41 protein-coding genes, 1 tRNA gene and 1 riboswitch are annotated in these 41,258 nt (G+C 68.2%); of the genes, 17 read left to right on the top strand and 25 right to left on the bottom strand.

The genetic code is table 11. The features are described from left to right. Positions 1 to 1,352: NAD(P)(+) transhydrogenase (Re/Si-specific) subunit beta (locus ACR652_RS21145; RefSeq protein WP_434508450.1), on the top strand; the 1,352-nt coding region annotated here is incomplete at its 5' end. A 107-nt stretch (positions 1,353 to 1,459) separates the two neighbouring features. Here the strand turns inward: ACR652_RS21145 and fabI are convergent. Then, positions 1,460 to 2,320 carry an enoyl-ACP reductase FabI gene (gene fabI, locus ACR652_RS21140; RefSeq protein WP_434508449.1) on the bottom strand — a complete coding sequence of 287 codons (861 nt, stop codon included), beginning with the start codon at positions 2,318 to 2,320 and terminating at the stop codon, positions 1,460 to 1,462. 198 nt (positions 2,321 to 2,518) lie between these two features. Between fabI and ACR652_RS21135 the strand changes: the two genes are divergently transcribed. The 3 genes from ACR652_RS21135 (at position 2,519) to ppa (ending at position 4,558) form a co-directional block, all read left to right on the top strand. Next, positions 2,519 to 3,010 (top strand): sigma factor-like helix-turn-helix DNA-binding protein, encoded by a 492-nt coding sequence (locus ACR652_RS21135; RefSeq protein ID WP_434508448.1) that lies wholly within the window; start codon positions 2,519 to 2,521, stop codon positions 3,008 to 3,010. Between the two features lie 7 nt (positions 3,011 to 3,017). After that, positions 3,018 to 3,905: an anti-sigma factor family protein gene (locus ACR652_RS21130; RefSeq protein ID WP_434508447.1), complete on the top strand. Its 888-nt coding sequence runs from the start codon at positions 3,018 to 3,020 to the stop codon at positions 3,903 to 3,905. A gap of 116 nt (positions 3,906 to 4,021) precedes the next feature. Next, on the top strand, positions 4,022 to 4,558 hold the full coding sequence (gene ppa / locus ACR652_RS21125) for an inorganic diphosphatase (protein WP_434508446.1): 537 nt from the start codon (positions 4,022 to 4,024) through the stop codon (positions 4,556 to 4,558). A 177-nt stretch (positions 4,559 to 4,735) separates the two neighbouring features. Here ppa and ACR652_RS21120 read toward each other — a convergent pair whose 3' ends face one another. The 5 genes from ACR652_RS21120 to ACR652_RS21100 all read right to left on the bottom strand — a co-directional run bounded on the left by ACR652_RS21120 (position 4,736) and on the right by ACR652_RS21100 (position 8,972). Next, on the bottom strand, positions 4,736 to 5,095 hold the full coding sequence (locus ACR652_RS21120) for a DUF1636 family protein (RefSeq protein WP_434508445.1): 360 nt from the start codon (positions 5,093 to 5,095) through the stop codon (positions 4,736 to 4,738). 70 nt (positions 5,096 to 5,165) lie between these two features. Beyond that, the gene (locus ACR652_RS21115) at positions 5,166 to 5,978 is read right to left on the bottom strand and encodes a Crp/Fnr family transcriptional regulator (RefSeq protein ID WP_434508444.1); all 813 of its coding nucleotides are present in this window, start codon (positions 5,976 to 5,978) and stop codon (positions 5,166 to 5,168) included. Positions 5,979 to 6,173: 195 nt separating this feature from the next. Then, entirely contained in the window at positions 6,174 to 6,803 is a 630-nt protein-coding gene (gene metW / locus ACR652_RS21110) for a methionine biosynthesis protein MetW (RefSeq protein ID WP_434508443.1), read from the bottom strand. After that, a complete protein-coding gene (gene metX, locus ACR652_RS21105) occupies positions 6,800 to 8,005 on the bottom strand; it encodes a homoserine O-acetyltransferase MetX (RefSeq protein ID WP_434508442.1) in 1,206 nt (401 codons plus the stop codon). The genes metW and metX overlap by 4 nt, the downstream gene beginning before the upstream one ends. A 124-nt stretch (positions 8,006 to 8,129) precedes the next feature. Further along, the gene (locus tag ACR652_RS21100) at positions 8,130 to 8,972 is read right to left on the bottom strand and encodes an alpha/beta hydrolase (RefSeq protein ID WP_434508441.1); all 843 of its coding nucleotides are present in this window, start codon (positions 8,970 to 8,972) and stop codon (positions 8,130 to 8,132) included. 130 nt (positions 8,973 to 9,102) lie between these two features. Here ACR652_RS21100 and ACR652_RS21095 point away from each other — a divergent pair, with 130 nt between their 5' ends. The 5 genes from ACR652_RS21095 (at position 9,103) to ACR652_RS21075 (ending at position 14,722) form a co-directional block, all read left to right on the top strand. Continuing rightward, a complete protein-coding gene (locus tag ACR652_RS21095) occupies positions 9,103 to 10,308 on the top strand; it encodes a glycosyltransferase family 4 protein (protein WP_434508440.1) in 1,206 nt (401 codons plus the stop codon). A gap of 84 nt (positions 10,309 to 10,392) precedes the next feature. Continuing rightward, positions 10,393 to 10,851: a DUF2147 domain-containing protein gene (locus tag ACR652_RS21090; protein ID WP_434508439.1), complete on the top strand. Its 459-nt coding sequence runs from the start codon at positions 10,393 to 10,395 to the stop codon at positions 10,849 to 10,851. Positions 10,852 to 11,004: 153 nt separating this feature from the next. Then, positions 11,005 to 12,867 carry a cation:proton antiporter domain-containing protein gene (locus ACR652_RS21085; RefSeq protein ID WP_434508438.1) on the top strand — a complete coding sequence of 621 codons (1,863 nt, stop codon included), beginning with the start codon at positions 11,005 to 11,007 and terminating at the stop codon, positions 12,865 to 12,867. 87 nt (positions 12,868 to 12,954) lie between these two features. Next, positions 12,955 to 13,590, top strand: coding sequence for a S24 family peptidase (locus tag ACR652_RS21080; RefSeq protein ID WP_434508437.1), 636 nt, complete (start codon positions 12,955 to 12,957; stop codon positions 13,588 to 13,590). Between the two features lie 67 nt (positions 13,591 to 13,657). Continuing rightward, complete coding sequence (locus ACR652_RS21075) at positions 13,658 to 14,722, top strand: cytochrome-c peroxidase (RefSeq protein ID WP_434508436.1); 1,065 nt, start codon at positions 13,658 to 13,660, stop codon at positions 14,720 to 14,722. Positions 14,723 to 14,822: 100 nt separating this feature from the next. Here the strand turns inward: ACR652_RS21075 and gcvPB are convergent, their stop codons facing one another. The 4 genes from gcvPB to gcvT are packed head-to-tail and all read right to left on the bottom strand — an operon-like array spanning position 14,823 to position 19,235. Then, positions 14,823 to 16,367 carry an aminomethyl-transferring glycine dehydrogenase subunit GcvPB gene (gene gcvPB, locus ACR652_RS21070; RefSeq protein WP_434508435.1) on the bottom strand — a complete coding sequence of 515 codons (1,545 nt, stop codon included), beginning with the start codon at positions 16,365 to 16,367 and terminating at the stop codon, positions 14,823 to 14,825. After that, on the bottom strand, positions 16,367 to 17,707 hold the full coding sequence (gcvPA, locus tag ACR652_RS21065) for an aminomethyl-transferring glycine dehydrogenase subunit GcvPA (protein WP_434508434.1): 1,341 nt from the start codon (positions 17,705 to 17,707) through the stop codon (positions 16,367 to 16,369). Before gcvPA ends, gcvPB begins: the two co-directional genes overlap by 1 nt. 20 nt (positions 17,708 to 17,727) lie before the next feature. Then, positions 17,728 to 18,102, bottom strand: a complete 375-nt coding sequence (gene gcvH, locus ACR652_RS21060) for a glycine cleavage system protein GcvH (RefSeq protein ID WP_434508433.1) — start codon at positions 18,100 to 18,102, stop codon at positions 17,728 to 17,730. After that, complete coding sequence (gcvT, locus tag ACR652_RS21055; RefSeq protein WP_434508432.1) at positions 18,099 to 19,235, bottom strand: glycine cleavage system aminomethyltransferase GcvT; 1,137 nt, start codon at positions 19,233 to 19,235, stop codon at positions 18,099 to 18,101. Before gcvT ends, gcvH begins: the two co-directional genes overlap by 4 nt. Positions 19,236 to 19,409: 174 nt before the next feature. Then, positions 19,410 to 19,499, bottom strand: a riboswitch (glycine riboswitch). 157 nt (positions 19,500 to 19,656) lie between these two features. Between gcvT and ACR652_RS21050 the strand changes: the two genes are divergently transcribed. Further along, on the top strand, positions 19,657 to 21,690 hold the full coding sequence (locus ACR652_RS21050; protein WP_434508431.1) for a hypothetical protein: 2,034 nt from the start codon (positions 19,657 to 19,659) through the stop codon (positions 21,688 to 21,690). A 9-nt stretch (positions 21,691 to 21,699) separates the two neighbouring features. On the opposite strand, the gene msrA is transcribed toward ACR652_RS21050, so the two are convergent. The 7 genes from msrA to ACR652_RS21015 all read right to left on the bottom strand — a co-directional run bounded on the left by msrA (position 21,700) and on the right by ACR652_RS21015 (position 29,233). Continuing rightward, positions 21,700 to 22,362, bottom strand: coding sequence for a peptide-methionine (S)-S-oxide reductase MsrA (gene msrA / locus ACR652_RS21045; RefSeq protein ID WP_434508430.1), 663 nt, complete (start codon positions 22,360 to 22,362; stop codon positions 21,700 to 21,702). 5 nt (positions 22,363 to 22,367) lie between these two features. Beyond that, positions 22,368 to 22,889: a peptide-methionine (R)-S-oxide reductase MsrB gene (gene msrB / locus ACR652_RS21040; protein ID WP_434508429.1), complete on the bottom strand. Its 522-nt coding sequence runs from the start codon at positions 22,887 to 22,889 to the stop codon at positions 22,368 to 22,370. Positions 22,890 to 22,970: 81 nt separating this feature from the next. After that, positions 22,971 to 24,767, bottom strand: coding sequence for a DNA mismatch repair endonuclease MutL (gene mutL / locus ACR652_RS21035; protein ID WP_434508428.1), 1,797 nt, complete (start codon positions 24,765 to 24,767; stop codon positions 22,971 to 22,973). Positions 24,768 to 24,814: 47 nt separating this feature from the next. Next, complete coding sequence (locus ACR652_RS21030) at positions 24,815 to 25,279, bottom strand: NfeD family protein (RefSeq protein WP_434508427.1); 465 nt, start codon at positions 25,277 to 25,279, stop codon at positions 24,815 to 24,817. Beyond that, positions 25,279 to 26,268, bottom strand: a complete 990-nt coding sequence (locus ACR652_RS21025) for an SPFH domain-containing protein (RefSeq protein ID WP_434508426.1) — start codon at positions 26,266 to 26,268, stop codon at positions 25,279 to 25,281. Before ACR652_RS21025 ends, ACR652_RS21030 begins: the two co-directional genes overlap by 1 nt. Before the next feature lie 53 nt (positions 26,269 to 26,321). Next, complete coding sequence (locus tag ACR652_RS21020; RefSeq protein WP_434508425.1) at positions 26,322 to 27,380, bottom strand: AMP-binding protein; 1,059 nt, start codon at positions 27,378 to 27,380, stop codon at positions 26,322 to 26,324. Beyond that, the gene (locus tag ACR652_RS21015) at positions 27,377 to 29,233 is read right to left on the bottom strand and encodes an extracellular solute-binding protein (protein WP_434508424.1); all 1,857 of its coding nucleotides are present in this window, start codon (positions 29,231 to 29,233) and stop codon (positions 27,377 to 27,379) included. The genes ACR652_RS21020 and ACR652_RS21015 overlap by 4 nt, the downstream gene beginning before the upstream one ends. 331 nt (positions 29,234 to 29,564) lie before the next feature. On the opposite strand from ACR652_RS21015, the gene ACR652_RS21010 reads away from it, so the two are divergent. After that, the gene (locus ACR652_RS21010) at positions 29,565 to 30,260 is read left to right on the top strand and encodes an invasion associated locus B family protein (RefSeq protein WP_434508423.1); all 696 of its coding nucleotides are present in this window, start codon (positions 29,565 to 29,567) and stop codon (positions 30,258 to 30,260) included. Positions 30,261 to 30,394: 134 nt separating this feature from the next. Here the strand turns inward: ACR652_RS21010 and hspQ are convergent, their stop codons facing one another. The 3 genes from hspQ to gap form a co-directional block, all read right to left on the bottom strand. Next, positions 30,395 to 30,727: a heat shock protein HspQ gene (gene hspQ, locus ACR652_RS21005; protein WP_434508422.1), complete on the bottom strand. Its 333-nt coding sequence runs from the start codon at positions 30,725 to 30,727 to the stop codon at positions 30,395 to 30,397. A 123-nt stretch (positions 30,728 to 30,850) separates the two neighbouring features. Next, complete coding sequence (locus ACR652_RS21000; RefSeq protein WP_434508421.1) at positions 30,851 to 32,044, bottom strand: phosphoglycerate kinase; 1,194 nt, start codon at positions 32,042 to 32,044, stop codon at positions 30,851 to 30,853. Positions 32,045 to 32,119: 75 nt separating this feature from the next. After that, entirely contained in the window at positions 32,120 to 33,127 is a 1,008-nt protein-coding gene (gap, locus tag ACR652_RS20995; protein ID WP_434508420.1) for a type I glyceraldehyde-3-phosphate dehydrogenase, read from the bottom strand. 308 nt (positions 33,128 to 33,435) lie between these two features. On the opposite strand from gap, the gene ACR652_RS20990 reads away from it, so the two are divergent. Together ACR652_RS20990 and ACR652_RS20985 are read left to right on the top strand one after the other, a co-directional pair. Beyond that, positions 33,436 to 33,750, top strand: a complete 315-nt coding sequence (locus ACR652_RS20990; protein ID WP_434508419.1) for a DUF4164 family protein — start codon at positions 33,436 to 33,438, stop codon at positions 33,748 to 33,750. Between the two features lie 3 nt (positions 33,751 to 33,753). Beyond that, entirely contained in the window at positions 33,754 to 34,137 is a 384-nt protein-coding gene (locus ACR652_RS20985; protein WP_434508418.1) for a cell division protein ZapA, read from the top strand. Positions 34,138 to 34,150: 13 nt separating this feature from the next. On the opposite strand, the gene ACR652_RS20980 is transcribed toward ACR652_RS20985, so the two are convergent. Beyond that, entirely contained in the window at positions 34,151 to 35,356 is a 1,206-nt protein-coding gene (locus ACR652_RS20980) for a lytic murein transglycosylase (protein ID WP_434508417.1), read from the bottom strand. Positions 35,357 to 35,483: 127 nt separating this feature from the next. On the opposite strand from ACR652_RS20980, the gene irrA reads away from it, so the two are divergent. After that, on the top strand, positions 35,484 to 35,957 hold the full coding sequence (gene irrA / locus ACR652_RS20975; RefSeq protein WP_434508416.1) for an iron response transcriptional regulator IrrA: 474 nt from the start codon (positions 35,484 to 35,486) through the stop codon (positions 35,955 to 35,957). Continuing rightward, entirely contained in the window at positions 35,954 to 36,298 is a 345-nt protein-coding gene (locus ACR652_RS20970) for a hypothetical protein (protein ID WP_434508415.1), read from the top strand. Before irrA ends, ACR652_RS20970 begins: the two co-directional genes overlap by 4 nt. 48 nt (positions 36,299 to 36,346) lie before the next feature. Here the strand turns inward: ACR652_RS20970 and galU are convergent, their stop codons facing one another. Further along, positions 36,347 to 37,231, bottom strand: a complete 885-nt coding sequence (gene galU, locus ACR652_RS20965) for a UTP--glucose-1-phosphate uridylyltransferase GalU (protein WP_434508414.1) — start codon at positions 37,229 to 37,231, stop codon at positions 36,347 to 36,349. Between the two features lie 133 nt (positions 37,232 to 37,364). Here galU and galE point away from each other — a divergent pair, with 133 nt between their 5' ends. After that, complete coding sequence (galE, locus tag ACR652_RS20960; protein WP_434508413.1) at positions 37,365 to 38,351, top strand: UDP-glucose 4-epimerase GalE; 987 nt, start codon at positions 37,365 to 37,367, stop codon at positions 38,349 to 38,351. 18 nt (positions 38,352 to 38,369) lie between these two features. Here the strand turns inward: galE and ACR652_RS20955 are convergent, their stop codons facing one another. After that, positions 38,370 to 38,666 carry a hypothetical protein gene (locus ACR652_RS20955; RefSeq protein WP_434508412.1) on the bottom strand — a complete coding sequence of 99 codons (297 nt, stop codon included), beginning with the start codon at positions 38,664 to 38,666 and terminating at the stop codon, positions 38,370 to 38,372. An 88-nt stretch (positions 38,667 to 38,754) separates the two neighbouring features. Beyond that, entirely contained in the window at positions 38,755 to 40,245 is a 1,491-nt protein-coding gene (gene pap, locus ACR652_RS20950) for a polyphosphate:AMP phosphotransferase (protein ID WP_434508411.1), read from the bottom strand. A 61-nt stretch (positions 40,246 to 40,306) separates the two neighbouring features. Between pap and ACR652_RS20945 the strand changes: the two genes are divergently transcribed. Further along, positions 40,307 to 40,383, top strand: a tRNA-Arg gene (locus tag ACR652_RS20945). 516 nt (positions 40,384 to 40,899) lie between these two features. Here ACR652_RS20945 and ACR652_RS20940 read toward each other — a convergent pair. Beyond that, positions 40,900 to 41,094, bottom strand: coding sequence for a NepR family anti-sigma factor (locus tag ACR652_RS20940; protein WP_434508410.1), 195 nt, complete (start codon positions 41,092 to 41,094; stop codon positions 40,900 to 40,902). Positions 41,095 to 41,258 lie beyond the last annotated feature (164 nt).

The following is a 41,258-nucleotide window of genomic DNA, read 5'->3' as shown; positions in this document are numbered from 1 at the left end:
ATCCCACCACCTCGATCCGCGGCAATGTGTTCGGCATGACGGGCATGGCGATCGCCGCGCTGACCACGGCGGCGCTGATCGTGGAGCTGTCGGCCAGCGGCCGCGGGATGATCTGGATGTTCCTCGGCCTGGTCGTCGGCGGCGCCTACGGCGCCTGGCGCGCGCGCACGGTGGAGATGACCAAGATGCCGGAGCTGGTCGCCTTCTTCCACAGCATGATCGGCCTCGCAGCCGTGTTCATCGCGGTGGCGGCGGTGCTGGAACCCTCGGCGCTGCTGCAAGGGCTGCCGCGCGGCGCGGAGATTCCCACCGGCAACCGGCTGGAGCTGTTCCTCGGCGCGGCCATCGGCGCGATCACGTTCAGCGGTTCGGTCATCGCCTTCGGCAAGCTCTCGGGCACCTACAAGTTCCGCCTGTTCCAGGGCGCGCCGGTGCAGTTCGCGGGACAGCACAAGCTGAACCTGCTGCTCGGCCTGATCACGATCGCGCTGGGGCTGGTGTTCATGTTCACCGGCAGCCTGCCCGCGTTCTTCGCGATGCTGGCGCTGGCCTTCGTGATGGGCGTGCTCATCATCATCCCCATCGGCGGCGCGGACATGCCTGTGGTGGTGTCGATGCTCAATTCCTACTCGGGCTGGGCCGCAGCCGGCATCGGCTTCACGCTGGGCAATTCCGCACTGATCATCACCGGAGCGCTGGTGGGCTCCTCCGGCGCGATCCTGTCCTACATCATGTGTCACGCGATGAACCGCTCGTTCATCTCGGTGATCCTCGGCGGCTTCGGCGGCGAGACCGTCGCGGCGAGCGGCGCCAAGGAGACGCGCAACGTCAAGCAGGGGTCGCCGGAAGACGCGGCCTATATCATGCAGAACGCCGGCAAGATCATCATCGTGCCCGGCTACGGCATGGCGGTGGCGCAGGCGCAGCATGCGCTGCGCGAAATGGCGGACATGCTGAAAAAGGAAGGAGTCGACGTCAGCTATGCGATCCATCCGGTCGCGGGCCGCATGCCGGGGCACATGAACGTCCTGCTCGCCGAAGCCAATGTGCCGTACGATGAAGTCTTCGAGCTGGAGGACATCAATTCGGAGTTCGCGCAGGCGGATGTGGCCTTCGTCATCGGCGCCAATGACGTCACCAATCCGGCCGCGAAGACCGACAAGACGTCGCCGATCTACGGCATGCCCATTCTCGATGTGGAGAAGGCGAAGACGGTGCTCTTCCTAAAGCGCGGCATGGGCTCCGGCTACGCCGGCGTGGAGAACGAGCTGTTCTTCAGGCCCAACACGATGATGCTCTTCGGCGACGCCAAGAAGACCGTCGAGTCGATCGTGAAGTCGCTCGGGCACTGAGGCGGCGCGGCGCCCAGCGTCTGGGGGCGCCGCCCGATTGTTCCCTCCCCTTTCCATGCGAGGGGAGGGAGCCTCCCGCGCGCGCAGCCGTCGTGCGCGCGTCGCCGTTACTTCTCCTGCGGCAGCAGCGCCAGCAGATCGGCCATCTTGGGCGCGGCGGCCGGGTTCATCATGCCGACGACGTGATAGCCCGCGTCGACGTGCAGGATCTCGCCGGAGACGCCGCGCGACATCGGCGAGAGCAGGTAGACGGCCGACTCGCCCACTTCCTCGATGGTCACGACGCGGCGGAGCGGAGCGTTATATTCGTTCCAGCGCAGGATGTAGCGGAAATCGCCGATGCCCGAGGCCGCCATGGTCTTGATCGGCCCCGCCGAAATGGCGTTGACGCGGATGTTCTTGACGCCGAGGTCGGCGGCGAGATAGCGCACCGAGGCTTCGAGCCCCGCCTTGGCGACGCCCATCACATTGTAATGCGGCATCCACTTCTCGGCGCCGTAATAGGAGAGCGTCAGCAGCGAGCCGCCCTCCGGCATCAGCTTTTCGGCGCGCTGGGCGATCGCCGTGAAGCTGAAGCAGGAGATGTTCATCGACATCAGGAAATTGTCGAGCGTCGTGTCGACGTAGCGGCCGTCGAGCTGGTCCTTGTCGGAATAGGCGAGGCAGTGGACCACGAAATCGAGCTTGCCCCAGAGCTTCTCCACCTCGGCGAAGACCGCGTCGATGGTCTCCGGCTCGGCGACGTCGCAGCGGCCGACGACATGGGCGCCAAGCTCGGCGGAGAGCGGACGCACGCGCTTCTCCAGCGCCTCGACCTGATAGGTCAGCGCGAGTTCCGCGCCCGCGCTGGCGCAGGCCTTGGCGATGCCCCAGGCGATCGAGCGATTGTTGGCGACGCCCAGGATGAGCCCCTTCTTCCCGGCGAGGATTCCGGCGAAAGGAGCGGCGGGCGCGTCTTGCTGTGTCATCGGGGCGTCCATGATTTTGGCGTAAACGGGTCGCGCGCCCTTTAGCGTGGATTTTGCCCAAAGGAAACCCTGCCCCCGGAGCCGCCGAATTCGTTTCAAATCTCGCGCGCCGCCCTGTGGCCATTTTCCGCCGATTGACCTATCATCTCATAGGAAACGCCACTAATGGCGGGTGCAAGCCTTCGTGACGGGCCGCGAATGTCCAGGAAAGCCGAGATCCTTGAAGGGCTTGGCGGGAGCGTTCCCGCTTTGCGCCGCTATTCCCGGGCGCTGGCCGCGGGGGCGGGCCATGCGCTCTCCGACGACCTCGTGCAAAGCGCGTTGCAAAGCGTCGGCGCGCGAATCCGGGCGCGGGAGCTGCGCCCCGCCGATCTCTCCGACGCCCGGATCGAGGCCTATGCCGCGCTGACCGCCATGGCGGCCAAGCGCCTGGGTCACGCCCCGCGTCCGGGGCCGCGCCATCCCGGCATTGTCCATGGCCTCGCCGACCTGCCCTTCGACGACCGGGCGGCGCTGCTGCTGGTCTCGCTCGAGGGGTTCGGTTACGAGGCGGCGGCCCGCATTGTCGGCGCCCCGCGCGAAACGCTGCTCGCACGTCTCACGCGCGCCCGCGCGGCTCTCGCCGTCGAGGGCCTGCGCGCGCCGGACGCGGCGCGGCGCGCGGCCTCGCATCTTCGCATCGTGAAATAGGCGCAGCTTGAGTTCTTCCGCCCGGATCGAGGAAACCGACCTCCACGCCCTCGTCGACGGCGAGCTGGACGCCGAACGGCGCCGCCGCGTCCAGGACCACCTGCTCCAGACCCCCGAACATGCGGCGCTGGTCGAGGACTGGCGGCGCCAGAACGCGGCGTTGCGCGCGGCCTTCGAGCCCGTCGCCCATGAGATCGCGCCGCTGTCCCTGCGCGACGCCGCCCTGCGCGCCCCGGCGCCCGCGCAGGGGCCGATCGAGACGGGGGCCATTCACTGGGGGCGCCCGGGCGCTTCACGTCCCGCGCAGCGCCTCGACGACATCCGCGCCAACCGCCGGCGCCAGGCGCTGCTCTCGACGCTGCTGACGCTCCTGACCGGCGCCGCCGTGGCGGGACTCGCGGCGCTGGTCATCGCCGGCCGCAGCGAAACGCCGCGCCCGCCGATCGCCGCGCCCTTCGCGCAAAGCTACGCCGGCCGCGCCGCGCTCACCTACGCCACCTACGCCACGGACGCGCATCCGGTCGAAATCGACTCCTCGCGCCGCAGCGAGCTTGTCGCCTGGCTCAAGGCGCGGGTCGGCTTCGCGCAGACGCCGGACCTTTCCGGGCTGGGGTTGCGGATGCTGGGCGGCCGGGTCGCGCCGGGCGTCGCCGCGCCGGCCGGGCTGCTGCTCTATGAGCGCGCCGACGGCGCGCGCGTCGGGCTTTATTTCGAACGCGCCGAGGCGGCGGGCGCCCCGCTCCCGCCGCGCGCGGGGGCGGGCGTCACGGCCATTGAATGGCGCGCGGCCGGTTTCGCCTTTGCGCTCGTGGGGCCGCTGTCGCCGGAAGACATGCAGGCCGCCGCCGAACGCGCCGCGAGCGCGGTGGCCGCGCCAGTGTCCGATGATCGCTGATTCCATGCTGGCGTCCACGGACGATCGGTGGGATATAGGCGCGCCGCCTGCGAATCGACCTCCCCTCGCACGCGCTGCGCGTTAGACAAAAATCCTCGAAAACCGGAGCTCTTGTTATGCGTCTCGACGCCATTCCGATCGGCGCGAACCCCCCGCATGAAGTCAATGTCGTCGTCGAAGTGCCGCTCGGCGGCGAGCCGATCAAATATGAGCTCGACAAGGCGTCCGGCACCCTCTTCGTCGACCGCTTCCTCTATACGGCGATGCGCTATCCGGGGAATTACGGCTTCATCCCGCACACGCTCTCGGACGACGGCGACCCCTGCGACGTGCTCGTCGCCAATACGCGCCCCGTGGCGCCGGGGGCGGTGATTTCGGTGCGGCCGATCGGCGTGCTGCGCATGACGGATGAGGCCGGCGGCGACGAGAAGATCGTCGCGGTGCCGTCGACGCGCCTCACCCCGCGATACACGGATGTGCACAATTACACCGACCTTCAGGAGATGACCTGGCGGCGGATCGAGCACTTCTTCGTGCATTACAAGGATCTGGAGCCCGGCAAATGGGCGAAGGTCGCCGGATGGGGCGACGCCGCCGACGCCCGCGCGCTGATCACGGCCGCGATTGAACGCGCGAAGGCGGAGAAGAAGTAAGGGGGCGTTTTCGGCGGAACGCGCTGTAACGGCGCGACTCCTCCGAGCCTTCATGGCGAGACCCCCTCCCCAACCCTCCCCCGCTCGCGCGGGAGAGGGAGCAGATCCGGGCATTCATCGAGCGTGCTGATCGCGAGCGTCCCCTCTCGCGAAAGCCGTGGCGGGGGTGGGGCGCCCCTAGGTGAGCGGCGGCGTGCGCGATACGACGCCTTTCCGGAAGCACTGGGGCCGGTCCTTCCAGGCGACGATGCCATTCTCGCTCTCGCCGAAGCGCAGCGCCGAGTCGATCACATCATCGACCGTGGCGGAGGAGAGATCGCCGATCACATAGGTCCATTTGCCCGGCGCCGCGAGGGCGATGGTCGCGGGCCGCTTGCACACGGCGAGGCACTCCACCGATTCGACCCGCAAATCGACGCTGCGCGCGCGGAGCCTCGCCTGCAGCGCGTCGAGAAAGGCCGCGCCGGGGCGGCTGTTGTCTTCGCCGGCGTCTCGACAGGAGACGCAGACGACAATTCTCACGTCACTGTCCGACAATGCCGATTCTCCCACGACTGGCGCGGGTGTTTTCCGTCAGCTGCGCGCGAATGACAAGGGGCGCGCGGCGTCAGGCGGCGTTTTCACGGCGGCGGGCGCCCTTCTCCGGCGAAAGGCGCGCCGAGCGGCCGAGCTGCTCGCATTGCCCCGCCAGCCGGGAGACGCTTTCGACGAGAATGTCGCGCGTCTCCGTGCGCACGCCGACGTCGCGCAGCTTCGCGAAGGCGCGCGAGAGGGTCTCCTGCTTCACGCCGAGCTGCTGGGCGATGAGGCGCTTGTCATAGGGCAGGCGGAAGCGGCATTGCTCCACGCCCGGCGGACACAGGGACAGAAGGAAATTGGCCAGCCGCTGATCCGCGTTCTGGGCCTTGAGCGACTCGATCTCGAGGATCAGCGCGGAGATCTTGTCCTTGCTGTCCTGGATCATCGCCGCAAACAGCGCCGGAGACTCCCTCATCATCCGGGTGAAGCGGGCGGCGGGGAATTTCAGCAGCGTGGTCGGCCCGACCGCTTCCGCCGAGACGCGGTAACTCTCGCTGGCCGTCATCGGCGGCTCGCAGAGGGTCTGGCCATTGGAGCGGATGCCGATCAGCGTCTCGTCGCCGCAGGAGGCGATGCGCAGGATCTTGACGAAGCCGCGCAGAATGACCGTCACCGCCGCGACCGGATCGCCCTGCCGGAAGATCACCGCGCCGTCGTTGCAGGACTCGATCTTCGCCTCGAGCGTCAGCCGCGTGATGGTCGTCTCGTCGAGGAGTGAAAACAGCGGCAGATCGCGCAAGGCGGGCGGCTCGGCCGCCGTGACGCGGCCGTTTCGGCGATTGGCGCGGCCCTTGCGCGGGCTCGCAAGCCCCATCGCAACGTCGCTTGTCTCTATGGACACGCCCACATCCCCCTTGTCGCGCACGCCCCTTCTCGCGCACGGCGTCGCGGAGTCAGGGTTTGTGCGAAGCTGCTTTTTCCACCGGGGCCGCCAGGCTCAAGGGCGGTGGGGCTCCTTCGGCCTTTGCTCAAAGGCTAACGCGAATGGCGGCGGCGCGAAAGGCGAACGCACGGGACAAACCGTCGCACGTTCCCGCTATCTGGGCGCGCCCTCGCGCGCGAGCAGGAAGACCGCCTGTTCGCCGAGCAGGTTCCACACCCACCAGGGGGCGTTGACGCGGATCGGCGTCCCCGCGTGATCCAGCGCGACGCCACGCTCGATCCGCGCGCCCAGCGCGTCGACGAGCTCCACGAAGTCGCGGATGGTGCACAGATGGATGTTGGGCGTGTCGTGCCAGCTATAGGCGAGATTGCCGGTCACCGGCATGCGGCCGCGAAAGGCGAGCTGCGCCCGCACCCGCCAATAGCCGAAATTGGGAAAGGAGACGATCGCGCGCCGCCCGATCCGCAACATGTTCTCCAGGGCGTCGCGCGGATGGCGCGTGGCCTGCAAGGTCTGCGAAAGGATGACGTAGTCGAACCCGTCGTCCGGATAGTCGCGCAGATCGGTGTCGGCGTCGCCCTGAATGACGGACAGACCCTTGGCGACGCATTCGTTGACGCCGCGCTGGGAGAGCTCAACGCCGCGCCCGTCGACATTCTTGCGTTCGGCGAGGAGCTTGAGCAGCGCGCCGTCGCCGCAGCCGACGTCGAGAACGCGCGCGCCGTCCTCCACCATGTCGACGATGAGCAGGTGATCCTGCCGGGGAGACTGCGCCCGGATCATGCGCTTGCCCTCAGGCCCCGCGCCGTCGCCGCGGCTTCGAGGAAGCCCCTTGTCGTCGCGATGAACATCGGCTCGTGCAGGAGAAAGGCGTCGTGGCCCTTGTCGGATTCGATCTCGACGAAGGACACCGAGGCGCCGCTGGCGTTGAGCGCATGGACGATGGCGCGCGAGTCCGAGGTCGGATAGAGCCAGTCGGAATCGAAGGCGACCACGCAGAAGCGGGTCTTCGCATCCTTGAACGCCTGCGCCAGCAACCCGCCGTAATCCGCCGCGAGATCGAAGTAGTCGCAGGCGCGGGTCACGAAGAGATAGGAATTGGCGTCGAAGCGCTCGACGAAGGCGAGCCCCTGATAGCGCAGGTAGTTCTCGACCTGGAAGTCGGCGTCGAAGGAGAAGGTCGGCGCCGAGCGGTCCTGAAGCTTGCGGCCGAATTTGCGCTGCAGCGCGGCCTCCGAGAGATAGGTGATATGCGCCGACATGCGGGCGACGGCGAGGCCCTTCTCGGGGCGCACGCCCTGTTCCAGATAGCGACCGCCGCGCCAGTCGGGGTCGGCCATCACCGCCTGTCGCCCGACCTCGTTGAAGCCGATGTTCTGCGCCGTATGCTTGGCCGCCGTGGCGATGGGCATGGCCGAGAACACCCGCTCGGGATAGCTCGCCGCCCATTGCAGCACCTGCATGCCGCCCATCGAGCCGCCCGCCACGCAAAACAGCGTGTCGATCCCCAGATGGTCGATGAGCATGGCCTGGGCGCGCACCATGTCGCGGATGGTCACGACCGGGAAATCCAGCCCGTAGGGCCGGCCGGTCGCCGGATTGACCGAGGAGGGGCCGGTGGTGCCCATGCAGCCCCCGACCACATTGGAGCAAATGATGAAGTACCGGTCCGTGTCGAAAGGCTTGCCGGGTCCGACCATGGCCTCCCACCAGCCAGGCTTGCCGGTGACGGGATGGACCCCCGCCGCATACTGGTCGCCGGTCAGTGCGTGGCAGAGCAGGATGGCGTTGCTCTTGTCTGCATTGAGCGCGCCATAGGTTTCGTAGCCGATCGCCAGCGGCGCGATTCGGCCGCCGCCGTCGGTGACGAGCGCCTGCTCGGCCGGAAAGACGACGGTCTTGCCGTTCGCCCCGGCTCCATTGGTCCTGACGCCGCCTTGCGCCGCCTGTCGCGCGACGTCTTCCTGCCGCTCGGAATGAGTCAAAATGTCCTCACGTTCGATATGCCGAACGAATTGTTCGGCAACATCGAGGCGCGGGCCTGACGTGTCAAGGCCCGACCTCGCGCCAGGCTGGCGACGCCCCTTTGCCGCGCGCCCTGGTCGGCGGCTATCCGGCGGAGAACAGATCGGGCTGCGCCGGGCCGGCGGCGGGCGCGCTCATCAGCTCGACCGCCGCGCCGAGCTGGGCGAGGTCCTGCTCCCGGGACAGGCGGTGATCGCCGTCGGCGATGAAGGTCAGCGTCACCGGATCGGCCGAAAGGTGTTCGACAAGCGTCAGCGCGTGGCGCCAGGGCACGTCCGGGTCGGCCATGCCTTGCAGAATATGGACGCGCGCATGCGCGCGAATTTCGCCGCCGAGCAGGAGATGGCGACGGCCGTCCTCGATCAGGCGGCGGGTGATGGGGGTCGGCTCCGGCGCATATTGCGAGGCGCGCATCCAGGCGCCCTTCTCCATGACGTCGCGCTTCGCCGCGTCGTCGAGACGGCTCCACATCAGCTCTTCGGTGAAATCGACGGCGGGCGCGAGCAGCACCAGGCCGGCCAGCCGGGCCTCTTCGCCGCGTTCGGCGAGACGTCTTGCGAGCAGCAGGGCGATCCAGCCCCCCATGGAGCTGCCGACGAGAATTTGCGGCCCGCTGGTCGAGTCGCGAAAGACGCCCTCGGACTGGGCGAGCCAGTCGCCGATGCAGCCGTCGGCGAATGCGCCGCCGGAGTCGCCGTGGCCGGAATAATCGAATCGCAGAAAGGCGCTGCCCCGCGCGCGCGCCCAGTCGTCGAGGAAGCCGGCCTTGGTCGAGGCCATGTCCGAGGCGAATCCGCCGAGCCAGACGAGGCCCGGCCCGCCGCCGCCGGCCGCCGCCGGCCGCAGGCGCCGCGCGATGCGCCAGGGCGCGCCCCCGGCGGGATTGGCGATGTCGACGAAATCGACAGGGGATGGGGATTCGCTCATGAAGGCCAAGACTCTCCAGTTGCGCCGGTCATGCTTGATTTTTGGGCGTTTCTGATGCTCACCTTTGGTAAATAATACCGGAAGAGAATGCGAGCGTCTCATTCGGGCCCGGAGGCGCGCAATCCCGCTCATGTCGCAGACGCTTGCCCCACTCGCCGCCGCGCCCGACCATTTGCTGGCCGGCCGCACGGTCTTGCAGATCGTTCCCGATCTCCAGTCGGGCGGGGCGGAGCGCGCGACGGTGGAGATGGCCGAGGCCCTGGCGCAGGTCGGCGCCCGCTGCCTCGTCGCCTCGCGCGGCGGCCGGATGGTGAGCGAACTTCAATCAAAGGGCGGCGTCTGGACGCCGTTTCCGGCGGCGACGAAAAATCCCGTCGCCATGGCTCTGAACTCCCTGCGGCTCGCGCGCATCATCCGCGAGGAGGGCGTCGACATCGTGCACGCCCGCTCGCGCGCGCCCGCATGGGTCGCCTATTACGCCACGCGGCGGACCGGCGCGAAGCTCGTCACCACCTATCACAGCGCCTATGACGGCGCCTCGCCGATCAAGCTGCGCTACAACGCCATCATGGCCTCGGGCGATGTTGTGATCGCCATCTCCGAATTCGCGGCCCAGCGCATCCGCCGCCTGCATCCCGAGGCGGCCGACCGCGTCGTCGTCATTCCGCGCGGCGCGGATTTGCGGTTCTTCTCGCCGCTCGCCGTGTCGCCGGCGCGCGTCGAGCGCCTGCGCGTCGAATGGGGCCTCGCCGCGCATGAGCGCGTCGTGCTGCTGCCGGCGCGTCTCGCCGCCCGCAAGGGCCATGCGGTGACGATCGAAGCCGTCAAGCGCCTGGCCGAGGAGGGCGCGGACGACATTCGCGTGCTCTTCGTCGGCGATCCGCACAGCGACAGTTTCCGCCGCGCGCTGGAGGCGCAAATCGCCCGCGCGGGCGTCGGCGACCTCGTGCGCATCGTCGGCCATTGCGAGGACATGCCGGCCGCCTATCTCGCCGCGGCCGTCATCATCGCGCCCTCGACCGAGCCGGAGGCCTTCGGGCGCGTCGCCATCGAGGCGCAGGCCATGGGCGCGCCGGTGATCGTCTCCGACATCGGCGCCTCGCCCGAAATCGTGCTGGCGCCGCCGCAGACGCCGCCACAGCAGGCCACCGGCTGGCGCGTGCCGCCGGGCGACGCGGGCCGTCTCGCCGCGGCGATCCGCGAGGCTCTGACGATGACCGCCTCCATGCGCGACGAAATGATGTTGCGCGCGCGCGACAATGTGCAGTCGCGCTTCTCCATCGAGCACATGCAGCATGCGACGCTCGAGGTCTACCGGCGCCTCCTGCAACGATAAGGCCGCGGCGCCGCATTGCGGTCGAAGAATCGCCGGCAAGGGCGGGGAAGCTTCATTCATCGCCACTTTGAAGGAGCGATCGAAATGAAGCGTATCTCCGTATTCGATCCCTTTGCGCGCATTCTGGCCGGCGCGGCCGCGCTCGCCCTCGTCACGGCCTCCGCCGGGGCCGTGGGCGGCGCCAATGATCCACATGGCGTCTGGCTGCGGCCGGACGGCGGCGAACAGTTCAGCTTCTATGACTGCGACGGCGGCCTGCTGTGCGCCAAGCTCGTGTCCGTCGCCAAGGAGGAAGACGCCAAGGCCGTCGGCACGGTGATCCTGCGCGGCGCGGCGAAAAGCGGCCCCAACGAATGGAAGGGCAAGCTCTACAATGCGCAGGACGGCAAGACCTATGAGGGCTATGTCATCCTGCGCTCGGCCAATGAGCTGCGGCTGAAGGGGTGCCTGTGGGGCATTCTGTGCAGCGGCGAGACCTGGACCCGCGTCGCCGCCGCGCCATCCGCCAAGGCGCATGGCCGGGAGGAGGCCGCCGCGCAATGAACGTGGTCTAGCCGCTCGCCGTCTCCTCTCCCCGCAGGCGCGGGGAGGGGGCTCCCACGTCTCCCGGCTGTTTTTGCGGACTGAAACTTGCTCCATTGAGGCCGCGCGATTCGAAAACGCGCTATCTCAGTCGGGACGGGCGCGGGAGGCCTTGTGAGCGATCATCCTCTGCATCTGGAGTCGTACCGCGAGGCGCTGGTGTTCCTCGCCACCGCGGGCGTCGTGGTGCCGCTCTTCCACCGGCTGCGCGTCAGCCCGGTTCTCGGCTTTCTGATCGCGGGGGCGGCGCTGGGGCCGCATGGGCTCGGCCGGCTCGCCGCGACCCACGAACTCGCCGCCATGTTCACGATCGCGGATGTCGAGGGCGTCTCGCAGCTCGCGGAATTCGGCCTGGTCTTCCTGCTCTTCATGATCGGGCTCGAATTGTCCTGGGAGCGGCTGGCGCGTCTGCGGCGGCTGGTGTTCGGGCTTGGGCTCGCGCAGGTCGCCGTGTGCGGGACGGTGCTGGCGGCGGTGGGGCACTACTGGTTCGGAGTCAGCGCCGCGCCGTCCATCCTCATGGGCGTCGCGCTCGCCATGTCGTCCACGGCCGTGGTCATGCCGGTGCTCTCGGAGGCCCGGCGCGTCAACAAGACGCCCGGCCGCGTCGCCTTTTCCGTCCTGCTGCTGCAGGATCTGACGGTGGCGCCGGCGCTCTTCTTCGTCTCGGTTCTGGCCCAGGCGAAGACTGGCGGCTTCAGCGCGCTGGAGGCGGTTTCCGCCTTTCTGCCGGCCTTGGTCGCGCTGGCCGGGCTGATCATCTTCGGCCGTCTGCTGCTGCGCCCGCTGTTCCGCCTCGTCGCGTCGGCGCAATTGACCGAACTTTTCATGGCCGCCTGTCTGCTGGTCGTGGTCGGCGAGGCGCTGGTGACGGCGGCGGCGGGCCTGTCCATGGGGCTCGGCGCCTTCATCGCCGGCCTGCTGCTCGCGGAAACCGAGTTCCGGCGCGAGATCGAAGTCACGATCGAGCCCTTCAAGGGCCTGCTGCTTGGACTGTTCTTCGTCTCCGTCGGCGCGGGCCTCGACATTGGCGCGGTGATCTCCGATCCGGGGCCGGTCTTCCTGAACGCCTTCGGGCTCATCGCCGTCAAGGCGGCGATCATCTTTCCGCTGGCGCGCGCCTTCGGCGTCGCCTGGCGGCCGGCGCTGGAGGCGGCGCTGCTGCTCGCGCCGGGCGGCGAATTCGCCTTTGCGCTTCTCACCTCGGCCATGCTCGCGGGCGTGCTGCCCGGCCATTTCGGCGCCGACGCCATGGTGGTGGTGACGCTGACCATCTTCTGCATCCCGCTGCTCGGGCGGCTCGGCGCGGCGCTCTCCCGGCAGGCGGAGCGCGAGGAGGACGACGATGCGCAATACGCCCATCTCGCGCCGGACAGCGCCGTGGCGGAGGGGCGCGTCGTCATCGTCGGCTTCGGGCGCATCGGCAGCCTCGTGGGCGACATGCTCGAGCGCCACAATGTCCCCTTCGTCGCCGTCGAAAATATGGTCTCCCTCGTCTCCAGGGGGCGCGAGCGCGGCGTCGAAATCTATTGGGGCAACGCAGCGCGGCGCGATTTCCTGGTCAGATGCGGCCTGGAGCAGGCCCGCGCCCTCGTCGTGACCATCGAAAACGCCGCCGCCGTGGAGGAGGTCGTGCGCATCGCCCACGAGATCCGCGAGGACCTCGTCATCGTCGCCCGCGCCCGCGACGCGCGCCACGCGACGAAGCTCTATTCGCTGGGGGCCAGCGACGCGATCCCCGAAACCATCGAGGCGAGCCTTCAGCTCGCCGAGACCGTGCTCGTCGATGTCGGCGTGCCGATGGGCTATGTGATCGCCTCCATTCACGAGAAGCGCGACGAGTTTCGCAAGATTTTGCAGCCGACCGGGGAGGAGGCGCGCGCCCGGCAGGAGGAGCGGCGCAGCCAGATCAAACGGGAGCAGGCGCGCCGCCGCATTTCCGGCCGCTCGGCCGAGGAGGCCGGCGAGGAGGTCTGAACCGCGCCGCCGCGAGGACAACTTCCTGTTGCGTTGGGAGGGGCAAGCATATATTCCTGTGGATAGGAATTCTTGCCGGATCGACCCATGGTTCTCACACATGCGCAAATCTGGGCGGCGATCGACGCGCTCGGCGACCGCTATGGCCTCACGCCGTCCGGCCTGGCGCGCAAGGCGGGGCTTGATCCCACCACCTTCAACCGCTCCAAGCGCGAGACGCAGACGGGGCGCCAGCGCTGGCCCTCGACCGAGTCGATCGCCAAGGTGTTGCAGGCGACCGGCGCGAGCCTCGACGAATTCATGACGCTGGTCTCGGCCAACAGCGGCGCGCGGCCGCGCCACACGCGCCCGCTGATCGGCTTGGCGCAGGCCGGCGAGGGCGGCTTTTTCGACGAGTCGGGCTTCGCCACCGGCGCCGGCTGGGACGAGATCGACGTGCTCGCCGAGGCGGACGAGCATTCCTATGCGCTGGAAATTTCCGGCGACTCCATGGCGCCGCTCTATCGCGACGGCGACGTCGTGATCGTCTCGCCCTCGGCGCCGGTGCGGCGCGGCGACCGCGTCGTCGTGAAGACCGCCGCGGGCGAGATCATGGCCAAGGAGCTCAAGCGCCAGACCGCCCGCGCGATCGAGCTGCATTCCATCAATCCCGCCTATCCCGACCGCGTGATCCCGCGCGAGGAGGTCAGCTGGATCGCGCGGATTTTATGGGCGAGTCAGTGAGCGCGGCCGCTTGGAGCTGTGCTATAAAACGATTCCTTTCCGGCTGTTCCCGAGGATGGGTTCGAACATGCGCCAGTCCCTGATCGTCTCGCTTCTCGCTCTCCTGTCGCTTGGCGCGGGCTCGGCCCGCGCGGAGGACGCCCTGCGCGATCAGGCGAAGACCCTGTTCGAGCCGATTCCGAAGTCCGCGCCGGCCTTGCCCGACAATCCGGCCACGCCCGAGAAGCTCGCGCTCGGCAAGATGCTGTATTTCGAACCGCGCCTCTCGGAGAGCCGCAGCTTCGCCTGCGCCACCTGCCACAATCTCAGCATGGGCGGCGTCGATGGCGGCGCCCTCTCCGCCGGAAACGCCCAGCTCGCCGGCCGCGAAGTCCAGACCGTGCTGAACGCGGTGTTCAACAAGTCGCAATATTGGGACGGCCGCGCCAGCGACCTGAAGGATCAGGTGGTCAATTCCGTCATGGCCAATCCGAAGGCCATGCTGAAGACGCGCGGCGGCCCGATGGCGATCAACCCGACCGAGCTCGCGGCCACCAAGCAGCATGAGATCGAGCAGCTCAAGCTGATTCCCGGCTATGCGGACGCCTTCAGGAAGGCGTTCCCCGCCGACGCCGATCCGCTTGTCTATGACAATATCGGCCGCGCCATCGCCGTCTTCGAGGCGACGCTGATCACCCCGGACGCGCCCTTCGACCGCTGGCTGACGGGCGACGACGCGGCGCTGGACGACACACAGAAGGCGGGCCTCAAGCTCTTCATCGACAAGGGCTGCGCCTCCTGCCACAACGGCGTCAACGTCGGCGGCGCCTCCTATGCGAAATTCGGGGTCGTGGCCAATCCGGGTCCCGAATATCTGCCGGCCGAGGACGCGGGCCGCTATGCGGTGACCAAAGCCAACGCCGACCGCTATGTCTTCAAGGTCCCGTCGCTGCGCAATGTCGAACTGACCGCGCCCTATTTCCACACGGGCTCGACCTTCGATCTCAAGAAGGCCGTGAGCGTGATGGCGGACGCGCAGCTCGGCGCCAAGCTCTCGGACGACGAGACGACCAAGATCGCCGCCTTCCTCAAGACGCTCACCGGCAAGCAGCCGGAAATCGTTCTCCCGATCCTGCCCCCGCGCGACCGGTAGTCCGGGTCTGTCCCGCTGATCCCCTCCCTCCCCCTTGCGGGGAGGGGCAGGGGTGGGGGTCCATCCTGGGGGGTGTTCGCGGCTTCCCCCTCCCCGCAAATCAGGTCGCTCGGGACGAAGCCGTCTCCCCCGCCCGCCAGCGCAACACGGGCTTTCGCGCGGCCAGCGTCTCGTCGACGCGCCGTCGCGGCGCGAGGCGCGGGGCGTCCGTGAAGCGTTTCGTGTCCCCCTCCCGCGCCGATCTGGCGAGGTCGCGCAGCGTCGCCACGAACAGATCGAGCGACGCCTTCGACTCCGATTCCGTCGGCTCGATCAGCATGGCGCCGTGCACGACGAGCGGGAAATACATCGTCATTGGATGATAGCCCTCGTCGATCATCGCCTTGGCGAAGTCGAGCGTCGACACGCCCGTTCCCTTGAGCCAGGCGTCGTCGAACAGGACTTCATGCATGCAGGGCCGGTCGCCGAAGGGCTGGGTCATCACGTCGCGCAGCGCGGCGCGCACATAATTCGCCGCGAGCACCGCGTCTCGCGAGGCCTGCGCCACGCCGTCGACGCCATGCGCCAGAAGATAGGCGAGCGCGCGCACGAACATGCCCATCTGGCCGTGGAAAGCCGTCATGCGGCCGAAGCTTTGCGTCCCCTCCGCATGTTCGACGAGCTCCAGCCGCTCGCCGTCGCGGCGGAGGAAGGGAACCGGCGCGAAGGGCGCGAGACGTTGCGAGAGCACAACGGGCCCCGCGCCCGGACCGCCGCCGCCATGCGGGGTGGAGAAGGTCTTGTGCAGATTGATATGCATGGCGTCGACGCCGAAATCGCCCGGCCGCGCCACGCCGGCGATGGCGTTGAAATTCGCGCCGTCGCAGTAAAAGTAAGCGCCCGCCTCATGGGCGGCGTCGGCGATCTCGACGATCTCGCGCTCGAACAGGCCGCAGGTGTTCGGATTGGTGAGCATGATCGCCGCGACGTCCGGGCCGAGCGCCGCGCGCACCGCCTCGGCGCGCACGGTCCCGTCCGCCGCCGCCGGCACGACGCGCACGGAAAAGCCGAGCAGCGCGGCGGTCGCCGGATTGGTGCCATGCGCCGATTGCGGAATGAGCACCACCGTGCGAGCAGCGCCTTCGCCGCGCGCCGCAATGGCGGATTTGATCGCCATCATGCCGCAAAGCTCGCCATGGGCGCCGGCTTTCGGCGAGAGCGCGATGGCGTGGGTGTTGGTGAGGGTCATCAGCCAATGCGCGAGCTGTTCCATCACCGCCAGCGCGCCCTGCACGGTCGAGACCGGTTGCAGCGGATGAACGTCCGCGAAGCCGTCGAGCCGCGCCATCTTCTCGTTCCCGCGCGGATTGTGTTTCATCGTGCAGGAGCCCAGCGGATACAGCCCGGCGTCGATGGAATAGTTTCGCCGCGAGAGGCGCACGTAATGGCGCATGGTCTCGGGCTCGGAGAGACCCGGCAGGCCGATGGGCGTCTTGCGTTCGAGCCCGCCGAGGCGCGGCGTAACGTCGGGCGCGTCGTCGACGTCGACGCCGGTCGTCTCCAGCCGGCCGATCTCGAACAGCAGGGGTTCTTCCTGATCGAGACCGCGATTGCCGGTGAAGGTTCCCGGGGCCTCGTCGTGATTTTGCACAGGGCGATCGAGCATCACAGCGTATCCTTCAGCGCCGCGACAAAGGCCGCGCGGTCGTCCGGCGTATTGGTTTCCGTATTGGCGACGATGAGGAGATCGTCGAGCCCCGCGCCGGGCAGAAGCCGCGACACGGGAACGCCCGCGAGCACGCCCTTCGCCGCCATCTTCTCGACCAGCGCCGCCGCGTCGCCGGGGAGACGCAGCGTGAATTCGTTGAAGAAGCTCTTGTTGAGAATCTCCACGCTCGGAACCCGCTCCAGCAGTTCGGCGAGCGCCACGGCGTTGACGTGGTTGAGCCGCGCGAGCCTTGTCAGACCGGCCTGCCCGAGCAGCGTGAGATGGATCGAGAAGGCCAGAGCGCAAAGCCCCGAATTGGTGCAGATGTTCGACGTCGCCTTGTCGCGGCGGATGTGCTGCTCGCGCGTCGAGAGGGTCAGCACGAAGGCGCGCCGTCCGTCGGCGTCGACGCTTTCGCCAGCGAGCCGCCCCGGCATTTGCCGCACGAATTCCTGCCGCGTGGCGAAGAGCCCCACATAGGGGCCGCCGAAATTCAGCGCGTTTCCGATCGACTGTCCCTCGCCCACGACGATGTCCGCGCCCATGTCGCCCGGCGGCGTCAGAAGCCCGAGCGAAACGGCTTCCGTGACGACGGCGATGAGCAGCGCGCCGTGGCGATGGCAGGCCTCGGCGATGGGCGTGAGGTCGCGCAAATGGCCGAAGACATCGGGCGTCTGCACGACGACGCAGGAGAGCGAGTCGTCGATGCGCGCGATCAGATCCTCGACGCCAGAGGCGTCCGGCGGCATGTCGACGACCGCGTCCTCGGCGAGGCGCGAGATGGTGCGCACGACCTCCGCGTACTGCGGATGCAGTCCGCCGGAGAGCAGCGCCCTGCGCCGCCCGGTCAGGCGATGCGTCATCAGCACGGCTTCGGCGGTCGCCGTGGAGCCGTCATACATGGAGGCGTTGGCGACCTCCATTGCGGTGAGCAGCGCGACCTGCGTCTGGAATTCGAAGAGCGTTTGCAGCGTCCCTTGGGAAATCTCCGGCTGATAGGGCGTGTAGCTCGTCAGGAACTCCGAGCGCTGGATCAGATGATCGACGCTCGCCGGCACGTGATGCCGGTAGGCGCCGGCGCCGACGAAGAACGCAGCGTCGCCCGCCGCCATGTTGCGCGCCGCAAGCTGCTTGAGATGGCGCTCGACCTCGATTTCGGACTTGTGCCGCGGCAGGTCAAGCGGCTCCCGGATCAGCGTCGAGGCGGGCGCGTCGGAGTAGAGCGCCGCGACGTCCGCGACGCCGATGGTCGCGAGCATGGCCTGTCTGTCTGCGTCGGACAGCGGATGATAGCGCATCTCTTTTTCCTGTCTTCGCGCTAGAGTGTCTTCAGGAAGCCCGCATAGGCGTCGGCGTCCATGAGCGCAGCGGTTTCGTCTGGCGTTTCGACGCGCAGCTTCACGAGCCAGCCGCCGTCGAGCGGGTCTTCGTTGACGAGCGCCGGCTTTTCGCCGAGCGCCGCGTTCACCTCGATCACTTCGCCGGAGACGGGCGCATAGACCTCGCTCGCCGCCTTCACACTTTCGATGACCGCGAGTTCGACGCCCTTCGCCACTTTCTTGCCGACCTTGGGAAGATCCACGAAGACGATGTCGCCAAGCTGCTCCTGCGCGTAATCGGTGATGCCGACGACAGCGGTCCCGCCGTCGAGGCGAAGATATTCGTGGTCTTTCGTGAAGCGCAGATCCGTCATGGCGACTCCTTGGGTTTGAAATAGCGATGGGCGACAAACGGCAGCCGGGCGACGTCGAGCTGGACGCGGGCGCCGCGCAGGTCCGTCGCAAGCTGCGCGCCGGTTTGCGAATGACCGCGCGCGACATAGCCCATGGCGATCGGCCGTTGCAGCGTCGGCGAGAAACCGCCGGAGGTGACGTGGCCGACGACCTCGCCGCTTTGCGCGATGAGCATGGCGCCCTCGCGCACCGGCGCCTTCGATTGCGGCAGCAGACCCACGCGCAGCCGCGGCGGTCCGTCGCGCAAGGCGGCGCTGATGCGTGCGAAGCCGGGGAAGCCGCCTTCCGCGCGCCGCCGCCTGCCGATCGACCAGGCGAGGCCCGCCTCCACCGGATCGGTCGTCTCGTCGAGGTCATGGCCATAGAGCGGCAGTCCCGCTTCGAGCCGCAGCGCGTCGCGCGCGCCGAGCCCCGCGGGCGCGACCTCGCCGTTATCAAGCAGCGCCTTCACGAAGCTTTCCGCGTTTTCGGGCCGCAGGGAAATCTCGAAGCCGTCTTCGCCCGTATAGCCGCTGCGGGAGACGAAGACGCTTGTCGGGCCTTCCTCGAACGCCCGCCAGCCCATGAAGGGAAGGTCCTCGGCGCCCGGCAGGAGCGCGGCGAGCACGGAAGCCGCGCGCGGCCCCTGCAAGGCGATCAGCGCGCGGTTCAGCGGCGTCAGATCGAACTCGGGCAGGCGCTCACGCAACAGCGAAAAATCCTGCTCCTTTCGCGAGGCGTTGACGACGAGGAGCAGCCGCTCTTCGACGCCCGGCAGGCGCGTGACCATGAGATCGTCGAGAACGCCGCCCTTCTCGTTGAGAAGCTGGGTGTAGCGCGTGCGGCCGGGCGCGAGGCCGATCAGATCGGCGGGGGCCAGCGTCTCCAGCGCCCGCGCGGCGCCGGCGCCGGCGAGGATCGCCTGGCCCATGTGCGACACGTCGAAAAGTCCGGCTTTCTGGCGCGTGTGCAGCGTCTCGGAGACGATGCCGGACGCATATTGCAAAGGCATGTCATAACCGGCGAAAGCGGCCATGCGCGCGCCGAGGGCGCGGTGCAGCGAATCGAGCGGCAAGGACGCGAGCGCGTTGTCGGGGTTAGGCTGAGCGGTCACGAGAGACTCTCCGGCGTTGGGCGTCAAGCGCAGCTTGCGGACTCCCGCGTCCCGCGCGCCCCCTCTGTCCGGTGACCTGAGAGATTTCCCCGGGGTCTCCGCCTTGCGAGCCGGGTCCGGGTTACGCCCTTCGGTGGACGAGGCGTCTCAACGCCACGCCGCTTTCCAGAGTCTTTTCTTCACGCGGTCCTTTTGCCTGAGCGTTTCCGGGGCGGTTTCGCCTTCGGCGCCGGCCGAACGGCCGGTCTCTCCCGCGAAGAAGTCCACGCCCGAAAAGATGGGCTCGTTGCGCGCGGGCGTCAACCCATTTTCGCAGGCAATTGCGCGGCGGGGCCGGGCGCGGCTATTCTCCGCGCACTTCTTCGCGCATGGTCCGTGGCGCCATGCTTTCCGCAAGCTTTACACCCGGGCGCTACGGCGAATGTGGCAGGAGCAGTTGGATTACTTCTGGGACGGCGGCCGCCGTCTCGCCATTGGCGGCTTCGAGGGCGCCGAGCGCGCGCTGCCGCTCGCGGCGCGTCCGGCGCTGACCGTCGTCTCCGCGCGCGATCCCGCTTTCGCGGCCGAGCCCACGCTCATCGAGGCCGTCGACGCGGCCCGCTGGCGCTCGGACATCGTCCTTTTCGACCTGCCGGCGGAGCATTCGTTCCTGCTTCTGACGGCGGCCGACGGCTCGACGCTGACGCTCGCCCTCGGCGCCGAGCGCGACCAACCGTCGGGCGGCGAATACCGCCTGCTGATGACGCTGCTGCCCGAGGGGAACGGCGCGGAGCCGCAGTTTCGGATCATGTCGCTGCCGACGCGCGGCGACGTCGAAAGGCTGGCGCGCGAGCAGACGGCGACGGCGGGGGCGCGGCTGGTCTGGGCCATCGGCCAGCGCCGCGCCTTCGAGCAAGGGCCGGATGGCGGGCTGATCCTCCGGCTTGCGCCGGCGCGGCGGATGTTCCCCGCCTGGCAGAGCCGGCTGCTGCTCGAAGCGCGCGCGCTGGAGACGGAGGCGGCCGCCGACACGCGCGAGGCGCCTTTCGCCATCATGCAGCACTGGGTCGGCGAGAATGGCGCGCCGCGCGCGGCGCTGCGGCTGCGCATTCCCGATTCGCTGGAGGAGAGCGCCACGCTTCTGGGGCGGACCTGCGTCGCCATGGCGCTCGGCCAGCGCCGCCGCCTGCGCGGCTGGATGCAGGAGCAGAAGGCGGCGGGCGAGCCGGTCATTGATCCGTTGGGCGTGGAGGACATCCGCCAGGCGACCGGCGATCCGGCCGAACATCCGGACGCGGTCGAGGCGAGCGACGCCGTCATCGTCGCCAATCTTCTCAATTTGCTGCTCGACCCCGCCGCGCCGGAGGCCGACGGCGTCGCCGTGCGGCGCGGCGTCGACCGCAACGGGGCGGGGCTGGGCGAGACCATCGACATCGACTTTTACGGCGCCGCGCTCGGCGACGAGGTGGGGCTCGTCTGCCCCGCCGCCCGCACGGGCGATCTCGGCGCGGCCCCCGTCGATCCGGGCGGGCCGCCCTTCGCGCGGCTGTTTCGCATCGAGGCGGACGGCCTCACGCCCCGGCGTCTCGACGACGATCTGCTGCTCGACGAGCTGATGCGCCGCGCCGAGGCGGCCAGCGCGCGCATGAGCACGGGCGTCGCCGCCCGCGCCTTCGCCGAACGCGCGGCCGGTCTGAAAGGACGGCGCGAGAAGCTCGTCTCCGCCTTCAACGAGGCGCTGACCCGCGCCGGCCTGTCGGGGCGCTTCTCGGCCGTGGGCCTGTGGGACCTGTTCGAGCCGTTGCAGCAGGCGAGCTTCGTCGCGCTCGCGCGCGACGCCGCCGCGCCCGCCCGCATCGAGTCGATGGGCGGCTATGGGGCCTATCGGGTCGATCCGGCGGTGACCGCCGCGCTCGCCAAAGGCGGCCCGCTGGCGCAAACCGCGCCGCAGGGACGCATCGGCGCGGAGGGGCGCGGACCAGCGCCGCTGCCGGCGCGCTATGCCGCCGCCTGCGGCGCCGAGGGGATGGCGCCGCCGGGTCTCGACGCGGCCGCCCAGCTCGCCGTCCTGCGCGCGCTCATGCGGGACGACGACGCCCCGGTCTTGCGGGAGGCGCGCATCGGCCTCTCGCCCGATCCTGCCTTGCGCCGGGAGGCCGAACGCGCCGCGCGGACGCTGGCGGATGCGGCGGCCGTCGAAAGGGCCATCGTTCATTTCGAGAAGCATCGCGATTCGCGCAGCGTCGCGGCGCTGGCGGATTATCTCGCCGCGCGCCGCGCCGGCCGCTGGGTCTCGGCCAACTCCGCGCCGACACTGGCCGCGCTGATGCAGCGCGCGGGCGTCGAGGCAGAGGCCGAACAGACGCGCGTCGCCGCCGGCATGACGGCCGCCGCCGCCGCCCCGCCGCCGCCAGTCCCGCCGCCCGTCCCGGCGGAAAAGCCGAAAGGCTTTTTCCGCCGCCTGTTCGGGGGGTGAGGCGCGGCGTTATTTCGTCCGCACGGGATCGCTGCGCCAAAGCTCCGGGAAGGCGCGTCTGAGGTCCTCGATCTTGGGGAGATCGTTGTATACGATGTAAGGGGCGCTCGGATGCGCGATCAGATAATCCTGATGGTAGGGCTCGGCTGGATAGAACCGCGCCAGCGGCTCCAGCCGGGTGACGATGGGCGCCCCGAAGCTGCGCGCCGACGCGAGCTGTGAGAGATAGGCGCGCGCGACCTTTTCCTGTTCGGGATCCGTCACGAAGACCGCCGAGCGATATTGCGGTCCCTCGTCCGGCCCCTGCCGGTTCATCTGCGTCGGATCATGCGCGACGGAGAAAAAGACGCGCAGCAGCTCCCCGAGCGTGACGACAGCGGGATCGTAGGTGATCTCGACGGTCTCCGCGTGTCCTGTGTCGCCGCGCGAGACCTGGTCGTAATGCGCGGTGCGCTCCGCGCCGCCGGCGTAGCCGGAGACCGCGCGGGTGACGCCCTTCACATGCTGAAAGACGCCCTGCACGCCCCAGAAACAGCCGCCGGCGACGACGAGCTGTCGCTCGCCGCGCGACGCGGGCGGCGGATCGAAGGCCGGGGGCGGCAGGCTCACGGCGCGTTCGCGCGCGGCGAGCGGGCTCGCGATCAGCAGCAGCGCGAGGAGCAGGCGCTTCATCGGCGTCAGCCGCGCGCGACGAAGCGCAGCGCCACGCCATTCATGCAGTAGCGCAGGCCGGTGGGCTTCGGGCCGTCGGTGAAGACATGGCCGAGATGCGCGTCGCAGCGCTTGCAGGAGACGGCGACCCGGCGCAGTCCGAAGGACGCGTCCGCGCTCTCGACGACATTAACTTTCGAAATTGGCGCGTAGAAGCTCGGCCAGCCCGTGCCGGAATCATATTTCGCGCGGCTGTCGAAGAGCGCCGTGTCGCAGCAGACGCAGCGGAACAGCCCGTCGTCGTGAGCGTCCCAATAGGGGCCGGCAAAGGCGCGCTCCGTGCCCTCGCGGCGGGTCACCTCATAGGCGAGGGCGGAGAGTTGCGCGCGCCATTCCGCGTCGGTTTTTGAGACTTTCTCAACCTTCGAGACGCCGAGGCTCCTGCCGGACGCGTCAAAGGCTTCGATGTCGACGCTCGCGGCGGCGCGGGCCGTCCAGGGCGTCAGGGCGAGCGCGGCGGCGCCGCTCATCAGGGCGCGTCTGTTCACATGCGGCTCCTTGGCGACAGCGCCGTCCGTGAGACGGCGGAACTGCAACCATAGATAAGCTCGCCCGCGCGGCGCTCAAGTTCATTTGCGGCCGAAGAGCTTCTCAATGTCCGCGAGCTTCAGCTCGACATAGGTCGGCCGGCCGTGATTGCATTGCGCCGCGCCGGGCGTGGTCTCCATTTCGCGCAGCAGCGCGTTCATCTCCGGCGCCGTGAGCCGCCGTCCGGCGCGCACCGAATGATGGCAGGCGCAAGTCGCCAGAACATGATCGAGGCGGCGGGAGAGACCGCGCGCGTCGCTGTCTTCCGCCAGCAGATCGGCGATGTCCTCCACGAGTCTCTTGTGATTCACCTCGCCCAGAACCGCCGGCGCCTCGCGCACCAGCACGGCGCCGGGGCCGAAGGGTTCGAGCGCGAGGCCGAGCGCGGCGAGTTCGTCGAAGGCGGGCGCCAACGCGTCCATCCGCGCCGCGTCGAGATCGACGACCACCGGAATGAGCAGCATCTGGCGCTCGACGCCCGCCGCCTCGCGCTGCTTCTTGAGCTTCTCATAGACCAGCCGCTCATGCGCGGCGTGCTGGTCGACGATGACCAGCCCGTCGCGGGTCTGGGCGATGATGTAGGTTTCGTGCAGTTGCGCGCGCGCGGCGCCGAGCGGCGCGTCGTCGACGGGAACGTCCAGCGCCGTCTCATGCGCGCGGGCGTCGGCGACCGGCGCGCCGGTGGGGAAGGCGAACTGGCGCGTCTCCGCGAAACCCGCCGGCGCGAAGGGGGAGCGCGTCACGTCCCAATTGGCGGGCGGCGGCGCGCGATACAGCGACGACCCGCGCGGGCCATTGTGGCGCGCCAGCATGTCGATGGCGGCGCGGGCGTTGCTGTCGGCGCTGCGATGGGATTTTTCGGCCAGCGCCTGTTTCAGCGCGCCGACGACGAGGCCGCGCACGAGGCCCGGATCGGCGAAGCGCACTTCCGCCTTGGCGGGATGCACATTGACGTCGACGATGCGGGGATCGCAGTCGACGAAGAGCGCGACGACCGGATGGCGGTCATGGGCGAGGAAATCGAGATAGGCGGCGCGAATGGCGCCCGTGAACAGCTTGTCGCGAACAGGGCGTCCGTTGACATACACATATTGCAGTTGCGCATTGCCGCGATTGTAGGTCGGCAGGCTGGCGAGGCCCGAAAGCCGCACGCCCTCGCGCTCGGCCTTCACCTCGAAGGCGTTGGCGCGAAACTCCTCGCCGATCGCCTGCCCGATGCGCCGCGCCGAATCGGCCCCACAGGCGGGATAATCGAAGAGCTGGCCATTGTCGGCGGAAAGCGAGAACCGCGCCTCCGGATGGGCCATGGCGAGGCGCTTCACCACATCGACGACGGCGGCCGTCTCGGCGCGCTCGCTCTTGAGGAATTTCAGCCGCGCCGGGGTCGCGGCGAAGAGCGCGCGCGCTTCGATGCGCGTTCCGCGCGGCCAGTTCGAGGCCGAGAGGCCGCGTTTGTCGCCGGCTTCGACGCGGATCGAAAAGCCGTGCGGCGCGTTGCTGGCGCGCGTGTCGATGGTGAGGTCGGCGACGGCGGCGATCGAGGGCAGCGCCTCGCCGCGAAAGCCGAGGGTGGCGATCCGGGTGAGATCGCCGTCCGGGATTTTGGAGGTGGCGTGACGCTCGATGGCGAGCGCCAGATCGCTCTCGTCCATGCCGCAGCCGTCGTCGATGACGCGAATGAGCCCGCGGCCGCCGTCCTCGATCGCGACGTCGATGCGCGAGGCCCCGGCGTCGAGGGCGTTTTCGACCAGCTCCTTCACGGCCGAGGCCGGCCGCTCCACCACCTCGCCGGCGGCGATGCGGTCAACGAGGATGGGATCGAGGCGGCGAACGGGCATGAACTGTTCTTATCGGATTCGCGGGCAACGCCAAAAGGGCCGCCGCTCTAATCCACCCGCTCCAGCACCAGCACCAGATTCTCCACCCGCGCGACCCGCGCGCGGGCGCCCGGCGCGAGGCTGTCGACGGAGGCGTCCGGCGCCAGCCGCGCCTCCCAGTCCAGCCCCGACCAATGCACGCGGCCACGCGCCTTCGTGACCTCATGGGTGGTCACCAATTCGCGGCCGATGAGGTCGCTGCTGGTGTCTTCCTGCACGCCGGCGCTCTGGAAGCGCTGGAGCGGGCTGCGGCCGACGAGGGCGACGGCGACGCTCGCGGCGGCGGCGATCGCGGCGGTTTCGAGAAGGCCCGGACGGGCGCCGGTCAGATACAGCGCCGCGCTCGTCACAAGCGCCCCGACCGCGACGAACATCACCGGCGACAGGCCGAAGGCGACGATGTCGAAGCCCAGCAGGGCGAGGCCGGCGATCAGGCTCAGATTGGCGGGGTCGGTGAAAAAGGCGGGGTCCATCAGCGTTCCTGTTCCGGCTCGCCCCAGGGCGCGGGCTTGCGGGCGGCGGGCGCGCCGCCTTTGGCGTTGACGGTGTTGAGCACCGCCATGGCCTTGGCGATCCAGCCGGCGGGATCGGCGCCGTCGCCCATCAGCACCAGCGACGTGCCGGTCTTGGCCAGCCGCCCATATTGTTCGATCGCCGATTTCGCGACTTCGAGCTGCACCGCCTGATCGCCGCCGATCTGGGTGATCTGCTGGCGCACGAGTTCGATGGCTTTCGCCTGGCCTTCGGCGCGCAGGATCGCCGCCTGTTTCTCGCCCTCGGCGCGGTTGATCTCGGACTGCTTGACGCCTTCCGACTCCAGCACGGCGGCGCGCTTGTCGCGCTCGGCCTTCATCTGCCGCTCCATCGACTGGCGCAGCGACTCGGGCATCTTGATGTCCTTGATCTCATAGCGCGTCACGAAGGCGCCCCAGAGCTGCGCCGCGTCGGAGACGGCGCGCACCACCCGCTCGTTGATCTCGTTCCTGTTCTCGAAGGTGCGGTCGAGCTCCATCGAGCCGATCGCCGAGCGCATGGAGGTCTGCGCCAGATTGACGATGGCGCGCTGAATGTCCTCGGCGCCATAGGCGGCGTCCTTGGCGTTGATGATCTTGTAATAGAGAATGCCGTCGATGGTGACGGTGGCGTTGTCCTTGGTGATCGCGTCCTGCGCCGGCACGTCGATGACCTGCTCGCGCAGATCGAACGCATAGGCGACGCGCTCCACGATCGGATAGACGAAATTGACGCCCGCCGTCAGCGTGCGGTTGTAGCGCCCGAGCCGCTCGACGACGAGCACGCTCTGCTGACGCACGAAGCGCACCATGCCGGCGAGCGCGAGCAGCGCGACATAGGCGAACCAGAACAGCGGATTATGCAGCGCCGTGAGGCCCAGGCCGGCGTTTTGGTCGAGGATGAGCAATCCGAGCGCCAGCGCGCCGAGCACGAAAAGCGGAAAGCCCATGGGGTCCTCCTGGGGGCGATGAAACGGGCGCCGCCAATCCGGCGGCGCGCGGACTATTCCGCCGCGACGCGCGCGCCGATGTGCGCGGCCGCATGTGACGCAGCTTCGACAATCACGCTCCCGCCGTCGTCGCGCAGGGAGAGCACGGGACAGGCGGCCTCGGGGATCGCCGCCACGACGTCGCCGATGGCCACCACGCCGACAAGCGCGCCATTGGTCAGCAATCCGGCGTGGGCGAGATCGGACAGCACGGCGGCCGGCGCGACGAGCCGCGCGGCGCCGAGCGCGTCCAGCGTCGCGAGAAAGCGCGCCGAAGAGAACGGCGCCAGCGAATGGAGCGGAGCGCCGCCGAGCAGCGCCGCGAGCGGTCCGCCGACCAGCGCCGCCGGCCCGCTCGGCGCGCAGAGCGAGAGAATCGGCGTGTCGCGCGTGAGGCGCATGCGGCGCACGAGATCGAGCGCCGCGCCGATCAACTCCCCCTGTCTGGCGGGGCGAACCTCGCCGGACGGCCCGAGCGCGCCGATGCGGGGGAAGTCGTCGACCGACCATTCGTCGGTGAGGCGCAGCCGCGCGTCCCGGCGCGACGACAGGGCGGCGCCCGAAAAATCCACGGCGCCGTCGAGCTGGCCGCCGAGCGTTCCCATCAGCCGGATCGAGGGCGCCTGCGCCGCGAGGTCGAGCAGCGCCGCCTCGAAGTCGAGGCCGCAGAAGCGCGCCGGCGCGAAGACGGCCGAAACCGACAGATCCTTCGCGGCCCGCGCGATCGCCCCGCGCGCCAGCGGCAGGGGCATGGGCGCGAGCACGGGCTCGAGCCCTTCGGCCAGCGCCGCCGTCAGCAGCGCGAAGCCCTGCGCGCCCGGCGGGGCGCAGACCAGGATCGTTTCGCCACGCGACAGGCCCAGCTCCCGGAGCTGGGCGACGCAGGCGCCGACGCGGCTGTAGAGGTCGGCATAGGTCAGCTCGTCGACAGCCTCCGCTTGCGCGTCGCGGAAGATCAGCGCGCCGGGGCGGTGCCGCGCGGCGCCGGCGACGAGCGCGTCGAAGCCGAACAGCGTCAGCGGATGGAAGTCTGCGGGGGCTTCCTGGCCGATGAGGGCGGCGCGCGCGGTCATGGGTTTTTCCTCCACCAGCTTTCGAGCGTCGGCCCGAACATCGGCGCGCCATAGCGCGGCAGTCGCTGCGGGCGCTCGACGTCGGCGGAATGCGCGATCCATTGCTCGGAGGCGTGAAACAGGGGCACGACGTAAAATCCCGAGAGCAGCACGCGGTCATAGGCGCGCACGGCGGTGATGAAATCGTCCTCGCCGCGCGCGGCGAGCAGCGCGGCGATGAGGCCGTCGATGGCGGGCGAGGCGGCGCCGGCGAGATTGAAGGACGCTTCTTGCGTGGCGCTGGCCGAACCCCAGCGCATGCGCTGCTCGTTGCCGGGCGAGGCCGAGGCCACATACTGGCCGATCATCATGTCGAAATCGAATTTCTGGCGCCGCCGCTGATATTGCACCTCGTCGACGAGACGCACCCGCGCCTCGACGCCGATGCGCGCGAGCGACGAGGCATAGCTCAGCGCGAGTCGCTCCTGATCGCGGTCCTTCACCATGATCTCGAAAGAGGCGGTCTCGCCGTCCTTGGTCAGCTTGCCGCCGTCCAGGCGCCAGCCGGCCGTGGCCAGAAGGTCGAGCGCGCGCTTCGCCATCTCGCGGTCGCGGCCCGTGCCGTCGTTCTCCGGCGGGCGCCATTTTCCCTCGAGAATGTCCGCGCGAACCGCAGCGGGATAGGCGGCGAGCAGCGCCCGCTCCTTCTCGCTCGCGGGACGGCCGGAGGAGGAGAGAACCGATTCGTCGAAGAAACTTTTCGTGCGCGTGTAAAGTCCCGAATAATAATTGGCGTTGACCCACTCGAAATCGAACATCATGCCGAGCGCCTCGCGCAGGCGGATGTCGGCGAAGAGCGGCCGGCGCGTGTTGAAGACGAAACCGCTCAGCCCCTTCGGATTCTCGTTCTTCAACGCCTCCTTCACGACGCGTCCGTCGCGCAGCGCCGGAAAATCATAGCCCGACGACCAGCGCGTCGTGCTCGTCTCGTCGCGATAATCGACGAGGCCCGCCTTGAAGGCTTCGAACAGGGAATTGCCGTCGCGGAAATACTGGATGTCGATCTCGTCGAAGTTGTAAAAGCCGCGCTGGCTCGGAACGTCCGCGCCCCAGTATTTGGGGTCGCGCCGCAGCAGCACGCGCGCGCCGGGCTCCACGACGTCCACGACGTAAGGCCCCGAGCCGAGCGGCTTCGCGAGCGTCGCGTCGGCGAAGGTCTGGGAGTTCGCGGCGTGTTTCGGCAGCACCGGCATGATGGCGAGAATGAGCGGCAGTTCACGGTCGCCGCCGGCGCCGGAGAGATCATAGGTCACGGTCTGGGCGTCGGGCGCGGAAATGGATTTGATCAGCCCATAGGCGATGCGCTGCTGCGGGCGGCCCTTCGCCTTCAGCAGGTCGAAGGAGAACAGGACGTCGGCGGAGGTGATCGGCGCGCCGTCGGAAAAATGCGCGCGCGGATCGAGATGGAAGGTCACATGCGTCCGCGCCGGATCGACCTCGACCGATTGCGCGATCAGCGGATAGAGGGTGAAGGGCTCGTCCTGCGAGCGCGCCATCAGCGTCTGGAAGACATTGCCGACGAGGCCCTGCGCGGCGGTGCCGGATTTCACGTTGAAGGGGTTCAGACTGTCGAATGTGCCGGGGAGGCCCACGCGTAGCCGCCCGCCTTTTCTTGCGGCCGGGTCGGCGTAGGGGAAATGATCGAAATCGGCCGGAAGCGCGGGCGCGCCATGCACGGCGAGGCCGTGGGCCGGTTCGGCGGCGGCGGCGGGAACGCGCGCGGCCGCGATCGCCGGGAGGAGCAGCGCGGCGAGGAGCGCGCGGGGGATGAGACCTTTTGCCCCGGCGCCGGCGCGAATCGCGAGACGGATCATGACCCCAACCATAGCCGATCAGATGGCGGCTTGAAGTCGTCTGCGGGCTTCATTCCGCCGCATTTTGCAAATTTTACAGAAGGCCGCCGGTCCGGAGACGCACGCGCCCCCAGACCCGGCTGGAAATTGACGCGGCGACACGGTAAAGAGCTTTGCCGTCGACTCGGCGCGGCTCGCCCGCTGCGGTCGATCCGGGTCGGAGGCAAGGGTTTCACGGCGCAGTTTTCAGCGTTACCCGCGTGCGGCGGCCCCCGTGACCACGCGACAAGAATAACTCTTTGCATGAGCCGGAGAGGCGCCGGCGAAGCAGACAAGCGAAAGGGACTTCCGAATGTCGATCCTCTTCCCGCGGTCCGCCGCGGTCGCGCTGGCGGGAGCTCTCCTGCTCGCCGGCGCCACGGCGCAGGCCCAGCAGGCCCCGGCCGCCGGCGGCGCGCCCGCCCAGCAGCAGCAGCCGGCCGGCCCGATCACCGCCAATCTGCAGCCGGTGCAGCCCGACTGGACCAAGGTCTGCGGCTCGGACCCGGCGACCAAGAAGGAAATCTGCTACACCACGCGCGACTTCGGCGCCGCCGCCAAGGAAGGCGACGCCCCGCAGCCGCTGCTCGCCCTCGCGGTTTACGATCCCAAGGCCGACGACACCAAGATCATCCGCCTGCTGCTGCCGCCGGGACTCATGCTGAAGCCGGGCTTCCGCTTTTCGATCGACAAGGGCGCGGTCGAGACCGGGGCTTTTGAAATCTGCTTCCCGAACGGCTGCTTCGCCGAGGCCAAGGTCAAGAAGGCCGTCATCGACGGCATGAAGAAGGCCGAGAAGATGATGGTCGTGGTCAAGAACCAGGCCAACGCCGAGGTGACCTTCTATCTGCCGCTGACGAATTTCGGCAAGGCCTTCGACGGTCCGGCGATCGACCCGAAGGTGCTCGAGGAGCAGCAGAAGAAGCTTCAGGACGAGCTGCAGAAGAAGGCCGAGGAAGAGCGCAAGAAGCTCGAGGCCAAGGGCGCCGCCCCCGCCGACAAGAAGTAAGGCGGCCCGAAGATCAAAGGAAAACGCCCGCGTGCGCAACGCGGGCGTTTTTCGTTGCGGCTTTGAGACAAGGACGGCCAGCCGTCCCGCGAGGGCTTCGGGCGTGCGATGGCGGGAGGCGCTGGCCGCGTCGGTCAGTGGCGCTTGGGCGCGCGGATCCTGTAGCAGCCGTCCTCATCGCGTTCGAAGGTCTCCTCGACCTGCGGATGGCGGACGGGATCGCCGGAGGTGTCGGGCATGAGGTTCTGCTCCGACACATAGGCCACATATTCGGTTTCGGCGTTTTCGGCGAACAGGTGGTAGAAGGGCTGGTCCTTGCGCGGGCGCAGCTCCTCCGGAATCGAGAGCCACCATTCCTCGGTGTTGGCGAACACCGGATCGACGTCGTAAATGACGCCCCGGAAGGGGTAGCGCCGGTGCTTGACCACCTGGCCGATCCCGAATTTCGCGCGACTCTCTCTCGGCATTCTTGCGACGCCTTTTAACGCTCTGTTTACCGACGGTTCTGGTAGCGCGCCGTCCCCGGTCGCGTCAACGGCGCCTTTCGGCGCAGCGCACAAATGGCCGCGCCGGGGACGCCGGGGGCCACCTCAGCCCTGGAGCGCCGCGACGCCGGGCAGCGCCTTGCCTTCGAGCCACTCCAGAAACGCGCCGCCAGCGGTCGAGACATAGGAGAATTCCTGTCCCGCATGGGCCTGATTGAGCGCGGCCACGGTGTCGCCGCCGCCGGCGACGGAGAGCAGCTTGCCTTCGACGGTGAGCCGCGCTGCGGTCTGGGCGACGGCGTTGGTGCCTTCGTCGAAGGGCGGCAGTTCGAAGGCGCCGAAGGGGCCGTTCCAGACCAGCGTCTTGCATTTGGCCAGAAGCGACTCGACATGGGCGACCGTCTTCGGCCCCACGTCCAGAATCATGTCCTCGGCGCCGACATGGTCGACTGAAACGATGTGCGAGGGCGCATGCGCCTCGAATTTCTGCGCGACCGTCGCGTCGATCGGCAGGACGACCGTGCAATTGGCCGCCTTCGCCTTTTCGAGAATGTCGCGGGCCGTGCCGGCGAGATCATGCTCGCAGAGCGACTTGCCGACCGCCTTGCCCTGCGCGGCGAGGAAGGTGTTGGCCATGCCCCCGCCGATGACGAGGTAATCCACCTTCGCGACCAGATTGCCGAGCAGCTCCAGCTTGGTGGAGACCTTGGCGCCGCCCACGATCGCCATCACCGGGCGCGCCGGACTGGTCAGCCCGGATTCGAGCGCTTCGAGCTCCGCCTGCATGGTGCGGCCGGCGATGGCCGGGAGTTTCGCGGCGAGGCCGGTTGTGGTGGCGTGGGCGCGATGCGCGGCCGAAAAGGCGTCATTGACGAAAAGGTCGCCGTTCCTGGCGACCTCGTCGATGAAGCTCGGGTCGTTCTTTTCCTCGCCCTTGTGGAAACGGGTGTTTTCGAGGAGCGCCACGTCGCCGTCCCGCATCGCGTCGATCACGGCGGCGGCGGCGTCGCCGACGCAGTCATCGGCGAAGGCGACCTTGCGCTTGAGATGATGTTCGAGCGCCGGCAGCACGTGGCGCAGCGACTCTTCGTCCACGCGCTGGCCCTTGGGCCGGCCGAAGTGGGAGAGCAAAATCACCTTCGCCCCCTTGGAGGCGAGTTCATTGATCGTCGGCAGGATGCGCTCGATGCGGGTGGCGTCGGTGACGCGGCCTTCCTCCATCGGCACATTGAGGTCGACGCGCAGCAACACGCGTTTGCCTTTGACGTCCACGTCGTCGAGGGTGCGAAAGGAGGTCATGCGCGTCTCCAATTCTTTCCAAAAAAACAGGACGCGGACCCGTCGGGTCCGCGCCGCGTCATCAGAGGCGAAGCGTCAGATCAGCGAGCCGATCAGCGCCGCCGTGTCGGTCATGCGGCCCGAGAAGCCCCATTCATTGTCGTACCAGGAGAGGATCGACACGAGATTGCCGTCCATGACTTTCGTCTGGTCGAGATGGAAGGTCGACGAGGCCGGGCAGTGGTTGAAGTCGATGGAGACGAGCTTCTCCGACGTATAGGCCAGCACGCCCTTCATCGGGCCGTCGGCGGCGGCCTTGATGGCGGCGTGGATCTCTTCCTTGGTGGTCGGGCGCCTGGCGATGAACTTCAGATCCACGGCCGAGACGTTGGGCGTCGGCACGCGGATGGCGTAGCCGTCGAGCTTGCCGTTGAGCTCCGGCAGCACGAGGCCGACGGCCTTGGCGGAGCCGGTCGAGGTCGGGATCATCGAGAGCGCCGCGGCGCGGGCGCGGTAGAGGTCCTTGTGGAACGTGTCCAGCGTCGGCTGGTCGCCCGTATAGGAGTGGATCGTCGTCATGATCCCCTTCTCGATGCCGATGGCGTCGTTGAGGACCTTCGCGACCGGCGCGAGGCAGTTGGTCGTGCAGGAGGCGTTGGAGACGACCAGATGGTCCTTCGTCAGCTTGTCGTGGTTGACGCCATAGACGACCGTCAGATCGGCGCCCTCGCCGGGAGCCGAGACGAGCACGCGCTTCGCGCCGGCGTCGAGCAGCAGCTTCGCCTTGTCGCGCGCGGTGAAGAGGCCGGTGCACTCCATCGCCACGTCGACGCCCAGCGCCTTGTAGGGCAGCTCGGCCGGGTTCTTGATGGCGGTGACCTTGATCGGGCCGCGGCCCACGTCGATCGTGTCTCCGTCGACCTTCACCTGGTGCGGGAAGCGGCCATGGACCGAATCATAGCGCAGCAAATGGGCGTTGGTCTCGACCGGGCCGAGGTCATTGATGGCGACGACCTCGAGGTCGGTGCGGCCGGATTCGATGATGAAGCGGAGGACGTTGCGGCCGATACGCCCGAAGCCGTTGATGGCCACTCTGACGGTCATATGGAAAATCTCCTTGTCGCCGCCCCTTTTCAGAGAATCGGGCGGCTTTCGCCCTGCTGCGTCTGCGCGCCGCGCGCCGGGCCTGGCTGGATGTCGAGGCGAGCGTGTGATAGCACCTCGCGCCCCCCTGTCAACGCGTCGGCGCCCCGCGCGCGGGGCCGCGCCAACGGGGGCCGGGCGAGAGTTTCGCGGCGGCGTCCGGGGAGCGGCTTCGGAGAGGCGCAATTCATGCTACCAAGATCCGCGGCGAATCGGCGTCACGCCCGCCGCAGCTCCTCCCGCCGCGAGACATAGGGCGCAGTCCGGCGATGACCCGATCCGATGCTGAAAACCCTGCCGGGAAGCTCGACGCGGCGCTCGCGCGCCTGACCGCCGCGCTCGAGCGCCTCGAAAGCGCGGTCGCCGTCCGGCTCGAGGACGATCTGTCCAGCGGCGAACTGGAAGAGGAGGTCGCCATCATGCAGGACGACCGGGCGCGACTCGCGCTCGAACTCGACGACGCGCAGGCCCGCGTCAGCGCGCTGGAGAAGACGCGCGAGGAAGTGCTGCGGCGCCTCGACGCCGCGGAGGCCGGCGTCATGGCGGCGCTCGAATCCGCCGCCGATTGCGCAGAGGGGGAGTAGCCGATGGCCGCCGTGATCGTGACCATCGCCGGGCGCACCTATCGCCTCTCCTGCGACGATGGCCAGGAGCCCCGTCTCGAACAGCTCGCTCGCTATGTGGAGGGCAAGATCCTGTCGATGCGCGACAGTTTCAAGGACATCGGCGAGCAGCGGATCGTGGTGATGGCGGCGCTTTCGATCGCCGACGAAGCCGAGGACGCCCGCGGAAAGGCAGAGAGCATGACCGCCGAACTCGCGACCCTGCGCGCCGAGCTCGAGCAGGCGAGGCGGGCGGCGGCCGAGATGGAGGCGAAGGCCATCCGCGTCGTCGAGGATGCGGCGCAGCGGCTGGAGCTGCTCGGCGCGGACATGCAGAAGCCCGCGCAGAAGGACGATTTTCCCTTTTAGACGGTTTCCCCGCTCACCGTCCATTCAGCCGGCGCAGCACCTCTTTCGTCGCGAAGCCATCCGCCGGCTGCATCCCTGCCGCGAGCTGAAAGGCGTGGATGGCGTTGCGGCTGGTCCGGCCGAGCTTTCCGTCCAGCGGTCCCTGATAATAGCCTTTGCCGGTCAGCGCCTGCTGCATGGCCTTCACCTCCGCCGTCGACAGCGGCGCGACATGCGGCCAGGGCGCGAGGGGGATGTCGCGCCCGGCGATGCGCTCGGCCAGCACGGCCACCGACATGGCGTAGGCGTCCGAGGTGTTGTACTGCCGGATGACCTCGAAATTGTCGGAGATGAGAAAGGCCGGGCCGCCGGCGCCGGCCGGCAGATAGAGGCTCGCCGCCCCCGCCCCGGGCAGCGCCCCGCCATCCGCGCGGGCGACGCCGAGCGACCTCCAGCGGGGGAAGTCGAGGTCGAAAGCGGCGTAGTCGAAGCCGTCCGGCAGCGTCACCTCCACGAGCGCCGGCAGGCCCGCGACCCAGCCGGATTTGGCCAGGAAATTGGCGATGCTCGCGACGGCGTCGGCGTGGGAGCGCCAGATGTCCGGCACCCCGTCTCCCTCGTCGCTTTCCGCGAATTTGAGATAGGCGGAGGGCATGAACTGCGGCTGGCCCATCGCGCCCGCCCAGGAGCCGCGCAACTGGCCGCGCGTCGCATAGCCCTTTTCGAGCATGATGAGCGCGTCGACGAACTCCTGCTTGAAGGTCTCCGCGCGATGGCCCTTCCAGGCCAGGGTGGCGAGCACCCTGAGCGCGTCGGCGCCGCCCGTGGCGGAGCCGAAGTTGCTCTCGACGCCCAGAATGGCCACGATGATTTCGCCTGGCGCGCCATGGCGGGCGGTCGCCCGGCGCAAGGGGCCGGCAAGCTCCGCCGCGACGGAGCGGCCGCGCGCGACGCGGCTATTTGTCACTGTCCCGGCAAGATAGGCCGGAATGGAGATGGTGAACTCCGCCTGCGTTTTCGGTTTGGCGACGACGCCGGGCTCCGGGGCGAGGCCCGCCACCGCGGAGTCGAATGTGGCGCGCGAAACCCCCGCCGCCTCCGCCGCGGGCCAGAGTCCTTCGATGAATTCGGCGAATTCCGCCGCCCGCGCCGGCGCGACGATGGCGAAGAGGGCGGCGGCGAGCCCGGCGAGGGCCATGCGCCGGTCCGGGGCGAGCGTAGGGGAATCCTTTTGCGTCATGGTCTTACCGGCGCCTGCTTGTTTGGAAATCTTACATCCTGCGGCATTTGACAGGGCCGCCCCGCTGCCGTCTACTGGTAAGGATAAAGTTTCAAAAGGGGCGAGAGAGCTCGCTGTCGGTCCTTCCATGACGCATCAGCCAGTTGCCAGGAGCTTCGACAATTCGCGCCGTCTGCGCGAGCAGCCGACCGGCGTTCCCGTGGACCCCAAGACGCGGCTGCGCAACGCCGGCCTGCGGCCCACGGTTCAGCGCCTCGCGCTCAGCAAGCTGCTGTTCGGCAAGGGCGACCGCCATGTCAGCGCCGAGGCGCTGCATGCCGAGGCCCGCGAGGCGGGGCTGACGATGTCGCTCTCCACCGTCTACAACACGCTCAACCAGTTCGCCGAGGCGGGCCTTTTGCGCGAGATCGCGGTCCAGGGGCCGCGCACCTATTTCCACACCCGCACCTCTCCGCATCATCACTTCATGGACGAAGCCACCGGCCGCATGTTCGACGTCGCCGACGGCTCGGTCGAATTCGCCCGGCTTCCGGCCCCGCCCGAGGGGATGGAAATCGTGGGCTGCGACGTGATCATCCGCATCCGCCCCAAGAGGGGGTGAGCGAAGGCGCGCCAACCGCCTCCAGCGCGGGCGATCGGGCCCGCAAGATCTGGCTCGCCTACGCCATTCTCGCCATCGCCGGGGCGCTCGCGCTGCTGGCGATCTATGTCAATGCTTATGACGACTATGACGTCGGCGACCGGCTCCGCGGCCTTGGGCGCGTCGTTCGTCGCGCCATGGCGATCCTGACCTTTCCGCTTGGAGCGCCGGCTGGCTGGCTGGCGGACGGCCCGCTGCACGACGCCTTCGGCTGCGGCGAGGAGACCGCGCCCTGCGCCATTTTCGTCTTATGGCAGGCGCAGTTCGGAGCGCTTGTCGCGCAGGTCGTTCTGATGCGTTAGCTCATCGCCCGGCGCTTTCCGCGCGCGGGGCGATGAGCCGCTCCCGGCTCAGCCGAGAAGCTTGGCCAGCTCGGCGCGCAGCCCGTCGGCCACATCCGGCCGGGCGAGGCCGAAGGCGACATTGGCGGCGAGGAAGCCGAGCTTCGAGCCCGTGTCATAGGTGCGTCCGTCGAAGCGCACGGCGTGGAAGGGGCGCTCCTTCGCCAGATGGATCATGGCGTCGGTGAGCTGGATTTCGCCGCCCGCGCCCTTCTCGCCCTTTTCGAGCAGCGCGAAGATTTCCGGCTCCAGAATATAGCGGCCGGAGATGATGAAATTGCTCGGGGCCGTGCCCTGCGGCGGCTTCTCGACCATGCCGGTGATCTCGAAGGTCGAGCCGTAATCCTTGCCCCTGGCGACAATGCCGTATTGATGCGTCTCCTCGGGCTTCACCTCTTCGACGGCGATGATGTTGCCGCCGTGCCGTTCATAGGCCTCCACCGCCTGCGCCAGGCAGCGCGCGGTCTTGCCGGCGGCGGGCAGGGTGATCATGTCCGGCAGCAGCACGGCGAAAGGTTCGTCGCCGATGATCTCACGCGCGCACCAGACGGCGTGACCGAGGCCGAGCGGCGCCTGCTGGCGGGTGAAGCTGGTCGCGCCCGCCGGCGGCAGGTCCGACATCAGGGCTTCATATTCCTTGGTCTTGTTGCGGCGCTTGAGCGTATCCTCCAGCTCGTAGGCCATGTCGAAATGATCTTCGATGACCCCCTTGCCGCGTCCGGTGACGAAGACGAAATGCTCGATGCCGGCCTCGCGGGCTTCGTCGACTACGTGCTGGACGACCGGGCGGTCCACGACCGTCAGCATCTCCTTTGGCACCGCCTTGGTCGCCGGTAGGAATCGCGTGCCGAGTCCGGCGACGGGGAAGACAGCCTTGCGAATGCGCTTGGTCATGAGTGTCCGTTTCGAGTGAGTTCGAGTCTTTTTGGAAAACGCCTAATCCCGCGTGAGGTCTCTCACGCTCAACTAGACGTAAATTTGACGGTTGCGGCGTTAATTTGACGTGAGCAGAGAGGGAAAGTCGAAAATGGCGGTATTGGTCACCGGCGGCGCCGGCTACATCGGCAGCCATACGGTTCTGGAGCTTCTCGACGCGGGCGAGACGCCTGTCGTTCTAGACGATCTGTCGACCGGCTTTCGCTGGGCCGTGCCCGAGGGCGTGCCGCTGTTCGTCGGCGACGACGGCGACGAGGCGCTGATCGCCGACGTCATCGCCCGCCACGACATTGACGCCATCATCCATTTCGCCGCGAAGATCGTGGTTCCCGAGTCGGTCTCCGATCCGCTCGGCTATTATCTCAACAACACCTCGAAGGCGCGCAATCTGATCGCCACGGCGACGGCGAGCCGGGTCAGACATTTCATCTTCTCGTCGACGGCGGCGGTCTACGGCGACCCCGATCAGTTGCCGGTGACCGAAGACGCGACGCTCAAACCCGTTTCGCCCTACGGCCGGTCCAAGCTGATGGTGGAATGGATGCTGGAGGACGCGGCCCGCGCCTATGATTTCGCCTATGTGGCGTTGCGCTATTTCAATGTGGCGGGCGCCGATCCCAAAGGCCGCTCGGGCCAGTCGACGCCCCAGGCCACCCATCTCATCAAGGTCGCGGCGCAGGCGGCGCTGGGCAAGCGTGATCGCTTGCAGGTCTTCGGCACGGATTATCCCACGCCTGACGGCACCTGCGTCAGGGATTATATTCAGGTGACGGATCTCGCCCGCGCGCATCTCGACGCGCTGCGCTATCTGCGCGGCGGCGGCGAGAGCCTCGTGGCCAATTGCGGATATGCGCATGGCTTCTCCGTGCTCGAGGTGATCGAGGCGGTGAAGCGCGTGTCAGGCGTGGATTTCAAGGTCGATTATGCGCCGCGCCGTCCGGGCGATCCGGCGGCGATCGTCGCCGCGAACGATCGCGCGCGCGCCATTCTGGGGTGGAAACCCGAGCACGATGATCTGGACGAGATTGTCCGGCAGGCGCTCCAATGGGAGAAAAGACTTTCGGAGCGTGGAGGCTGAACGGGAAATCCGCAGCGCTTATGCGTGGCCGGCCTGGCTGGCGGCGCAGGCCGGAGCCTCGACGTTGCAGCATGTCTGCGTCACCGCCTGCTTGGCCTGATGGTCGATCAGGGAGACGCAGGGGCGTTCGCGAATGAGCTCGCGCAATGACTCGGCGGCCTGCCGCGCGGCCTGGCGCACCTCCTCCGGCAGGCGTCGGCTTTGCGCGAGATGCGTCGCTTCGAGAAGCTTGAGACGGAGAACCGCTGGACCCGCGGCGGCCAGAAATTCGCAATCGGCGCAGAGCAGAAGCCTCAGTGAATCTTTCGCCGGCATGTTTTCCTCGCAATGCTCTCTCCTCCTCTAACGGGAGGGGCGTCAGGTGACGCATTGCACAGCCTATGCGTAACCTCTTGTGCGAAGCTTATGCGTGGCTATTGGTCAGTCGCTCGACGATGGCGTCGAGGACTTTCAGCCGGGCGAATTTCTTGTCATTGGCCTCGACGATGGTCCAGGGCGCGTGGCGCGAGCTGGTGCGGTCGATCATCTCCGTCATCGCGGTCTCGTAGATCTCCCACTTCTCGCGGTTGCGCCAGTCGTCGGGGGTGAGCTTGTAGCGCTTGAAGGGCTTCGCCTCTCGGTCCTCGAAGCGTTTGAGCTGTTCGTCCGGCGAAATCGCGAGCCAGAATTTCAAGACGACATAGCCGTTGTCTTGCAGTTCGCGCTCGAAATCGTTGATTTCCTGATAGGCGCGCATCCAATCTTCCGGCGCCGCAAAGCCCTCGACGCGCTCGACGAGCACGCGGCCGTACCAGCTCCGGTCGAAGATGGCGACGTCGCCGCGCCGGGGAATATTGCGCCAGAAGCGCCACAGATAGGGGCGCGCGCGCTCCTCGTCGGTGGGCGCCGCGACGCCATGGACGCGGAAGCGGCGCGGATCGAGCGCCTCGCGCACCCGGCGGATGGCGCCCCCTTTCCCGGCCGCGTCATTGCCTTCGAAGGCCAGCACGAGGCCCCTGTCGCGGAAAGCTTTCGAGGTGGTCGCTTCGGTGAGCCGCCGCTGCAGATTGGCGAGTTGCGTGGAGTAGGTCTCCCGGTCGGCCGTCCGGGAGAGATCGAGCGCGGAGGCGAGGCTCGGCCGCGGCAGGCTGCTCCTTGGCTCGGCGACGGCGAGCGTGCGGCGGGAGGGGGGCGCCTCGGCGGCGGCGCGCGCAAGCGTTTGCAACAGGAGATCGCCAACGGCGGCGTCACGATAATGCGGGTCGGCGGCGGGGACGACCGCCCAGGGCGCGTCGCCCGTCGATGTGCGCTCGACCATTTCCATCGCCGCGTCGGCGAGTCGCGCGCGCTCCTTGGCGCTGTCGAATTCGTCCCACTCGATCACCGCGGGGCGGCGCAGGGCGCCATTGGCCTCGCGCAGCTTCTTCAGCCGGCGGCGCGCCTCGCGCTCGTCCATGTGCAGCCAGATCTTGAGCAGATGCACGCCCTCGTTGCGCAGCATCTCCTCTGCGCGGATCATGTTCTCGAGCACGTCGTCATAGGCGGCGCGGCTGAGCCGCCCGAGCGCGCGGTTGCGCAGCGCGCGATGATGCCAGGAGCCGAGCACGAGGCCGATGCGCCCCTTGGCGGGCATGTCGCGCCAGTAGCGCCAGGCGCCCGGCCGCGCGCGCTCCTCGTCGGTGGGGCGGCCATAGGAGAGAGTCTCGACGAAATGGTCGTCGAGCCAGTCATAGAGGCGATTGACGACCTCGCCCTTGCCGGCACCGTCGGAGCCGTTGATGAGCACCAGCACGGCGGCGCGCCTGCGTTCCGCGACCTCGAATTGCGCGTCGAGCAGGCGCTCGCGCAACGGCGCCTCCACCGCGAGGAATTCGGCCTTGGTCATCACATGCGGCAGGGAGGCGGATTCGAACATGGCGGCGGTCCTGCAATCGAAACTTCCCAAACGAGGCCGCTGTGGTAGATGTTGAGTCGCGGGTCCCGTAGCTCAGCAGGATAGAGCAGCGGTTTCCTAAACCGAAGGTCACAGGTTCGAATCCTGTCGGGACCGCCAGTTAAATCAACAGCTTAGATAAAAGCCACAAGTCCGGTTTTCAGCCGAAGTAAGAGCAAAGGTAAGAGAAAAGCGGCAGCTTTACTGCTGAGTGGCTTGCCCTGTGCCTCGCTCGGACTCTTACCTTCTCTCTGCAAACCGGCACCTATCCTGATCTTATTCTACGGGCATTTTCCGGCCAGGCGAGTCCCTCAACAAGCATCGATCGACTCCCGCCCCTTGTCGCGGATCGCGGGCGCAGCGTCGCGGGGCGGGGATGTGGCGCTTTTGCCACTTCCCGGCAAAGTTTCTGTTCATCCGCACCGCCACGCTTTACCAATCAGGCAGGCAAGGGCTTTTGTGCTCGCGCTGTGCTTTCCTTTTGCGCAGCGTTGCAAGACAGCAAAAACTTAACAGCCCCAATCGGGGCTGTTTTTTTTATGGAATTGAGCGTAGCGTATACGCTGCAACGCTGGGCATAGACTTCCGCTAGTGTCAGCAACTCGTGGACCAGCTCGGCGTTGCAACCGAGATTCCTCACGATGGCCCGCCCCTGCCATCGCCGCCGCCGCGCCCCTCCTGCACCGCTAGCTGTTCAAGCAGCACGGCGAGGTGATCCGGCAACGGTTCGTGGACAACTGGCCCGTAAAGCGTCCGCATCACGCTTCCGGCCTCGCGTTCGATCAGGGCCGCGTCTTCCGGGGAGAGGGTGTCTGTGTCTGTGATTAGCATGGGCGCGCCAGAGAAGGGGTGGTTCGGGGGGAGGAACGCATTCGGGGCCGCGGTTGATCCATCCAGCAGAGGATTTTTTGCGGCGCGGCAAAAAGCGAGAAAGGGCGATGAAAAGATCCCGCCGCCCCCCCCCCCCCCCACCCCCCCCCCCCCCCCCCCCCCAC

This window comes from Methylocystis sp., from assembly GCF_051061225.1.
In the GTDB taxonomy this organism is placed as follows: Bacteria; Pseudomonadota; Alphaproteobacteria; order Rhizobiales; family Beijerinckiaceae; genus Methylocystis.
The sequence above is the reverse complement of the archived record's forward strand: the minus strand, read 5'-3'. Positions and strand labels throughout refer to the sequence as shown.

Bases quoted from the DNA above. Each gene is read 5' to 3' on its own strand.
- fabI (WP_434508449.1), bottom strand. From the start codon at position 2,320: ATGACACAGCAAGACGCGCCCGCCGCTCCTTTCGCCGGAATCCTCGCC.
- ACR652_RS21135 (WP_434508448.1), top strand. From the start codon at position 2,519: ATGTCCAGGAAAGCCGAGATCCTTGAAGGGCTTGGCGGGAGCGTTCCC.
- ppa (WP_434508446.1), top strand. From the start codon at position 4,022: ATGCGTCTCGACGCCATTCCGATCGGCGCGAACCCCCCGCATGAAGTC.
- metW (WP_434508443.1), bottom strand. From the start codon at position 6,803: ATGATCCGGGCGCAGTCTCCCCGGCAGGATCACCTGCTCATCGTCGAC.
- ACR652_RS21100 (WP_434508441.1), bottom strand. From the start codon at position 8,972: ATGAGCGAATCCCCATCCCCTGTCGATTTCGTCGACATCGCCAATCCC.
- ACR652_RS21095 (WP_434508440.1), top strand. From the start codon at position 9,103: ATGTCGCAGACGCTTGCCCCACTCGCCGCCGCGCCCGACCATTTGCTG.
- ACR652_RS21090 (WP_434508439.1), top strand. From the start codon at position 10,393: ATGAAGCGTATCTCCGTATTCGATCCCTTTGCGCGCATTCTGGCCGGC.
- ACR652_RS21080 (WP_434508437.1), top strand. From the start codon at position 12,955: ATGGTTCTCACACATGCGCAAATCTGGGCGGCGATCGACGCGCTCGGC.
- ACR652_RS21075 (WP_434508436.1), top strand. From the start codon at position 13,658: ATGCGCCAGTCCCTGATCGTCTCGCTTCTCGCTCTCCTGTCGCTTGGC.
- gcvPB (WP_434508435.1), bottom strand. From the start codon at position 16,367: ATGCTCGATCGCCCTGTGCAAAATCACGACGAGGCCCCGGGAACCTTC.
- gcvPA (WP_434508434.1), bottom strand. From the start codon at position 17,707: ATGCGCTATCATCCGCTGTCCGACGCAGACAGACAGGCCATGCTCGCG.
- gcvH (WP_434508433.1), bottom strand. From the start codon at position 18,102: ATGACGGATCTGCGCTTCACGAAAGACCACGAATATCTTCGCCTCGAC.
- ACR652_RS21050 (WP_434508431.1), top strand. From the start codon at position 19,657: ATGTGGCAGGAGCAGTTGGATTACTTCTGGGACGGCGGCCGCCGTCTC.
- msrA (WP_434508430.1), bottom strand. From the start codon at position 22,362: ATGAAGCGCCTGCTCCTCGCGCTGCTGCTGATCGCGAGCCCGCTCGCC.
- mutL (WP_434508428.1), bottom strand. From the start codon at position 24,767: ATGCCCGTTCGCCGCCTCGATCCCATCCTCGTTGACCGCATCGCCGCC.
- ACR652_RS21030 (WP_434508427.1), bottom strand. From the start codon at position 25,279: ATGGACCCCGCCTTTTTCACCGACCCCGCCAATCTGAGCCTGATCGCC.
- ACR652_RS21025 (WP_434508426.1), bottom strand. From the start codon at position 26,268: ATGGGCTTTCCGCTTTTCGTGCTCGGCGCGCTGGCGCTCGGATTGCTC.
- ACR652_RS21020 (WP_434508425.1), bottom strand. From the start codon at position 27,380: ATGACCGCGCGCGCCGCCCTCATCGGCCAGGAAGCCCCCGCAGACTTC.
- ACR652_RS21015 (WP_434508424.1), bottom strand. From the start codon at position 29,233: ATGATCCGTCTCGCGATTCGCGCCGGCGCCGGGGCAAAAGGTCTCATC.
- ACR652_RS21010 (WP_434508423.1), top strand. From the start codon at position 29,565: ATGTCGATCCTCTTCCCGCGGTCCGCCGCGGTCGCGCTGGCGGGAGCT.
- hspQ (WP_434508422.1), bottom strand. From the start codon at position 30,727: ATGCCGAGAGAGAGTCGCGCGAAATTCGGGATCGGCCAGGTGGTCAAG.
- ACR652_RS21000 (WP_434508421.1), bottom strand. From the start codon at position 32,044: ATGACCTCCTTTCGCACCCTCGACGACGTGGACGTCAAAGGCAAACGC.
- gap (WP_434508420.1), bottom strand. From the start codon at position 33,127: ATGACCGTCAGAGTGGCCATCAACGGCTTCGGGCGTATCGGCCGCAAC.
- ACR652_RS20990 (WP_434508419.1), top strand. From the start codon at position 33,436: ATGACCCGATCCGATGCTGAAAACCCTGCCGGGAAGCTCGACGCGGCG.
- ACR652_RS20985 (WP_434508418.1), top strand. From the start codon at position 33,754: ATGGCCGCCGTGATCGTGACCATCGCCGGGCGCACCTATCGCCTCTCC.
- ACR652_RS20980 (WP_434508417.1), bottom strand. From the start codon at position 35,356: ATGACGCAAAAGGATTCCCCTACGCTCGCCCCGGACCGGCGCATGGCC.
- irrA (WP_434508416.1), top strand. From the start codon at position 35,484: ATGACGCATCAGCCAGTTGCCAGGAGCTTCGACAATTCGCGCCGTCTG.
- galU (WP_434508414.1), bottom strand. From the start codon at position 37,231: ATGACCAAGCGCATTCGCAAGGCTGTCTTCCCCGTCGCCGGACTCGGC.
- galE (WP_434508413.1), top strand. From the start codon at position 37,365: ATGGCGGTATTGGTCACCGGCGGCGCCGGCTACATCGGCAGCCATACG.
- ACR652_RS20955 (WP_434508412.1), bottom strand. From the start codon at position 38,666: ATGCCGGCGAAAGATTCACTGAGGCTTCTGCTCTGCGCCGATTGCGAA.
- pap (WP_434508411.1), bottom strand. From the start codon at position 40,245: ATGTTCGAATCCGCCTCCCTGCCGCATGTGATGACCAAGGCCGAATTC.
- ACR652_RS20940 (WP_434508410.1), bottom strand. From the start codon at position 41,094: ATGCTAATCACAGACACAGACACCCTCTCCCCGGAAGACGCGGCCCTG.